At 57.7% G+C, this 55365-nt stretch carries 63 protein-coding genes (1 of these 63 only partly in view); 40 read left to right on the top strand and 23 right to left on the bottom strand.

Annotated features, from left to right (window positions below; translation table 11 throughout):
• The 10 genes from PMI36_RS04115 to PMI36_RS31015 all read left to right on the top strand — a co-directional run.
• On the top strand, positions 1–471 hold the 3' portion of the coding sequence (locus tag PMI36_RS04115) for a hypothetical protein (protein WP_008075327.1). 279 nt of this gene lie to the left of the window's left edge; the window shows 471 of its 750 coding nt (coding positions 280–750); the start codon falls outside the window, past its left edge; its stop codon occupies positions 469–471.
• Positions 472–583: 112 nt separating this feature from the next.
• Positions 584–814: an AlpA family transcriptional regulator gene (locus PMI36_RS04120; RefSeq protein ID WP_008075326.1), complete on the top strand. Its 231-nt coding sequence runs from the start codon at positions 584–586 to the stop codon at positions 812–814.
• A gap of 4 nt (positions 815–818) precedes the next feature.
• Complete coding sequence (locus PMI36_RS04125) at positions 819–1661, top strand: ParA family protein (protein WP_008075325.1); 843 nt, start codon at positions 819–821, stop codon at positions 1659–1661.
• A gap of 85 nt (positions 1662–1746) precedes the next feature.
• The gene (locus PMI36_RS32540) at positions 1747–1956 is read left to right on the top strand and encodes a hypothetical protein (RefSeq protein ID WP_008075324.1); all 210 of its coding nucleotides are present in this window, start codon (positions 1747–1749) and stop codon (positions 1954–1956) included.
• A 14-nt stretch (positions 1957–1970) separates the two neighbouring features.
• Complete coding sequence (locus PMI36_RS04135) at positions 1971–3557, top strand: ParB family protein (protein ID WP_008075323.1); 1587 nt, start codon at positions 1971–1973, stop codon at positions 3555–3557.
• On the top strand, positions 3554–4102 hold the full coding sequence (locus PMI36_RS04140; protein WP_008075322.1) for a DUF2857 domain-containing protein: 549 nt from the start codon (positions 3554–3556) through the stop codon (positions 4100–4102). The genes PMI36_RS04135 and PMI36_RS04140 overlap by 4 nt, the downstream gene beginning before the upstream one ends.
• Positions 4099–5286, top strand: a complete 1188-nt coding sequence (locus PMI36_RS04145) for an STY4528 family pathogenicity island replication protein (RefSeq protein ID WP_008075321.1) — start codon at positions 4099–4101, stop codon at positions 5284–5286. The genes PMI36_RS04140 and PMI36_RS04145 overlap by 4 nt, the downstream gene beginning before the upstream one ends.
• Before the next feature lie 242 nt (positions 5287–5528).
• Positions 5529–6284 (top strand): PFL_4669 family integrating conjugative element protein, encoded by a 756-nt coding sequence (locus tag PMI36_RS04150; RefSeq protein WP_008075320.1) that lies wholly within the window; start codon positions 5529–5531, stop codon positions 6282–6284.
• Positions 6281–6799, top strand: coding sequence for a DUF3158 family protein (locus PMI36_RS04155; RefSeq protein ID WP_008075319.1), 519 nt, complete (start codon positions 6281–6283; stop codon positions 6797–6799). Before PMI36_RS04150 ends, PMI36_RS04155 begins: the two co-directional genes overlap by 4 nt.
• Entirely contained in the window at positions 6796–7254 is a 459-nt protein-coding gene (locus PMI36_RS31015) for a single-stranded DNA-binding protein (RefSeq protein ID WP_008075318.1), read from the top strand. Before PMI36_RS04155 ends, PMI36_RS31015 begins: the two co-directional genes overlap by 4 nt.
• A gap of 350 nt (positions 7255–7604) precedes the next feature.
• Here the strand turns inward: PMI36_RS31015 and PMI36_RS04160 are convergent, their stop codons facing one another.
• From PMI36_RS04160 to PMI36_RS04180, 8 genes are all read right to left on the bottom strand, one after another.
• Positions 7605–8546, bottom strand: coding sequence for a hydroxymethylglutaryl-CoA lyase (locus tag PMI36_RS04160; protein ID WP_008075317.1), 942 nt, complete (start codon positions 8544–8546; stop codon positions 7605–7607).
• Positions 8543–9736, bottom strand: coding sequence for a CaiB/BaiF CoA transferase family protein (locus tag PMI36_RS04165; protein ID WP_008075316.1), 1194 nt, complete (start codon positions 9734–9736; stop codon positions 8543–8545). Before PMI36_RS04165 ends, PMI36_RS04160 begins: the two co-directional genes overlap by 4 nt.
• 181 nt (positions 9737–9917) lie before the next feature.
• Positions 9918–10829 carry a LysR family transcriptional regulator gene (locus PMI36_RS04170; protein ID WP_008075315.1) on the bottom strand — a complete coding sequence of 304 codons (912 nt, stop codon included), beginning with the start codon at positions 10827–10829 and terminating at the stop codon, positions 9918–9920.
• A 22-nt stretch (positions 10830–10851) separates the two neighbouring features.
• A complete protein-coding gene (locus PMI36_RS30105) occupies positions 10852–11316 on the bottom strand; it encodes a hypothetical protein (RefSeq protein WP_008075314.1) in 465 nt (154 codons plus the stop codon).
• A gap of 58 nt (positions 11317–11374) precedes the next feature.
• Entirely contained in the window at positions 11375–11668 is a 294-nt protein-coding gene (locus tag PMI36_RS31570) for an SDR family oxidoreductase (protein WP_157214979.1), read from the bottom strand.
• A 99-nt stretch (positions 11669–11767) separates the two neighbouring features.
• Positions 11768–12127, bottom strand: coding sequence for a DoxX family protein (locus tag PMI36_RS0129890; RefSeq protein ID WP_032830654.1), 360 nt, complete (start codon positions 12125–12127; stop codon positions 11768–11770).
• The gene (locus tag PMI36_RS04175; RefSeq protein ID WP_008075311.1) at positions 12120–12767 is read right to left on the bottom strand and encodes a TetR/AcrR family transcriptional regulator; all 648 of its coding nucleotides are present in this window, start codon (positions 12765–12767) and stop codon (positions 12120–12122) included. Before PMI36_RS04175 ends, PMI36_RS0129890 begins: the two co-directional genes overlap by 8 nt.
• Positions 12764–13354: an NADPH-dependent FMN reductase gene (locus PMI36_RS04180; protein ID WP_008075310.1), complete on the bottom strand. Its 591-nt coding sequence runs from the start codon at positions 13352–13354 to the stop codon at positions 12764–12766. The genes PMI36_RS04175 and PMI36_RS04180 overlap by 4 nt, the downstream gene beginning before the upstream one ends.
• Positions 13355–13814: 460 nt before the next feature.
• On the opposite strand from PMI36_RS04180, the gene PMI36_RS04185 reads away from it, so the two are divergent.
• The 13 genes from PMI36_RS04185 to PMI36_RS04245 all read left to right on the top strand — a co-directional run bounded on the left by PMI36_RS04185 (position 13815) and on the right by PMI36_RS04245 (position 26145).
• Positions 13815–15782 (top strand): DNA topoisomerase III, encoded by a 1968-nt coding sequence (locus PMI36_RS04185; protein ID WP_008075309.1) that lies wholly within the window; start codon positions 13815–13817, stop codon positions 15780–15782.
• A gap of 913 nt (positions 15783–16695) precedes the next feature.
• A complete protein-coding gene (locus PMI36_RS04190) occupies positions 16696–17277 on the top strand; it encodes an STY4534 family ICE replication protein (RefSeq protein ID WP_008075307.1) in 582 nt (193 codons plus the stop codon).
• A 71-nt stretch (positions 17278–17348) separates the two neighbouring features.
• Positions 17349–17606, top strand: coding sequence for a hypothetical protein (locus PMI36_RS04195; protein WP_008075306.1), 258 nt, complete (start codon positions 17349–17351; stop codon positions 17604–17606).
• 100 nt (positions 17607–17706) lie between these two features.
• The gene (gene radC, locus PMI36_RS04200; protein ID WP_008075305.1) at positions 17707–18201 is read left to right on the top strand and encodes a RadC family protein; all 495 of its coding nucleotides are present in this window, start codon (positions 17707–17709) and stop codon (positions 18199–18201) included.
• Positions 18202–18253: 52 nt separating this feature from the next.
• Positions 18254–19000 (top strand): DUF5983 family protein, encoded by a 747-nt coding sequence (locus PMI36_RS04205; protein WP_008075304.1) that lies wholly within the window; start codon positions 18254–18256, stop codon positions 18998–19000.
• 106 nt (positions 19001–19106) lie between these two features.
• Positions 19107–19649: a PFGI-1 class ICE element type IV pilus protein PilL2 gene (gene pilL2 / locus PMI36_RS04210; RefSeq protein WP_008075302.1), complete on the top strand. Its 543-nt coding sequence runs from the start codon at positions 19107–19109 to the stop codon at positions 19647–19649.
• Positions 19646–20317: a hypothetical protein gene (locus tag PMI36_RS04215; RefSeq protein WP_008075301.1), complete on the top strand. Its 672-nt coding sequence runs from the start codon at positions 19646–19648 to the stop codon at positions 20315–20317. The genes pilL2 and PMI36_RS04215 overlap by 4 nt, the downstream gene beginning before the upstream one ends.
• A 9-nt stretch (positions 20318–20326) precedes the next feature.
• Positions 20327–21046: a TIGR03759 family integrating conjugative element protein gene (locus PMI36_RS04220; RefSeq protein ID WP_008075299.1), complete on the top strand. Its 720-nt coding sequence runs from the start codon at positions 20327–20329 to the stop codon at positions 21044–21046.
• Positions 21028–21576, top strand: a complete 549-nt coding sequence (locus PMI36_RS04225) for a hypothetical protein (protein ID WP_008075297.1) — start codon at positions 21028–21030, stop codon at positions 21574–21576. Before PMI36_RS04220 ends, PMI36_RS04225 begins: the two co-directional genes overlap by 19 nt.
• Complete coding sequence (locus tag PMI36_RS04230; protein ID WP_008075296.1) at positions 21573–22088, top strand: integrating conjugative element protein; 516 nt, start codon at positions 21573–21575, stop codon at positions 22086–22088. The genes PMI36_RS04225 and PMI36_RS04230 overlap by 4 nt, the downstream gene beginning before the upstream one ends.
• A 9-nt stretch (positions 22089–22097) precedes the next feature.
• Positions 22098–24257, top strand: a complete 2160-nt coding sequence (gene traD, locus PMI36_RS04235) for a type IV conjugative transfer system coupling protein TraD (RefSeq protein WP_008075295.1) — start codon at positions 22098–22100, stop codon at positions 24255–24257.
• A 40-nt stretch (positions 24258–24297) separates the two neighbouring features.
• The gene (locus PMI36_RS04240; RefSeq protein WP_008075294.1) at positions 24298–25026 is read left to right on the top strand and encodes a TIGR03747 family integrating conjugative element membrane protein; all 729 of its coding nucleotides are present in this window, start codon (positions 24298–24300) and stop codon (positions 25024–25026) included.
• A gap of 138 nt (positions 25027–25164) precedes the next feature.
• Entirely contained in the window at positions 25165–26145 is a 981-nt protein-coding gene (locus PMI36_RS04245; RefSeq protein ID WP_008075293.1) for an integrase domain-containing protein, read from the top strand.
• A gap of 339 nt (positions 26146–26484) precedes the next feature.
• On the opposite strand, the gene PMI36_RS04255 is transcribed toward PMI36_RS04245, so the two are convergent.
• From PMI36_RS04255 to PMI36_RS04290, 8 genes are all read right to left on the bottom strand, one after another.
• Positions 26485–26868, bottom strand: coding sequence for a hypothetical protein (locus PMI36_RS04255; protein ID WP_008075291.1), 384 nt, complete (start codon positions 26866–26868; stop codon positions 26485–26487).
• Positions 26869–26979: 111 nt separating this feature from the next.
• Complete coding sequence (locus PMI36_RS04260; RefSeq protein ID WP_008075290.1) at positions 26980–27753, bottom strand: DUF2971 domain-containing protein; 774 nt, start codon at positions 27751–27753, stop codon at positions 26980–26982.
• A gap of 42 nt (positions 27754–27795) precedes the next feature.
• Positions 27796–28017, bottom strand: a complete 222-nt coding sequence (locus tag PMI36_RS04265) for a hypothetical protein (RefSeq protein ID WP_008075288.1) — start codon at positions 28015–28017, stop codon at positions 27796–27798.
• Between the two features lie 15 nt (positions 28018–28032).
• A complete protein-coding gene (locus PMI36_RS04270) occupies positions 28033–28509 on the bottom strand; it encodes a GNAT family N-acetyltransferase (RefSeq protein ID WP_008075287.1) in 477 nt (158 codons plus the stop codon).
• Between the two features lie 654 nt (positions 28510–29163).
• Positions 29164–29949, bottom strand: coding sequence for a hypothetical protein (locus PMI36_RS04275; protein ID WP_008075286.1), 786 nt, complete (start codon positions 29947–29949; stop codon positions 29164–29166).
• Positions 29950–30384: 435 nt separating this feature from the next.
• Positions 30385–30705, bottom strand: a complete 321-nt coding sequence (locus PMI36_RS04280) for a hypothetical protein (protein WP_008075285.1) — start codon at positions 30703–30705, stop codon at positions 30385–30387.
• 18 nt (positions 30706–30723) lie between these two features.
• The gene (locus tag PMI36_RS04285; protein WP_008075284.1) at positions 30724–31410 is read right to left on the bottom strand and encodes a hypothetical protein; all 687 of its coding nucleotides are present in this window, start codon (positions 31408–31410) and stop codon (positions 30724–30726) included.
• 193 nt (positions 31411–31603) lie between these two features.
• Positions 31604–31894: a hypothetical protein gene (locus tag PMI36_RS04290; protein WP_008075283.1), complete on the bottom strand. Its 291-nt coding sequence runs from the start codon at positions 31892–31894 to the stop codon at positions 31604–31606.
• Between the two features lie 526 nt (positions 31895–32420).
• Between PMI36_RS04290 and PMI36_RS04295 the strand changes: the two genes are divergently transcribed.
• From PMI36_RS04295 to PMI36_RS31010, 10 genes are all read left to right on the top strand, one after another.
• The gene (locus tag PMI36_RS04295; protein WP_008075282.1) at positions 32421–32756 is read left to right on the top strand and encodes an integrative conjugative element protein, RAQPRD family; all 336 of its coding nucleotides are present in this window, start codon (positions 32421–32423) and stop codon (positions 32754–32756) included.
• Positions 32753–32992: a TIGR03758 family integrating conjugative element protein gene (locus tag PMI36_RS04300; protein WP_008075281.1), complete on the top strand. Its 240-nt coding sequence runs from the start codon at positions 32753–32755 to the stop codon at positions 32990–32992. Before PMI36_RS04295 ends, PMI36_RS04300 begins: the two co-directional genes overlap by 4 nt.
• Positions 32993–33009: 17 nt before the next feature.
• On the top strand, positions 33010–33381 hold the full coding sequence (locus tag PMI36_RS04305; protein WP_008075279.1) for a TIGR03745 family integrating conjugative element membrane protein: 372 nt from the start codon (positions 33010–33012) through the stop codon (positions 33379–33381).
• Between the two features lie 7 nt (positions 33382–33388).
• Positions 33389–33802 carry a TIGR03750 family conjugal transfer protein gene (locus PMI36_RS04310; RefSeq protein ID WP_008075277.1) on the top strand — a complete coding sequence of 138 codons (414 nt, stop codon included), beginning with the start codon at positions 33389–33391 and terminating at the stop codon, positions 33800–33802.
• The gene (locus tag PMI36_RS04315; protein WP_008075275.1) at positions 33799–34440 is read left to right on the top strand and encodes a PFL_4703 family integrating conjugative element protein; all 642 of its coding nucleotides are present in this window, start codon (positions 33799–33801) and stop codon (positions 34438–34440) included. Before PMI36_RS04310 ends, PMI36_RS04315 begins: the two co-directional genes overlap by 4 nt.
• Positions 34437–35252, top strand: a complete 816-nt coding sequence (locus PMI36_RS04320; protein ID WP_008075272.1) for a TIGR03749 family integrating conjugative element protein — start codon at positions 34437–34439, stop codon at positions 35250–35252. Before PMI36_RS04315 ends, PMI36_RS04320 begins: the two co-directional genes overlap by 4 nt.
• Positions 35242–36759, top strand: a complete 1518-nt coding sequence (locus tag PMI36_RS04325) for a TIGR03752 family integrating conjugative element protein (RefSeq protein ID WP_008075270.1) — start codon at positions 35242–35244, stop codon at positions 36757–36759. The genes PMI36_RS04320 and PMI36_RS04325 overlap by 11 nt, the downstream gene beginning before the upstream one ends.
• Positions 36722–37138: a TIGR03751 family conjugal transfer lipoprotein gene (locus PMI36_RS04330; RefSeq protein ID WP_008075268.1), complete on the top strand. Its 417-nt coding sequence runs from the start codon at positions 36722–36724 to the stop codon at positions 37136–37138. The genes PMI36_RS04325 and PMI36_RS04330 overlap by 38 nt, the downstream gene beginning before the upstream one ends.
• Positions 37138–39888, top strand: a complete 2751-nt coding sequence (locus tag PMI36_RS04335; RefSeq protein WP_008075267.1) for a conjugative transfer ATPase — start codon at positions 37138–37140, stop codon at positions 39886–39888. The genes PMI36_RS04330 and PMI36_RS04335 overlap by 1 nt, the downstream gene beginning before the upstream one ends.
• Before the next feature lie 124 nt (positions 39889–40012).
• On the top strand, positions 40013–40246 hold the full coding sequence (locus PMI36_RS31010; protein WP_081499309.1) for an HU family DNA-binding protein: 234 nt from the start codon (positions 40013–40015) through the stop codon (positions 40244–40246).
• A 158-nt stretch (positions 40247–40404) separates the two neighbouring features.
• On the opposite strand, the gene PMI36_RS04340 is transcribed toward PMI36_RS31010, so the two are convergent.
• The 4 genes from PMI36_RS04340 to PMI36_RS04355 form a co-directional block, all read right to left on the bottom strand.
• On the bottom strand, positions 40405–41823 hold the full coding sequence (locus tag PMI36_RS04340; RefSeq protein ID WP_008075266.1) for an efflux transporter outer membrane subunit: 1419 nt from the start codon (positions 41821–41823) through the stop codon (positions 40405–40407).
• Positions 41823–45014 (bottom strand): efflux RND transporter permease subunit, encoded by a 3192-nt coding sequence (locus PMI36_RS04345; protein WP_008075264.1) that lies wholly within the window; start codon positions 45012–45014, stop codon positions 41823–41825. Before PMI36_RS04345 ends, PMI36_RS04340 begins: the two co-directional genes overlap by 1 nt.
• 11 nt (positions 45015–45025) lie before the next feature.
• Positions 45026–46270, bottom strand: coding sequence for a multidrug efflux RND transporter periplasmic adaptor subunit MexE (mexE, locus tag PMI36_RS04350; RefSeq protein WP_008075263.1), 1245 nt, complete (start codon positions 46268–46270; stop codon positions 45026–45028).
• A gap of 140 nt (positions 46271–46410) precedes the next feature.
• Complete coding sequence (locus tag PMI36_RS04355) at positions 46411–46689, bottom strand: LysR family transcriptional regulator (protein WP_008075261.1); 279 nt, start codon at positions 46687–46689, stop codon at positions 46411–46413.
• Positions 46690–46860: 171 nt separating this feature from the next.
• Here PMI36_RS04355 and PMI36_RS04360 point away from each other — a divergent pair, with 171 nt between their 5' ends.
• A complete protein-coding gene (locus PMI36_RS04360; RefSeq protein WP_008075259.1) occupies positions 46861–47439 on the top strand; it encodes a TetR/AcrR family transcriptional regulator in 579 nt (192 codons plus the stop codon).
• Positions 47440–47714: 275 nt separating this feature from the next.
• On the opposite strand, the gene PMI36_RS04365 is transcribed toward PMI36_RS04360, so the two are convergent.
• On the bottom strand, positions 47715–48743 hold the full coding sequence (locus PMI36_RS04365) for a GlxA family transcriptional regulator (protein WP_008075257.1): 1029 nt from the start codon (positions 48741–48743) through the stop codon (positions 47715–47717).
• A 171-nt stretch (positions 48744–48914) separates the two neighbouring features.
• Here PMI36_RS04365 and PMI36_RS04370 point away from each other — a divergent pair, with 171 nt between their 5' ends.
• Positions 48915–49523, top strand: a complete 609-nt coding sequence (locus PMI36_RS04370; RefSeq protein ID WP_008075255.1) for an SCO family protein — start codon at positions 48915–48917, stop codon at positions 49521–49523.
• 75 nt (positions 49524–49598) lie between these two features.
• Here PMI36_RS04370 and PMI36_RS04375 read toward each other — a convergent pair whose 3' ends face one another.
• The gene (locus PMI36_RS04375; protein ID WP_008075254.1) at positions 49599–50579 is read right to left on the bottom strand and encodes a GlxA family transcriptional regulator; all 981 of its coding nucleotides are present in this window, start codon (positions 50577–50579) and stop codon (positions 49599–49601) included.
• Positions 50580–50681: 102 nt separating this feature from the next.
• Here PMI36_RS04375 and PMI36_RS0129875 point away from each other — a divergent pair, with 102 nt between their 5' ends.
• Both PMI36_RS0129875 and PMI36_RS04380 read left to right on the top strand, forming a co-directional pair.
• Positions 50682–51350 (top strand): DUF1326 domain-containing protein, encoded by a 669-nt coding sequence (locus tag PMI36_RS0129875; protein ID WP_008075253.1) that lies wholly within the window; start codon positions 50682–50684, stop codon positions 51348–51350.
• On the top strand, positions 51347–52180 hold the full coding sequence (locus tag PMI36_RS04380; protein ID WP_008075252.1) for a DUF2182 domain-containing protein: 834 nt from the start codon (positions 51347–51349) through the stop codon (positions 52178–52180). The genes PMI36_RS0129875 and PMI36_RS04380 overlap by 4 nt, the downstream gene beginning before the upstream one ends.
• 81 nt (positions 52181–52261) lie before the next feature.
• Here PMI36_RS04380 and PMI36_RS04385 read toward each other — a convergent pair whose 3' ends face one another.
• Complete coding sequence (locus PMI36_RS04385; RefSeq protein ID WP_032830645.1) at positions 52262–53308, bottom strand: GlxA family transcriptional regulator; 1047 nt, start codon at positions 53306–53308, stop codon at positions 52262–52264.
• Between the two features lie 103 nt (positions 53309–53411).
• Between PMI36_RS04385 and PMI36_RS04390 the strand changes: the two genes are divergently transcribed.
• The 3 genes from PMI36_RS04390 to PMI36_RS32150 form a co-directional block, all read left to right on the top strand.
• Entirely contained in the window at positions 53412–54053 is a 642-nt protein-coding gene (locus PMI36_RS04390; protein WP_008075250.1) for an HD domain-containing protein, read from the top strand.
• Between the two features lie 109 nt (positions 54054–54162).
• Positions 54163–55044 carry an NmrA family NAD(P)-binding protein gene (locus PMI36_RS04395; RefSeq protein ID WP_008075249.1) on the top strand — a complete coding sequence of 294 codons (882 nt, stop codon included), beginning with the start codon at positions 54163–54165 and terminating at the stop codon, positions 55042–55044.
• A 208-nt stretch (positions 55045–55252) separates the two neighbouring features.
• The coding region (locus tag PMI36_RS32150) for an SDR family NAD(P)-dependent oxidoreductase (RefSeq protein ID WP_008075248.1) at positions 55253–55365 on the top strand (113 nt) is incomplete at its 3' end.

Below are 55365 nucleotides of genomic sequence, written 5' to 3'. Positions count from 1 at the left end.
CGCCATACTGACCTCAGATTTTGGATGTCGCGCTACTACCCTGATCAGAGGCCAGCTTTTCTTTTCGAACAATCACTCGATCAACAAGGAGATATCAGTATCGGTATCTACCTGGCCTTACAAGCCGACCGGGATGCCTTGCAGCTACAGATAAAGGATATAGAAACAGCTTATCAACAATTGCTGAATGAACTTGAAGCTGTCGGGCTGGAAAAGGAGAACATCCATCACCTGATCAAGACCAATAGCAAGGTCAGCGACCGGAGCGAAACCGCTTACCTCCACATTATCGGCGCAATGGTCAGTCTGTTTCTAGATCACTCCCCCTCTGGGAAACCTCATTCTGTTTTCCGGTCCCAAGCCGCCATTGTCGACGCACTGACCGCTCACCATAAAAACCTGCCTGGTATTTCCAAGCGCACCCTGGATGAGAAATTCGCCGCTGCCAAGCGCAGCCTCTCCAAGCGCTGAGTCGTATTGCGCTGCAATCGCCCCACTTGCGGTGCAATGACTCATTCCCATTTCTGCTATTCAATTCAGGTCACTTCCCAGAACGCGCCAATCGGCGCCAGGAGTGACCATCATGTCCAACCAGCTCTCACCTATTGCAGACCTACTCCAACCACCGCTCGAACGTCACATCATGCGGCGTGAGGAGGTGGAGCGTAAAACCGGCTTCAAGCGTGCGCATATCTACAACTTGATGAAGGAAGGCAAATTCCCTCAAGCCAAACGCATTGGATTGCGTGCCGTAGGCTGGGACTCAGTGGAGATCGAACGGTGGATCATCGAGCGTTTAGGCCAACAGGTCTGATGCCATGCGTGTGGTCTCGGTGGTTTCCACCAAAGGTGGAGTAGGCAAAACCACAGTAGCCGCCAATCTCGGCGGTCTGCTGGCGGATGCTGGTCTACGCGTCCTGCTGCTCGATTTAGATAGCCAACCCACCCTCTCTAGCTATTACGCCTTGAGCCAGAAAGCTGTTGCTGGTGCGTACGAGCTGATAGCACTCAATCTAACAGCACCTGCCCAGATGATTTCCAGGACAGTGATCACCGGACTCGATCTGATCATCTCCAACGACGATCAAGGCCAACTCAGTACATTGCTGCTACACGCCCCTGACGGGCGATTACGGCTGCGCAATTTACTCGACAACTTCCGCCCCAGTTATGACTTGTTTTTGATCGACACCCAGGGCGCACGTAGCGTGCTGCTGGAGATGGCCGTCCTTGCCTCCGATCTTGCCCTCTCCCCCATCACGCCGGAAATGCTCGCCGCCCGCGAACTGCGCCGCGGGACCTTGAGGCTGTTCAGTGAGCTCGAACCATTCCGTCACCTGGGCATTACACCACCACCGTTGCGACTGCTGCTCAACCAGGTAAATAGCATCCAGGTAGACACCCGAATGATCATCCGTGGCCTGCGCGAGACCTTCGCAGGGGCTACCAACATCTCGGCTCTAGAAACCGTAGTTCCAGACCGAGTGGCTTATCTCAATGCCGCCTCCCTTGGCCTACCGGTCCACCGAATCGAGACTCGCCAGTCACGTGAACGACGCTCGCCCTCACCTTTGGAAACCATGCAAGCGCTGGCCATCGAGTTGTTTCCGGAATGGCGCGAAGCGATCTCTACGGTGAGCAGATACGCGGAGGTTCGATGAGACGAATCCCCAAGCCGGTATTTCTCGCCAAGTCATTTTGTTTGATCGACCTTGAGGCCAACTGTGTTTGGCAAGGAGTCTTTTGATGTTGGATCAACTCCCCATCATCCTTCAACCATCCATTCGACCACACCACCCACCTTGCGAGGAGTACTGCACCGTGGTCTTTCGTCTGCAGGGTGGGCGCTCGGCCATGGGGTGGCTCCTCGCAGAACTGTCCCGGCATTTCGAAGGTTCGGGCACTGCCGAGCTCGTCAAGTTCGAGGTCGGTGACCATTTGTGCAACCAGCGTTAACTGAGGTTGTTCAAATGAAAAAGCTCAGTCAGGAGCAGATCACCGACAAACTGCACCAGAACCACTTCCCTCGGGGTCCAGAACTGGAGCGGCTGTCCGATCCACTCATCGATACGCCTATGCTGGTCACGCTGGAGCAGTTACGACCCTACGAACACAACCCGCGCTTCATCCGTAATCCGCTGTATGACGATATCAAGGCGTCCATCCGTGAACGCGGGTTGGATCAACCACCGCCGATTACCCGCCGCCCGGGAGAAACCTATTTCATCATCCGCAACGGTGGTAATACGCGCTTGGCGATTCTCGGCGAGCTGTGGCAGGAAACCCGTGACGAGCGCTTCTTTCGGATTCATTGCCTGTTCCGACCTTGGAGCAATGAAATCACCGCCCTACTCGGTCATCTGGCTGAAAGCGATCTGCACGGCCAACTCACTTTCATCGAACGGGCTCTGGCGGTAGCCAAACTCAAAACCATGCTCGAAGCAGATGGAGCTGTGCTCTCACAACGTGAGCTAGCTCGACGTCTTGCCGCTGGAGGCTATCCGATTTCGCAATCGCACATCAGCCGGATGCTCGACACCCTCGAACACTTGTTGCCCGCCATTCCACAAACCCTGTATGCCGGATTGGGTAAACCCCAGATCGAACGCCTGATCACTCTGCGTAGCCAGGCTGAACGAACCTGGAACCGTTATCCAACCGCCACCATTGCGTTCGCCGAATTTTGGCTCGATACCCTGGGTTACTTCGATGCCGAACCCGAGTCCTTCGATCTTGAGCAGATCCAGGATGAACTGCTCGAACGCATGAGCCGCTTGCTCGGACAGTCCTACCGTATGTTGGCCCTGGAACTGAGCGACACCCAACGGGTCATCTCGACGCCTGGCGTTGTCGTCACCACGCCCTCGGAGAACAGGAATCTGCTGAGCGTTGATGAAGCTGCGGCAGGGCCTCCCTCCTCCGAGTCCCATTCCAAATCAACTGAGCCCAGAACCCAGACCGAACCAACGAGAGAGGAGCTGCTCACACCGCACGAAACGAATGTCACCCCATCGGTCAGCCCTCCGTCACGCGTTCAACAGATTCGCGAACAAATCGATCGCAACACTGCCACTGAAGTAACACCGACCGTCGAAACCTGTACGATCGACGACATCTGGACCATCGCACCAACACTGGATAGCCCCGAACAACTGCGTTCAGCCATCGCCGGACTGGCGCGGGAAATGGCGGCCTATGCCGGACACCCCGAGAGCATCATCGATCAGGAGCTTGGCTTGGGTTTCGCCCTGAACATCGAGCGACTTGATCTCGCAGCACCTCGCGCGACCGGCGTTCACTTATTGCTCATGGCCCTGCTGCGTGCTCAAGACGACGTGAACTGGGAGGATCGCAAGCAACTGCCCTCAGCCCTGTTCGGCCAGCTATTGCTGGGGATCTATCAACTCCCGCTGACCGATCGTCCCGCCGTGGATGTGGGACTGGAACGGCTGCCCGACAGTCTTTTACTCAAACTGTATCGTCTGATCCGCCTGGCCCGTCGCCTGATCGACCTAACGCTTACCCCTGAAGCTGATTCACCGAAGGAGCTGCCATGAGCCTGTCCTTCCATGTGCTCAACCAGGCCATGCTGACTCAAGTGCTGCATGAGCTGCGCCTGGGTAATCTACAACGCTGCAAGGCACTCGGACTAGGTGAGGACGACATCTACCTGCTGCAATCCTTACCGCCCACCACCCTGTCGCGCCTGGCCCATGCCTCCGTACCCTGGGTTGAGGTCAAGATTGACTCACCGGTGCTGCATCGGTTGATCGAGCAAGCCGACCGTGACGAGCAGAACGAGCGCCTGATCAACCGAGCGCTCAAGCTGGGTGCCAGCAGCAGCATCATGTACCAGTGCTTCGGCTTGGCACATTCGGAAACCGCCCTGCGCCGGCGTCTACTCAAGATAGAAACTCGTAAGGGCCGCCCTCAGCATTTGAGCGAAGCGCAGGAGCATGCGCTCTGGCAGCGTTGGTGCCAGCTACGCGTTCAGGACGATACCGAGGATCAGCTCGACGCCATGATGATGCTGGCGGAGGAGCAACAAATCAGCTTGACCATCGTCTGGCAGCAGATCGACCAGTACAGCAATGGAACATGAACACCCCTTCCAGTCGCTGGCAGCGTGTCCTGCAGCAATGCACCCAGCAGTTGAGTGAACGCTGGCCCGCATGCCCTACCACCCAACAACCTTCCAACCAGACTCTGCAGGCTGGCTTTCTGTTCAGTGGCCAATCACTCGAAGTCGTGCCACGTCGGCTGCTCTTGGATCATCGGCTGACGCCATTGGAACGTAATGCCTGGCAAGTGTTTCGACTCTTGCTACAGGGCCAGGGCGTGGTCACGCCGCGCTATGAGGATTTGCAGCCTTACCTATCAAGCGTGCCCTATGGCACGTCAGCCTCCCGTGAAACCATCGCTCGCGTCTTGACGATGCTCAGGCTGACACGCTGGCTCAGCTTGGTGAGTCGTGGTCGCGATCAGCTCAGCGGGCGCCTACAAGGTTCTCTATACGTCCTGCACGATGAACCGTTAACCCCCGCCGAAGCCATGGAGCTGGATCAGGATTACCTGGAACTAGTCGGACATGCCCTCGGTCATGCGACGAAGGCTGTGCGCATTGTCGCTCAGCATGTTCTGGAAGAAATTCACCAGGACACCCGTATCGATTTAGGTCAGCTACCCACGCGGCTCGACAGTTGGGGCGAACACTGGATGCAGCAAGGATTGGATCAGGCAACCGATGCCACTATGCACGATTCCGAACTGGGGGAAGGTCACCTCGTTCGGAATCGTGCAGGCCCTCGTTCGGATTCCGAACAGGGCTTGAACGCCAGTGTTTCCAGCGGCGTTCGGAATCCGAACGCCGCCTGTACTGTATTAAAAGAAAGTACTTGTACTGTACCGCGCGTGGCCCCAGCAGTGGATAACCTGCTCTGGCCCGATCCGCTGCACCTGAGTCCAAGCGAGCGTCAGGCTATCGCCGTGGCGTTGAACAAACTCCATTTGGCAGATAGGCAGGCAGTGCTCAATGAAGCCGGTGCACGCTGTGCGGCCGGCGGTATCCGCAAGCCAGCGGCGTATCTGATGGGCCTGATCCAGCGCGCACTGAAAGGCGACTTTCGTCCTTGGGCAGGTCAGACAGAGCCCTCACCCGACGCAGAACCGCCCCCAACAGCACCGTCACGCCCGTCCCGACAACAGGGCGAACCCGCTTCCGCCCTCGCCCAAGCGTGCCTGAATGAGCTACGCCAACTGCGCAGCAAACGCCCTGGACATCAGTAGATTTGATGCCAGTGGCATCAAATCTACTGAGTTCTACTGTGAGATCGCGAGGGGGTGAACCTGCGCCACCCAACCGATACGGCTATCGCCATCCATGGAAATGATGCCACCGGTGTCACTCGCGAACGTCTCCGAAATTAACCCTCTCAAACCAAACCGAACAGACCGCATTCAGCTTTTTGGCTGCCCTTGACCCTCATGTGTCGCAACATTCCCGTCCAAGCTTATGCGAGGACAACACCGTGGCCGATCACTATCAACTCAACCTGGGTTCATTGCGCAGCAGCATCACCCTGACCCTGCACACTCACCACGCCGCCCGTATCTGGCAAGGTCGAGCCGCACGCGAAGGCGTCCACTCGATCATGGGCATGGCCGGCTACATCAGTGTCACCAACCTGATCAAACAAACCGCAGCCCAGGACGATCCGTATGCCGACTGGGCCATGGTGCAACTCGAAGAAAAACTGATGCAGGCCAAGGCTGGGATGCTGGAATTGACCCAACAGCTGGATCGGATCAGACAGGACCTGCCGACACAGATCGACATGGGCGACAACCTCAACATCCACCCCGTCACCTTGCCGTTGTACATCGGCAGCCAGCTGGGTTTTCTGGCGGTCTACCTGCTGACCGACTACGACACCCTGGTGCGCCGGACCCTATTGGCCCACCACGCCGCCCTGATCGGCCGCATCGACATGGAAGCCTGGATCGACGACGGCGCCCATTTGCTGCGCAGCCTGTTCGGTCAGGCACAGCGCTATCGGCATGCCGGCGTCACGCGTGATGACATGGCGGCGAACAACGCCCGTGCCCTGGCGGCCATCGATAAAATGGGTTTGCCCCCCATGGACATCCTTGAGGGTCATCGTCGCTCCCAGTTCGCGCCGCCAATCATTCGTCGTGGTGCTGTGGCAGTGGATGACGTTGACGCGTTGGCAGAGGAAGCGGGAGAGCCATCTGCGACAGTGGATTTGCCGGAGGACGAAGCATGAATCCCATGATCCCGACTCAACCAATGCCTTTCGAAGTGTTGACACCAGATGCCTATCGACAGCTCGAACACGCAGCCTCCCTAAAAGGCCTTTTAAAGCCCTTTAAGGGTAAGGGGGAGTTGGAGCAACTGGCGCAGGTGGCGAGGGAAATCGAGGCGCAATTATGTCACCTGATGGAGGCTGTGGTGCAGCAGGCCGGACATCCCCCGTACTCACTGCTGGATATTCGATTGGTGCTGCAGAACACCAGCGCTGGCAGCAGCTTTTTGCGTTGGCGTACCCGTGACTTCGCCCGTATGGGGGTTGCAGTCTGGGAACGCCAGGTCAGCAGCAAAACCCTGCCGCAGGCCGTACGCGAGGGATTGCACCGTTTCGAACGCGAGCGCATTGCACTCAACCTGCAGATGAGCGTGGTGCATTCGTTCTACCGCCAGGCATCGACCTGCGCGATCAAAATGGCCAATGCCGATCGGTTACTGCGCCAACTCACAACCGCAGTGGTGGTATCAGGATGAGTACTTTTTTTGTCGGCGAAGGCAATATCGGCAGTGCGCCAGAGTTCCAGGAATTTCCATCAGGCAATGACGAGCCACGGCGTTTGCTGCGACTGAATGTGTACTTCGACAACCCTGTGCCACGCGATGGCAGCTATGAAGATCGAGGCGGCTATTGGGCACCGGTTGAGCTCTGGCACCGTGAGGCTGAACACTGGAGCACGCTATACCAGAAAGGCATGCGTGTGCTGGTCGAAGGCCGCACCGTGCGCGATGAGTGGGAGGACAGCGAAGACAATGCGCGAGTGACCTTCAAGATCGAGGCCCGTCGAGTTGGCATCCTCCCTCACCGAGTGCAAAGCGTGGCCATGCGGGAGCGATCTAGTGAACAAGCGCCTCCCGAAAAACACAATGGGCAAAGTCCAGCACAGGCTAGTTCACCAGAATCGAAACCCATAAGGCGCAGAAGATCATAAGCCACTACAGCATGGGATTGCCCCCTAACGCGAAGCTCCTCAACAGAGGTCATACACCTACGTGAACAAGGGAGGCTAGAGTCGAGGCTCGGACAGCTGGATTCCGTACCATTACTTTTCCATCGAAATACACGTTGGAAAAGTGTGATGAACTTGGACGCCCAGCAACGTATTGCATGGGCAGTCAGGTGACTTATCTCTTCTCTGCCTTCTACACACTTTCGGCTGGCTTAAGAGCTATATTTTTCTGCTAAATAACGCCCCTGGACAAGGACATTACCAAAGTACTCGGAGCCACCCGACACCACGCCCTGTAGTTGTCAGATTGTTTTTGTTGTCTGGTTGAGGTGCTAAAGCGTTGCCAGGGTGTCCGGCGCCGAATGCAGGTCGCAGTTGCGTCCGGCCTTGGCCACCTGGCCCGGTAGTTCATGGCCCAACAGCGCGGGCAATCCTCGGGACAATCGCAGGAGCAGCGGCAGATCGATACCAGTGTGGATACCCATTTCATCGCACAGGTTGACCAGGTCCTCGGTACAGATATTCCCCGAGGCGCCCGGCGCAAACGGACAACCGCCGAGCCCGCCCAGCGCCGCATCGAAACGCCGCGCGCCGGCCTCATAGGCGGCCAGCACGTTGCACAAGCCGAGGCCGCGGGTGTTATGAAAATGCAGGGTCAGATCGGCCGAGGGCACGCGCTGCAATACCCGCCGCACCAGTCGATCAACCTGTCGCGGATTGGCCATGCCGGTGGTGTCGGCGAGGGTAATGCCTTGCATGCCGAGTTCCAGATAGGCGTCGACAATCTGTAGCACACGGTCTTCATCAATCATGCCTTCGAACGGGCAACCGAAGGTGGTGGCGATGCTCGCGTTGAGCCTCACTGATGAGCCGCTGACAAACTCGACCACATCACCGAATGCCGCCAGCGAACGCTCGCAACTCATGCGCATGTTTGCCAAATTGTGGGTCTGGCTGGCGGACATCACCAGGTTCAGTTCATCTGCTTTGGCCTCCAGCGCTCGTTGCGCGCCTTTGAGGTTGGGGATCAGCGCCACATAGATCACACCCGGCTGCCGGGCAATGCCCTGGAACACTTGCTCGCCGTCGCGCAGGGCCGGAATGGCTTTGGGCGAGACAAATGAGCCCGCTTCGATCCGGCTGAAACCGGCCAGTGATAGCTGATTGATCAACGTAATTTTGTCGGCGGTTTCGACCCAGGTCGGCTCGATCTGCAAGCCGTCGCGGGGGGAGACTTCCTGAACGATCAGAGTCTCGGAAAAGTCGCGGATCATTGCACCACCCCTTCGGCTTTCAACCGTTCGATGTCCTGGCCGGTGAGGCCAAGCTCAGCCAGAATTCCATCGGTGTGCTGACCCAAAGTCGGTCCCGACCAGTTTACGCCGCCCGGCGTCTCGGACAGTTTCGGCACGATACCGGGCATCTTCACCTTCACGCCTCCGGGCAGTTCAGCACTGAGCAGCATGTCCCGCGCCTGGTAGTGCGGGTCGGCAACGATGTCGGCCGCCGAGTAGATGCGTCCGGCGGGGACTTCGGCGTCCTGCAAGGTGGCCAGCACCTGCTCGATCGGCAAACTGCTGGTCCAGTGGGTGATCGCCGCGTCGAGTAATCCACTCTTGGCGGCGCGGCCATCGTTGTGGGCGAATTCCGGTGCTTCGGCCAGGTCGACACGGCCGATGACTTCCATCAGACGCTTGTAGATCGGGTCGCTATTGCCGGCAATCACCACGTACGCGCCATCGGCGGTCAGGTAGGTGTTGGACGGCGCAATGCCCGGCAAGGCACCGCCGCTGCGCTCGCGGACATGGCCAAGCATGTCGTATTCCGGCACCAGGCTTTCCATCAGGTTGAACACACTTTCGGCCAGGGATACGTCGACCACCTGCCCTTCGCCCTGCCCGGTCTTGACCCGCAGCAAGGACATCAAGGCGCCGATCACCGCATGCAGGGACGCCAGCGAATCACCGAGACTGACACCGACCCTCGCCGGTGGCGAACCCGGTGTACCGGTGGTGTAGCGAATGCCGCCCATGGCCTCACCGATCGCACCAAAACCAGGGCGGTCGCGATACGGGCCGGTCTGGCCATAACCGGAAATACGCACCAGCGTCAGGTTGGGATTGAGGGCATGCAGCACGTCCCAGCCCAGCCCGAGTTTTTCCAGGGCACCGGGGCGCAGGTTTTCGATCAATACGTCGGCGCTGCTGGCGAGTTGCTTGACCAGTTCGATGCCTTCGGGGGATTTCAGATTCAGGGCGAGGGATTTTTTGTTCCGCGATTGCAGGTACCACCACAGGGACGTGCCTTCGTGCAGCTTTCGCCACTTGCGAAGCGGGTCGCCCTGGCCGATAGCTTCGATCTTGATCACCTCGGCACCGAACTCGGCCAGCACGCGTGCGGCGAACGGCGCGGCAATCAGTGTGCCGATCTCGATCACCTTGATTCCGCTCAGCGGGGTAGTCATCGGGATACCTCTTATTCTTGGAATGTGTGCCAAGACTAGAGGACCGATGCCCGTGGAATCCAACCTTCAGTTGGAAACTGAGCGTTCGTGAAATGCGAAGGAGGTTCGTAAAGTTTTTGCGACCTCAGGAAGGCCTTCGCGAGCTTACCCGCGAAGGCCTTTTTACAGGTACCAACAAATCTCAACCTTGCTCCCCCCGTAAACACTCAAACAACATTCGGCTCACCGGTGACAGCGATTTTTCATCACGCACCACCAGAATCAGCGTGCGTGCCGACCAGTCATCGTTGAGTGGCACCGCGTGCAAACCCAGCGCCCGGCCGAACAGCTCATAGGCCCGCTGCGGCAGAATACCGATGCCCATATTGGCCTGGACCATGCGGCACATGGCGTCAAACCCCGGCACATGAATCCGCAGGCGCAACACCTCACCCGCTGCCCGCGCTGCCGCGTGAGTGCGCATATTGATCGAACTACCCGCATGCAGGCCGACGTAATCGCTGCCCAGCGTGTCGGCAAACGCCAATTCTTGCTCAATGGCCAACGGATGATCCGGACGCATCAGCACCACCAATTTGTCGTATTGATACGGTACGCTGTGCAGCCCTTTCCTATCGGTGTCACCGGAACAAATGCCAAGGTCCGCCACGCCATCCAGTACACCCTGAATCACTCCGTTGCTGGGGCGTTCTTCAAGGTCCGTTTTGACTTGCGGATGCTGCTTGGAGAAGTCCCGCAGATCTTCCGGCAAAAACTGAATGATCGCCGAAAGATTAGCCAGCATCCGCACATATCCGCGCATACCTTGCACGTGCTCACCCAACTCAAGGCCTATTTTCTCGACGTTGAGCAACATTTGCCGCGCATGGTGCAACAGGGTTTCGCCAGCAGGCGTCAGGGTCATGCCCTTGGCCTGGCGCACGAACAGACTGATACCCAGCACCTCCTCCAACTCCATCAATCGCTTGCTCGCCGCCGACACTGCAATCGCCTCACGGGCCGCCGCACGCGTTAGCGTACCCTCCTCCTGGATGGCAACGAAGAGTTGCAAGGTGATCATATCCAGACGACGGATCAGTTTTCTTTGCAGCATTAGCATGCTCGGCGATAACAGCTTATTCAAAGGACATGAGGTTGCTGACAATATCGACTCCTCCAGTGCGAGTAGTGGCATCCATCGCGACGAGCAACTCGACAAGTGATGCGGGGAGACCGGCAGCCGGCAGGCCCTCAGCGAGCTGTTCGTCGCTCACCGAGATGACCTGAATCGGAGAGTCAAAGACCTCATTCACAATGCCCGCGACCGCCGTCGCCGATAGTGCTTCTGGCCCCGTAACGTCAACGCGACAGCTGTGTATAGCATCGAATGAAAGAACAGCCGCGGCTGCGGCAGCCTCATCGCGAGTCACATATCCAGCACATCCCTCACCCGACGAAGTAAACCACTGCCCCGAGGATAGGGCCTGCGGCAACCAAGAGAAGATATTATCCGCGTAACAATTCACGCGCAGGACGGTGAACGGAACCCCACTCCTTTCGAGGGCCCGCTCGGTCTCATAATGATCCGGCGCAAAGGGCATAAGCGAACCTGGCTCGGGACTGGACATAGAGGTGTAGATAATATGTCCGACTCCGGCCTTAACAGCGGCATCCACTGCTGCCCTGTGCTGGCGCTGACGCTTGCCGGGCACTCCGAGCGCGTCCGTGCAGACGCTCTACGCCAGCGAATTCCAGATCAAGAGTAGCCGGATCATCGAAATCGGCTTTGCGTATCTCGGCCCCACGCGAGGCAAGGTCTGAAAGCATCTCCGGATAACGGCTGGCGGCGATGAGGTTTTCAGCTCCCGCCTCCAGCAACAATTCCACGGTACGTCGACCGATATAGCCACTGGCACGAGTGACGAGTAGGCGCGATGGAAGGGGTGCTGACATGCGAATTACCTCACAAATTCACAAGCGGAAACCATCTGATAGAGAACCCGATGGAAAACGCCAAAAGCATGCCGTTTTCCATCGTCTATAACGGGGAAATCATGCCGAAGTAGATGAGCGGAGCCGCCATGCTGTCCAACCAACAACAGCCGACAACGCCAGCACGACTACAGGAGGAATCGCATGGGCGTACTCACCGTGAACAATGACGGTGGCTGCTGCCGCAAACATGGCGACGCAGCCAAGCGCTGCCCCCCAAAGACGCGTAGCCGCAACAGCCAGCAGAACAGCCGTGGTGAGTTCCAGTGCTCCAGTCACAAAGTGGAACCAGTCCGGGTACCCCCAACGCAGATAGTCTTCAGCGATCGATTCCGAAACAAAGATGTTACCTATGGCTCCGACGAGGAAAAAAGCGGCGAGCGTCCAGGCCAGAATCGGCCTCCAAGAGAATTTACGCATTGATACCACCTTTCTGAATGAGGGCGCCGCTCAGGAACAGCGCGACCGCCCGCTCAACGATTTGAGCGTTCTCTGTTGATCGACATGGGCCAGGAATGAAACCGACGAGAACGCGCAGTTGCGGCTCAGTGACCACTAGGCTCACAAATTGCCCAGCAAGGTCTTTAGCCGGCAGATCGGCCCGCAGCTGCTTATTGGATTGCTTATGCTCGATCCAGGGGATAAGGATCCGCGCGGCATTGTCATGCCCAGCCTGCCAGATCGCTTGAGCCAGCTCGGGAAACCGCTGACCTTCAGCAATCATCAGACGATGCAGAGCTAGGGTGCGCGACTGCAAGACGATCTCAAGGAGGCGGCTCCCGAAGATGGTGAGGGTATCTTTCACGCCTTCGCTAGTGATCTCCAGCCCTTCAAGCGGGAGGGCGAGATCAGCACATAACCGGGTAACGACCTCTATAAACAGGCCTTCCTTGCCGCCGAAGTGGCTGTAGATGTTACGCCGTGAGCCTCCAACCCGAGCAATGAGAGCGTCCAGTGACACAGCCTCATAGCCCTGATCCAGGAACATATCGGCCGCCGCGTCGGTCAGCGAGCGTACTCTCGCAGCCCCGTGTTTGGTGCGATGTGCGTCCATAGTCATTGCACCAACCGTAATTTAGTTCGGGCAACTTTGAGCGCCTCGGCCCACCAGACTAGATTGTCAAAGAGATCGGTACGGCTTTGAATAAGATAGTCATAGTCGTTCAGTGTCTTGCTTTGCGTCAAAACACCCATGAACGGCTCACGGGCAATATTTACCTCGTGTTTGAGTGGCGCCATCTGCATTTCGACGGCGATACCGCGAAGCTGCTCGATGGCGCGCGCGCCCCCGACTCCACCATAGCCGACAAAGCCAATAGGCTTGCGATTCCATTCAAGGAAGGCGCTGTCAAGCGCGTTCTTCAGGACTCCGGTCGGGCCGTGGTTGTACTCAGCAACAGTGGCGATATAGCCATCATATTCACCAATACGACGCCGCCAGGCCTCAGCCTTAGGATGGGAATAGACTCCCCCAAGCATCGACGGAGGAATGGACTCCTCGAAAAAGGGTAAATCCGCCTCTCGCAGATCGAGTACATCGAGTTGGACGTCAGTGCGCGCTTTCGCGCCTTCGACAAGCCATTCCACCGGTTTATCGGCAAAGCGGTTGGGACGAGTCGATCCAACGATCAAGGCAATTCTGAGCATGAGGTTCTGATCCTCCCGGTCAAAGTTTTTTGATGGAGATCCGGCGCTTCGAATACGATTCCCAGGATCACACAATGTACGGTATCGTACCGTACCATACCTATCAAGACAAAAAATCTGGACAACGTTAAGGATTGCACTGCACTGCAAATCTACTAATCGTTTGCGCACAAACCTGGCTCAAATGGACAATAAACAGCCAAACTATCGCAATACAGAAGAGCTCGTAGAGTCTTACGCCCCCCTTTTAGCCATCAAGGGGGGGGCTAGTGCACACCTGATGCGAAACCAGCCGTATCGACTACACGAGCTTTATCCGTATTCTCGCACCATGCTCACGCTTTTCCCCTTCAACTGTTGCCCCGTTCACTTAATATGGAAGACCTGAAATTCAGGTTTCTCATATCCCACACCTACTGTTTCCAACAACGCTGCTTTGGACCCAATCCGGAGCAGTTTTATGCGCCTATTCCTCTGCGAGAAACCCTCTCAAGGTCGAGACATTGCCAAAGTACTCGGAACCACCCGGCGCGGTGATGGTTGCCTGATCGGCACCGACTCAACCGTCACCTGGTGTATCGGCCATCTGCTGGAGACGGCCCCACCTGAAGCCTATGGCATTCAGTACAAGAATTGGTCGTTGGATCAGCTACCGATCATTCCCGAGCAGTGGAAGGTCGAGGTCAAACCCAAAACTGCGGCACAGTTCAAAGTCATCAAACGCCTACTCAGTGAAGCCGCCACCGTCGTCATCGCGACCGACGCCGACCGCGAAGGTGAAATGATTGCCCGCGAGTTACTGGAGCTCTGCAAGTATCGAGGCCCCGTTCAGCGCCTCTGGTTGTCCGCACTCAACGAGACGTCGATTCGCAAAGCACTGTCCTCACTGAAGTCCGGTCAGGTGACCTTCCCGCTCTATCACTCAGCCCTCGCCCGCAGCCGCGCCGACTGGCTGATCGGCATGAACCTGAGTCGTTTGTTTACCCTCCTCGGTCGACGGGCGGGCTACGACGGTGTGCTGTCAGTGGGACGCGTCCAGACACCCACTTTACGTCTGGTGGTCGATCGGGATCGTGCGATTGCCAGCTTCGTCTCGGTGCCCTACTGGGAAGTGGAGGTGCACCTGTCCTCAATGGGGCAACAATTCATCGCATCGTGGTTACCACCCAGCTCAGGGCGAGATGAGTCCGGTCGTTGCCTACAACAGGCGCTTGCCCGTCAGGCGGTCCAAACGCTCACTGACGGTAAGACCGCCACAGTACTCTCGCTGCAGACTGAGCATTCCCGCGAACCGCCGCCCCTGCCCTTCGACCTGAGCACACTGCAAGAAGTCTGCTCGCGCAAGCTGAGGCTCGGTGTTCAGGAAACCCTAAACATCGCCCAAGCCCTGTATGAAACCCACAAAGCTACTACCTACCCGCGCAGCGATTGCCGCTATTTGCCAGCGAGTATGTTCGATGAGGTACCCGCGGTACTCGATGCCCTGCTCAAAACGGATCCCGCGCTACAGCCCGCATTTGAAAAACTCGATCGGTCATTACGTTCCCGCGCTTGGAACGATGCCAAGGTCACCGCGCACCACGGCATCATCCCCACCACCGAGCCGGCGAACCTTGTGCGAATGTCTAAGCAAGAGCGCAATGTCTATGAACTGATCCGTAGCCACTACCTTGTGCAATTTCTTCCGCATCATGAGTTTGATCGAACTCAGGTTGAACTGGAGTGCGGAGTAGAGCGATTGACCGCTGTTGGCAAACGGATCCTGGTCCAAGGTTGGAAAGGCTTGCTCTACGAAAACACCGAGGACGATGAGCCCAGTCAAAAATCCCAAGTATTACCCGTCTTACAACAGGGCACGCGGTGCGTAGTGGACGACGTCGAACTCAAGTCCATGCGCACCACCGCTCCCAAACCGCTGACCGAGGGCGATCTGATCAAGGCGATGAAAAACGTGGCCAAACTGGTCAACGACCCCCGCCTGAAACAGAAACTTCGGGACACCACCGGTATCGGTACCGAAGCCACGCGAGCCGGCATCATCAAGGGATTGATTGATCGCGGTTATTTGCTAAAGAAAAAACGCGCCTTGATGGCCTCCGCGGCGGCCCATACCCTGATCGAGGCGGTACCCGCTGCAATCGCAGATCCGGGTATGACCGCGATCTGGGAGCAGGCCCTGGACGAAATCGAAGCAGGACGTCTGACTCTGGATGAATTCGTCGCCAAGCAGGCGAGTTGGATTGCGCAATTGGTCGAACACTGCGGAGCGCTCACCTTGGCGTTACCGGTAGAAACCGGTCCGGCCTGCCCCATTTGCAACGCCTCTATGCTCAGACGTAAGGGAAAATCAGGGCCGTTCTGGTCGTGCTCCCACTACCCGGACTGCAAGGGCACTGTGCCGATCAGCAAAGATGTGCGTCGCCCATGACTCACCATTGAAGATCAACTTGAATATTGGGGCGACCTTTAAGGCAACGCACTCTGCCTTGACGTCATCCCACCCTCTCTGCTGTAGTGCCTCAGGATCATCGCCAACGGCGACCCAAGACCGATTCGCTCCGGGTAGCTCGGTCGGACTCCTAGAGTTCGGGGCCTTTTCTTCTGGGGGATTTCGTTCCCGTTTTGTGCTCGACCTGATCGCGGTGGCGGATGACCACTGTTGCCTCTGCCTGGCAATAGCGGTCATCCGCTTCGGCGATCGTATTCAGTCCCGGAGCCCGCCGGGGAAACACTGGGCACCCTTTGTGCGCGGATGCGTGCCAGCAGGTTCCGACCCAGGCCACGACAAGGGTCGGTTGGCGAATCATAATGCAGTTAAAACCAATCTTTGCGAGGCGCTTGTCGACTGCGCTAGACCGTCAAAGGTGGCTTTTCTCTTCCTCGCCTGGCACCCAGCCAGGCCCACTCTTCATGTTCTTCATTCCAGAGTTTTCCACTGAATTCCGGCCGTAAAAAACTGGGTTGCAGCGTCTTGACGCGCCCCTGTGGCAGGCTTATACAAAAGGCGTGGTTCGCTGTCGTTGACAGCCCAGCCCAGGTAGCCAGAACCTTCAAGGCTACGCCACATTCGTGGTGGTTTACCCAAGTGCGATCAGCGTTCGGAGGCTCGCACGGTTACCGCTTCAGCGGTGATGAATGCCCACTACCCCAAGGTTTGCGGACCACTACCGCAGACGTTCCTCTGCTACACCGCTATTCCTCCAGACGCAAAGTTCTGCTCGTCATCGGCTTGCCGGTGCCAAGTCGTTCAACGCTCGCCTTCACCTTACCCACCCTGACGGGGCTCACTTCCCTGTCAGGGGTTGTGCGTCGCCGTTTCCCCTTGAAGCAGGAGAACCACCATGGCCCACGCCAACCAACCCCAAGAAGCGACCACTTACTTCAACCTGCACACCGTCGGTATCGGTTACCTCAACCGTGTTCGTGAAGTCCAAGTCCGCCGCGGCCAGCCATTCATGGCCTGCGATATCGCCGCCCTGCACGGTGCCTCCGATGCGGTCGAGTACACCCGCTTCGACTGCAAAGTCGCGGGGGGTGAAGCTGAACGCTTGATTCGTCTCTATATGGACGCCGTCAAGGCCGAGAAAAAGGTCTTGCTGTCGTTCCGTATTGGCGACCTGTGGATCGATCCGTTTCTCTACGAGAAAGGCGATAAACAAGGTCAACCAGGCGCCAGTCTGAAAGGTCGTTTGCTGTTCATCGACTGGATCAAGGTCGACGGCACATTCGAGTACAAAGCGCCCGCCAGGCAGGAAGCAACAGCACCTGCTGAGCAAGCGCCCACCAGTGAGTCATCCCCATCATCGGCTGATGCCGAAGTTGAGGAGAGTGAAAACCCAATAGAAACTCGGGTCGAACCTGAATCTCCAGCTGCTCCCCGCACGGCCCGCCGTGATGCCACCCGTACCGTTCAGTCCGCCTGAATAGTCCACGATGTTCCACATCAAGGCGCTCCCTCGAGCGCCTTTTCTTCAATCCGCACAGGAGAATCCACATGGAATCCTTCTGGCTTTGCGACGACTGTTTGTTCGCTGCGGCTTACGAGGACTACAGCACGTTATCGCTCTACTACACGACGGATGAAATCGAGAAACGCATCGCCGGTATCCATCGTGGACTGGTTCGCTTAATGCCCATCAGTGCCGACTTCGATCCCGAAACCGGCCGGGGAACAAAAGCCTTTTCCCCATTGCCCTGCGACGGTTGTGGCTCACCCCTACACGGTCAACGTCACCGATTCACCCGGCTGTAAACAGCGCGTCATCGGCTAATGCCCGCGACTCTATTTCCACCTAGGGGACACCACTCCCCTCGGGCGTGTACCCCTGATTGTTCCCTTCGGAGGTACCACCATGAACACCCAATTCACACTAATTGAAACCTCGGATTTCGAGGCTGATCGAATCAGCCAAGAAAACCAGGTGATCGACGAGGCACTGCATATTCTAGATCGTCGGCTGTTCGCCCGCGGCCCTAACCTGACGTCACCTGGCGCCGTGGCCTCATACCTAAAACTGCACCTTGTGCAACAAGAGCATGAAGTCTTCGGTGTGATTTTTCTCGATGCCCAGCACCGCGTGCTGGCGTTCGAAGTCCTCTTTCACGGCAGCATTGATGGCGCCAGCGTTTACCCCCGTCAAGTCGTTAAGCGCTCCCTCGCGCATAACGCCGCAGCCGCCATTTTTGTGCACAACCACCCCTCCGGTTGCACCGAACCCAGCCAGGCCGATCGCCTCTTGACCGCACGACTGAAGGAGGCCTTGGCCTTGATCGAAGTGCGCGTACTGGATCATTTCATCGTGGGTGAAGGCCGCCCGCTCTCCCTTGCCGAATGCGGCTGGCTTTAACCCTCACAGGCGCCTTCGGGCGCCTTGTTCATTTTCATTCTGGAGAACCCTCATGAACCCCACACACCTAGCCCCAGCCCTGCTGGCGTGCTCAAACCCATTTGCTCGCGGCTACGACAATCTGCATATCGAACGGCTGCTACTGATCACCTACGAAGACGACTGCCCTCCCTGCTTTCGCCCCGTGCACGACTCACAGGCCCATCTGCCCGACCATGAGCTGCAACTGTTCCCCTGCCTGTTCAATGACGATTTCGCCTTGATCAGCGAAGGCCAATCCATTCCGGAGGGGTTGGATGAACGCTGCCAGTCCACCGGGCTGGTGCGCCAAGTGATATACGCCGTGATTGGCGAAGTGCTCAACCAGCAGCATCACGTCGGCGATCTGTACTCCCTTGAAGAAGCCCAAGCCATGGTCCATCGCTTGAGCTTCGAAACGGGACACTACAGTCGAGCCTGGGAAATCAGCACCGCACACCTCACTGAAGAAGCATTGCGCTACTTGGAAAGTCGGGCTGGCAATTTCGACTCCAGACCAACCGGTCTGCTGTTCGACCCTTTTGCCCTGACAGACTGCAATGGCGTCGGATGTAAGCTGATCGGCACGCCCTGGACCGACGATAACCTGGTGAAGATCGAGGGCCGTCCTTACTCATCGCTGAGGCAAGAGCAACTCGATGCCCGTACGCCAGTAGCGTTGATTAAGGTGCTGTACCTCGCGGCATTGGCGGATGTGCGATTGTTGATCTTCGACCCCGACGCTGCCGTCTTGGATGGGCTCGTCATTTTTGATGAATAGCAACGCGCTCGGCTTTAACACGACCCGTCTTGAATCAACTTTCTCGCTGAATCGCTCCTTCACCTTATGTCAGGTTCTGCACTGAATCTGACATGAGGTTTTTTCCATGGAGCGTTTATTCACGCCTGTCTGCCTGCTGGGTTTATTGAGCGCCTGCACCACGCAAATCCCCAACCCATTGCCGGCCCATCCAGAGATCGACAGTGGCTCCAATCGAGCCCAGCTTTCGAGGGGTACAGCCGAAGGAAGCCATCCGGCAGAACTCCGCTATGGCCGCTATACGCTGGTCAGCACCGAGCCCACCACAGAACAACGCGATCTTCTGGCGCAAATCATTGAAGTGAGCATCCCGTCCAGCCTGAGCCCTTCGGTGCAGGAGGCGTTGCAGCACGTCTTGCGGCGCTCGGGCTATTCGCTCTGTCCAGTTTCCACTTCGGTGAAGGTGCTGTTTACCCGGCCTCTACCCGCAGCCCATTACCGGCTCGGCCCGATCTCTTTGCGCAGCGCGCTGCAAGTGCTGGCTGGCCCCGCCTGGCAACTCACAACCGATGAAGTCAGCCGTTCGGTCTGCTTCGAACGGCAGAAAGCTGATGTCGGCATCGTGCGGGTCACACCAGGCTCGTCGCATCAGTTGGAGGTGCGTCCATGAAAGCCTCAACGTTTCAAACTCTCATTGTCGGCTTACTTTGCCTAGCGATTGCCGGGCTGAGCGGTAGTTTGTATAACCAGTATCAGCGCGTGGCCGAACTGCAGAACATGAACACGCAATACCGACAAACCCTGGACACCCTGCAACTTGATTCAAACGCGCTCAAGGATGCACAGGAAAAACTGCAGTACACGCTGAAAGACCTTAAGCAGATGGTCGATTCCGGTGAGCAACAGGCCAATACCCTCGATCCGATGCTGGACCAGTGGGCGCAAGAAATACAGGAACTGCGCGACGGTCTGGCAGCCCGCGCCACAGCAACGGACGTGACAGCGCTACGTGCACGCCTTGAGCATGTCGAGCAACAGCTCGTGGACCTCAAGACCCAGCCCTCAACTCCATCATCGACGTCTTCCGAAGCCAAGCCGAAACAGGCCGCTCGCCCTAAGCCTGCCCCACTCTCGCCACCGTTCTCGGTGTTGGGTGTCGAGTCTCGCGGGGGTGAGCGTTTTCTGGCGGTCGCTCCTCCTGACAGTCGCTCGCTCACGGATGTCCGGCTGCTGCACAGCGGCGAGCAGCTCGGAGCCTGGCACCTGAAAGTACTGGAGCCGAACTCCGCCATCTTCGCGGTGGCCGCTCAGCCAGACCAGACCGTGCAACTCCCTTGAGAAGCGATCATGAACCGAGCGCTAGTGCCCACCGTCGTCTGTCTCGTTTCGCTCCTAACCGCGGGCGCTGCGATGGGCAACCCCGTCGCGACACAATCACGGATCCAGGACACGCAGTCCGCTCCCCTGGAGCGCGCTCACGCTGAACAGGCGGCAAGCTGGGGGTTGACCGAGCAGGAGTGGACGCGTTTCGAACAGATCCAAGCCGGCCCACGCGGTTTCTGGAGCCCGAACCTCGATCCGTTGACCGCACTTGGGGTCGAGGCCCAGACCGATCAAGAGCGCCAGCGCTATGCCGAATTACAAGTAGCGCTGGAAGCCAAACGCGCCGAGCGCGAGTTGGCCTATCAAAACGCTTACACCGCGGCCTGGGCCAAGCTGTTTCCCGGACTGCTGCCGATCCAGGGCATGGCATCCCCAGCCCCTGCCAACTCGGCGGTCGCGCTGCGCCAAGCTCTGTTTGTGGAGGACCATTGCCCAGCGTGCACCGCCGAAGCGCAGCGTCTGCAAAGCAGTGACACGGCATTCGATATCTACCTGGTGGGCAGCCAAGGCGAGGATGAACGCGTCCGTCGCTGGGCTCGGCAAGCGGACATCGATCCGGTCATGGTTCAACGCCGGAAGATCACACTGAACCATGACCGTGGCCGCTGGTTCAGTCTGGGGGCCCCGGCACCATTGCCCGCCACGTTCCAGCAGGTGAATGGACAATGGCAGCGCCTCGATTGAGCGGTATTGCGCTCCTGCTGACGGTGCTCGCCGTCCAGGCTGACGAACTTCCGCCTCCGGCCTACCAACTGGCGGCGCATGACGCCGACATCCCTTCTACGGTGCTGTTCGCGATTGCCCTGCAGGAGAGTGGTATCCGCGTCCGTGGTCGACTGCTGCCCTGGCCGTGGACCCTGAACATCGCCGGAACATCCTACCGCTTCGCCACTCGCCAGGCCGCCTGTCACGCCTTGCTTCAGGCACTCGCCCGACATGACGCCAAGCGGGTCGATGCTGGACTCGGCCAAACCAACCTGGGTTATCACGGACAACGTTTTTCCAGCCCCTGCGAAGCCCTCGACCCCTACCGAAACCTCGCCGTGACCGCCACGCTGTTGCAGGAGCATCACGCCGCCACCGGTGATTGGGTGTCAGCGGCCGGACGCTATCACCGCCCGGCAGGAGGCGCGCCGGCCGCACGCTACCGCGCCGGCTTTTCCTGGCAACTCGCACGGCTGCTGACTTCCGTCGAACAAGGCACACCACCATGAAACGAATACCCCTTACCTGTTATTGCATCCTGCTCGTGGCACCGTTCGCCCAGCCGCAATTGACCGTAGCCGGGGGTCAGCCTAGCGACTTCACCCGCCCCCACTTTCAGGTTTCCAGGCCGCCCATAAACAACAAGACCCTGCCTGATCGGGCCATGCATGCGGACCTGTCCACGTTTGCCGATGAAGCCTGGATACTGCCCGTCCGCAGTTCTCGGCTGAGCCCCGGCCAGATCACGTCTCGCGCCCTGAACATGCCGGGTTTGCGGCCATTCTTCCTGGTCGGTGAGGATCCCCAATCACTGGTTTGGTTGCGTCAACGCGCGGCTGAACTGGAGGAAATGGGTGCGGCCGGCCTCGCCGTCGAAGTGGCCGATGCTGAAACCCTGGCCCGGATTCGAGCAGCCGCTCCGGGCATCACCATTCTGCCGGTCAACGGCAACGACATCGCCACCCGCCTGCAGATTGAGCACTACCCCGTCTTGATCACCGCCACCTCACTGGAACAGTGAGTCCAGACCATGGCCGAGCATGCAATGGAGTCCAAGCTCCGGCCAGCGGTGGAGCTGTATACCGTAGCGATCTGCATCGCCGCTACAGTGCTGTGCGTGTACTCGCCCTGGGCCGTGGCCCTGTCACCCGAGATCGGTCTGGTTGCGGCGTTGGCCTATACCCTGTTCGGTCTGATCCGACTGCGCCAAGCCTGGGAAGTGCTGCGTTATCGGCGCAATATCCGCCGGCTGCCCCGCTACGAGCTGACCAGTCGGCAGATTCCGGTCAGCCGCAAACGTCTGTTCATGGGCCGCGGTTTTCGCTGGACCCGCCTGCACACCCAGCGCTTGGTCGAGGCTCAGGATCCGGCGGTCGCTCATTATGTCGACCAACCGACCCGTTACCGCCTGGCCCGAGCACTCGAACGGCGCCTGGAACATGCTCCGTTTCCGTTCTCGACACTGGCCCGTGTCACCGCCTGGGACAGCGCCTTCAATCCGCTGCGCCCTTTGCCCCCGGTAGGCGGCTCACCATTGCTGCATGGGGTCGAGCCCGACGAAACGGAAGTCAGTCTGCCGCTGGGCGAACGGGTCGGACACACCCTGGTGTTGGGCACGACCCGTGTCGGCAAGACGCGACTCGCCGAGGTGTACATCACCCAGGACATTCATCGCATCGAACATGAGGTGGTCATCGTCTTCGATCCGAAGGGCGATGCCGACTTGCTCAAACGGATGTACGTTGAAGCCAAGCGCGCTGGTCGGGATAAGGAGTTCTATGTTTTCCATCTGGGCTGGCCGGAGATCTCCGCTCGTTACAACGCCGTGGGACGCTTCGGGCGTATCTCGGAAGTGGCGTCACGCATCGCCGGGCAGCTCAGCGGCGAAGGTAACTCCGCGGCCTTTCGTGAGTTTGCCTGGCGTTTCGTCAACATCATCGCCCGTGCCCTGATCGAGTTAGGCCGGCGTCCGGACTACCTGCAGATCCAACGGCATGTGGTCAACATCGACGCACTGTTCATCGAGTACGCCCAGCAGTTTTTCGCCAAGACCGACCCGAAGGCGTGGGAGGTGATCGTTCAGCTTGAAGGCAAGCTCACCGAGAAGAACATCCCCCGGCATATGATCGGGCGCGAAAAGCGTGTGGTGGCCATCGAGCAGTACCTAGCGGTGAAGCGGGTATTTGATCCGGTAATGGACGGACTGCGTTCGGCGGTACGATATGACCGTACTTACTTCGACAAAATCGTGGCCTCGCTACTGCCGCTGCTGGAGAAACTCACCACCGGCAAGACCGCCCAACTGCTGGCCCCCAACTACACCGACCTGAATGACCCGCGGCCGATCTTCGACTGGATGCAGATCATCCGAAAACGCGGCATCGTCTACATCGGCCTGGATGCACTGACCGATGCCGAGGTCGCCGCTGCCGTGGGCAACTCCATGTTCGCCGATCTGGTCTCGGTCGCCGGACACATCTACAAGCATGGCATCGACCATGGCTTGCCTATCGCAGGCAGCAGCCCCGACAAGCTACCGATCAACCTGCACGCCGATGAGTTCAACGAGTTGATGGGCGATGAATTCATTCCGCTGATCAACAAGGGCGGCGGTGCCGGTATCCAAGTCACCGCCTACACCCAAACCCTCAGCGATATCGAAGCGCGTATCGGCAACCGAGCCAAAGCCGGCCAGGTCATCGGCAACTTCAACACCCTGCAGATGCTCCGGGTGCGCGAAACCGCCACCGCTGAGCTGCTCACCCAACAGTTGCCCAAGATCAACGTGCTGACCAAAACCCTGGTCTCGGGGGCCACCGACACCTCCGATCCGGAGGCCAACACGGACTTCACCTCGTCCTCGCAGGACCGGGTCAGTAGCACCAGCGTGCCGTTGATCGAGCCCGCGCATATCGTCAGTTTGCCCAAGGGGCAAATGTTCTCCTTCCAGGCCGGTGGCCAACTCTGGAAAGTCCGTATGCCACTGCCCAGACCCTCTCCCGACGATGCGATGCCCAAGGATCTGCAGGAGCTCACCCAGCAGATGCGCGCCAGCTACAACGAACAGGCGGGTCACTGGTGGAGTGCAAGTGGCGGCGGCCCGACGCTCGACTTCGATCCAGATCGGGTTACGCCTCCACGCACTTCTTCAGCGGTGGATGCAAGTGTTCCTGCTCAGGAGGCCCCATGACGCCGTCGGCCCTGCAGTGCATCTCGCGGAGTCAAGAAGGATGACTTCAGCTCAGAACCCTCCACCGCAACCCATCCAGCGCCCAGGGCTAATCGTCTCGGCGATTAACCTGGTCCTGCACGTCATCGGTTTGCTGATCGCCTCGTTGCTGTTCTCGATTCTGATCGAGTGGGCCGGTCTGCTGCTGTTCTGGGGTGATCAAGGCTGGCGACACAGTCAGGCGATGCTGAGCAGCGAACTGGGCTGGCTCAGTGAGCACTTCACATCCTCACTGATTATCCAACAGCCTGGACAGACGATTGTCCAGTGGCTGGATTTCCTCCAGCAGTGGTTACTGGTCAAGACCGGTTTTACGGATTTCGCCCAGCACGCGCGGGCGTCGAGCCAGGACAAAGGTATCTGGAGCGGGCTCAATCAGCTGTATGTGAGCATCGAGGATTTTGTACTGGCGGCGGTGTATGTCACTTTCACTTTCGTGGTGCGTCTGACCATTCTGGTCTTGGCGACCCCCCTGCTTCTGCTGGCCATGTTCACCGGCTTCATCGATGGTTTGATGCGCCGCGACCTGCGTAAATTCGGCGCTGGGCGCGAAAGCAGCTTTGTCTATCATCGGGCCAAGCGAGCGGTCATCCCACTGCTGATCGTGCCCTGGATCCTTTACCTGTCCCTACCCTTTTCGCTCAACCCAATGGCGGTACTTCTGCCTTGCGCCGTGATGCTCGGGGTCGCCATGGCCATCACGACGGCGACATTCAAAAAATATCTCTGAGTGCGACACGAATGCTTATCTGCGGAAGTGTTCAGGAGGCCAGCTCATGAGAGGCCCAAGTTCCCGGTCGTAAGGAGCCGCCAGTCCCGCGTTAGTGGACAAGCCTCACAGGTGTTTGGCTTCGAGAGGAGTTTGATCATGGCATTGGTTGGTAGACGAGATGGGCGCAATTTTGGCTATGGTCGACAACTGAGTTATGCCGGACCGCAAGCCTTGCGCGATCTTTTTGGCGGCGGGCATTACGCCACGGTCAAGGCGCACAGTGATCGCTGGCAGGCGTTTGTCCGCTGGTGTCGTTCGGAGGATGGGCCGGGGCTTAACGATGCGCGGCAGGTAGATCGGCAGACCTTGCTGGACTACGCAGGGCATCTGCGCCAACAAGTTGAACAAGGCGCTATCGGCATCGCCACCGCGCAAAACCGGTTGTCCAGCGTGAACCGGACTATGGCGGCGCTTCGCGGCGATCAGTCTGTGGCGGTGCCGAGCCCGAGTAAGGCCTTGGGAATGCGGCGTACCAGTGTTCGTCGCTCGACGCCGCAAGGCCAAGACCATGAGCAGGTGAAGCGGATCGTCGACGTGCTCTGCGAACACCAAATGCCGCGCGCGGCGGCCATCGTTCAGTTGGCGCGAGCCACCGGCATGCGCTTGCGCGAGGCCATTTTGGCCGACCTACCGCGCCTAAAACATGAGACCGAACACTACGGCAAAATCAACATCCGAGATGGCATCCAAGGTGGCCGCTCACGTGCGTCGGCGCTTCGTTGGATTACGGTAAATGATCCTATTCGTGACGCGCTGAAATTTGCCGAACAGGTTTCACCCAACGGTAGCCGCAATCTGCTTGCACCGAACGAAAGCTATGTCGATTTACAACGGCAAATCGTCCGCCCCGCACGAGAGATCCTCCATTCGCACAACCTCAAAGGCTTCCACGAGCTTCGGGCCGCCTATGCGTGCGAACGCTATGAGCAGAGCACTCATCATCTTGCGCCCATCAATGGTGGCCGTTGCTACCAACTCGACCGACGCCTAGATCAGGATGCCCGAGTGCAAATCAGCTACGAGTTGGGACTCGGCCGTATCGACCTGTTATCGACTTACATTGGTGGTCGAACATGAGTAAGCCATTCGATATGAAGCCGTTGCTACTGCTCGCGAACGTAGTCCGACATGATCGGATCGGCCGTGACGTGTGAATTGTGCTGGTGGATCTTTGGGAATGACATGGTCGTTTCCTATGCGGATGGCTTCGGGACGCGAGACATCAGCAACCCGCACACTTCGCATAAATAGCTGCCATCTGGCCCGTTTCTGAGGCCCTTGATCAAAATACTCTCCCAGCACTTCGAATATGGCTGATCGTTCTCGGTGGTTTTCTCTTCGCCCTGGTGGCCGTTGGGGCAAGCAAAGTATTCATACGTGCGCATGGTCATAGCCGTGGTTTCCTCTAGCTGGTGATCAGCCTGCGAACCTTTCCCATTTTTTGATCGCTGCGCTGGTTTTATCCACGTCTATACCACTGACGAGTGAATCGGCAAATGCAAGGTGAGCCTCCATGTAACTGTCAAAGTCCTTCACCTGGACACCATTCGAAAGAGCGCGACTCCACCAAGAAAATGCGACTACCAGCTTACCGAGTTCAGGGTCATGCTGATCTTTCATTCGCTCAAGACCGCCATCGTTATGAGCTACCGCCCAGCCAAAGGCTTTGGAAAAGTCCCGAACCTTCTGCGGCTGTGAACCGCTTGCTAGCTTTTTATGAATAGCAGCGTGAGTTTTTTGATCCTCTACCAAAGATGACACATAAAGAAGCCCGCAGATGCGGCAGGTAGCAGTGCTCATAATGCTGATCCTCTTGTAAACGTGGACGCGAAAGTAGTCCTCTCCTACGGGCTTAGCCCGCGCATTGGCGGGCTGGCGGTGGAGCGGCTTTTCCCTTAACTCGTTAGCGTCTTAATGGTCGCCGGATCGCCAGTTCTTAACTGTGCGAGCATCTGGCACAATCTTAAAGGACTGAAATGCCAGCCTGGCCTTAAAAACAACGGCGTTGGGAAAATGCGATTTAACCTTCTGCCTGACCGATTCGACAGGCTCCTCGCATAATGGTCCAAGGATTACCTCCGCCAGTTGAACATCGCCGCTGATTGGCCAGAAATGACGCGCCCCATCAGTTGATGCATCATTCAAATTTACGAATCGACGGTATTCCTCCTCATACCGCCATCCTCCGGATTTGGTGCATAGCAACTGTTGTTGCAGTTCCTCGCTCAGTTCATCTGGAGTTTGCGTTTTGCCTAATGCGGCGAGGATTCGATCGTCCTTGTAGCTGACCTGCTGAACCGTGCTGCGGCTGACATCGAACCCCAAACAAACTCCTGTGTGCTTCTCGCCGTAGTGGCTCCACATCACTGGCTCTGACCAGTCTCCGGCGAAGCACAGTAAGCCCATAAGAGAATGGCTTTTATCCTTCCAGTTTCTTATGACCTTACGCGTCTTATGTTCTTTGAAGTTCGCGGCAAGAAGCTCAAAGGGATCATTCAGGTCAGCAAAACGAGACACCTTGACACGGCGATTTTCTATGTTGCTGACAGCGTGCTCAAACTTGGTGAGGTAGTACAGGCGAATCATCGAGTGATCGTCTGGTGGACGGCAGGCTATCGCGCTCCCCATATCTGATTTGTAGCCTGCGGCGATCCATTCGCCTCTGAGCAATTCGTGGGTAGGCATGTTCTTTCCCTTTTCCTTTCACTCAATCGTCAGTAGCCGGGGTCAGTATTCTTCCCAAGGGTAGTCATCCCCTTTGGCGTCTAGCAGCAGATCACGTACTTGATCAAAAGTAGCGGACTCGTCTGCACCAATCGAAAAATTACCTTCATCGCATCTGACCCAGGTGTCGCCAACTACCCATAGAATAAATAGAGGAAACGCTCCCACCATCTGCATGACAGGTGCCAGTAACAATGGATGTTCATCCAAAATCGATGGGCTCATGCGATTTTTCCTTGATCAGCACTCTACAAGTCGCGTGTAAGCGAGTACCGGCTCGCCTGATTCAGAATCGGTTCCTTCAATTGGAGTTTCCGAGATTATCTTTGAAGCAACTCGCAGGGAGGCGAAGTTGTCTTTGCCAACAACGGCCTCGACATAGAAGGACTTTGCTCCGTGACGACCAAGGCCATGGCGCAACTCCTGAATACCCTGCTCGACGATCTCACACGCCCAACCACGGTTGCGGTAGGCTTCTGGTACGGCATAACCCAAGTTGAAACACGGCACGCCACCAATGGGCTCATGTAGGACGAAAATCGCTATCGCCTTTACGCGCCCGTGCTCGACCCGCGCATAGGTGTAACGTATTACTCCATTGGGCTGATCGAGGACGACCTTAATCCAATGATTTAGGTCGCCGGATTGTGTTGGCATACCCCGGCGCACTTCTCGTTGAAGGCTGACCAAAGCGTCCATTGGGTCCGCAATTCTCATTTCACTTTTCCTAACCGGTTACTTATTTGACCCAGCTTGTGCCATGTACCCCTGCTTCCCAGAAACCTAGGCGGCCGCCGATTTCGGGAAGCGGCGACAAGTAAACACGTCCGCAGTATGTGCACCGCTTAGCTCCACCGTGCCCAGTGATTCGTGCACGTACCTCCTCTGGAAACTGAATCAACAATCGGTCATTAACGATCATTTGGCGGTCTGATCGGCCGCCAGAACATTTATCCGGGCAGTACCCTAGCGGATTAGAATGTGGCATGTGGAATTCCATCTTTCTTGAGTGTGATGAACACGGGCCAGGTCGATTTGTTAGTGATTTTCCAGATCCAGGTGTAATTTTCGACGCGGCCCATAATCTCCGAATCAACTACAACCTGTCGGCCGGCATCAGCGTCAACAGCCAAAACATCAACCTCATAGCGCGGGAGCCTGGTCTTTAGGTCATATGGTCCAGCAGGGCGCCGGAATGTTCCACCTGGTGCGATTTCAATCTTGTGACTATCTGGCATGCCGTTACCTGCTCGATTCTCGGGAACAAAAAGCGCCCCTTTTCTACGGGCTTAGCCCGCGACAATGGCGGACTGGAGGTGCAGCGGCTTTTCCGTGGATTCAGTTGTGTTTGCCAAGGTCGTTCTTGTGCTGCTACGTGGCGGTGTTGGTTCGGCCAAACACCATCAGGGCCTCAAATTGTTCATGTGCAAGGTCGCAGAGCGCTTCGTAGGCCCTGACGACAACTGCATGTTGACCCACTGCGACATTAATGACCGTTTCAAGCGGTATTGCTTCCTTGGAACCGAAACCCCAGCTTCGGCCGCCAGCATCCTCCGTCACGGATACGGAAGCCGTAAGTCCCATTCCAATGTTGCGGGGATGGCCATGTTCCCGTTGATTACGGTAGTCATCCGTGTCTTCGGAGATTGAGCCTCTACCCAACTCGCCCAGGATGGGGGCCAATTGCCGCCAATTCGCCCATGGCTGGCCAATCCGCGACGCAACACTCATTGTCAGATGGCCAGAGCCATTCCATTGCAGATCAGGCCGAGTGCCTGACAAGTGATAGTTTGCATGACCACATCCGGTTGCAGCCGCAAATATCATACGGCCCCGCAGAGCTTGTGGGGCGCCCAGTACCAGAGCGGCGATGGGCGCAATGTGTTCGCCTAGAATAATCAGCTTTTCAACTTGATTGCAGGCATCGTATATCGGCTCCCAGGCCGCGAGCATGTTGATCCAACGCTGGAAGTCATTCGTGCTTCTCCAGATCTCCCGGAGAATGCCTGAGACCGCATGGTGGTACATCATCATCGGGAATGCGGGCAACGTCTGATCGCCAGCTAAGACCAGGCTCGTAACAGAGGTGGTTACCCGTTTTGTCTGGTAACTCCTTCGGAATTCAGCGTACAACTCGACTGCCCGAACATCTTCCATATCTGTTGTCCTTTTTCCGTTAATAGATCAGTAGAGGTTCGTCAGGAAAACTTCAGCAATTGGCAGGTCAATCTTCCGAGTCAAGGTAGATCCGCCACATCCCATATTGTTGGTCTTGTTTCCAGCTCCCTTCCAGGATCCTGCCCCCCATTATGGTGGAGGGTCGCCTCTGCTTCGAAACCACGCCCCTTGATTAGGTAGTGCCCTTCACCCTCCGCCACTCCGATGTACTCGACGAGCTTCCCCTTATGCACGTACTTGACTATGAGTTGTTCGGCAGAAATTTCAACAACACACTCATCCTGGAGATCCACTGGACAGTTGGGATAAAAACTTTGCATATTAGATTACGCATAGCGTTTCTTTGTTTTTCCTACTTGATGTCGCTAGACATAGCCCCGGCTGGGGGCTGTTGGTGTCGCGACTTTCCTCAACTTAACCAGGATATCTGGCGGCAGAGCTTTTATATCTCTGGAGCAAAGCTTCAAGGAATGTCGTAACGGATGGGTCGTCCTGAAGAAACGCTATCACACGCTCTTTTTCGGCCTCGTCTAGATCCTCCAGATCTACGTCTAGGCTGCCGGCCCAATCCGAAAGCACGTCCTGCCATTGCAGGTCTTCCTCTTCCGATATCCCAAAGTGCTCCTTCAGCCACGCATATGCCTCACTCTCACCGCCGAACCCCTCCGGGCCCCAGACGCGATCCATTTCAGCAAGCACTGATTCGATTAAATCCGATCTGGTCATAGCTTTCATTTGGCTGCTTTTCCGTGATTACTCGGCTTTGGTGTTCGGGTAAGGCGGGATGCAGGTTTCCAAGAAGCTCGTCACCTCTCCGAAGTCAGGTACAGTATCAAGGTAGCGTCCGAATGAGCTGCCACCAACATTTCTGTAAAGCATGCAAAGGTAGGGATGGTACTTCTGGAAGAACTCGGTGAGCTTAACCAGCTCAATCCTTTCATAAGTTACATGGCCGGCAATCTTGTTCCGCATGGATCGAAAGGCGGGACCGAAATCCTGATCGACAGGTAGCATGCGTTCAAATTGGGAGCGCGGGTACACCTTGGCAGAGACGGTGCCTCTGTCGATGCAGGATAGCCACTGATTGGCCTGGAGGTAGACCTGCTCATTCAGTGCGGCATCAGTGTACGTATGAGTACCGACTTTGCTCTTTTCCTCCCCAGTCCTTTTGGCCTGTTCGTCTTTCACCCAAGCTTTTATTCCAGGGCTACTTTTGATGTCCACGACTTGATGGTCCCGTGCAAACAGGGCCATGTAAAGTTCATACAGATGGTGGATGAAGCTGGAATAGGCATTGTAGGCCCGGTACGCTCGCTGATGACTATGCCCCTGCAGGACGATGGACTCACCTTGCGCGACGAAGAGTTCAAAGGCGTCCTTACACCGCAGATACTCATGCCGGATAGCCATGCAATGCAATCTATCCGTTTCACTGTCCATTTCATTCCCTCGATCACGGAACGCGAAAATTGGCGCTCTTTACTGACTCAGCCCCGCGTTTTACGGCGAGGCTTGGGGAGAACCTAGGCGGCTTTTCCCTTAATTCGGCACTTGGTCGCCGGAGGCCGCATTGGCTGCGTCCAGGACAACTAAATGCTCGATCAACTCCGGCTTGGATATTGGGCTCATGGCTTCACCAAGTCAGGGTGGGCCTGGCGCGGGCACGCTCAGCTTCATGCTTGGTCAAGGCTATCTTGGCAGCATCGCCGCAACCCATGGCAATCATATGTAGCAGCGCCTGGGTATGCTCGACACCAATGCCGCCCGTCATTTCACCAGCGGCCGCAGTCATGAACCCCAACCAAAGCTGGGCTTTATCGGCAGCTGTGGTTATCGAGTTATCGGCGGCGGTCTGATGGAAAGTATCGGAAAGCGCCCACCACATATCAGCGCCAAGTTGCATGTTCGGGGCTTCCGTTTTCATGGTTTCACCTTCTCGGCAGCGGCTTCGATTGTTTTGTCGTGCATAGGCTTCCTTTCAGTCCGGCTTTACACATGGTGTAAAGGTGGATAATTCCTTGTCTGTTTTCGTGGACGCGAAAATGGGCGTCCTTCTACGTCCTCGGCCCCGCATGGCGAGGCTTGGGGTGTGGCACCTTCCCTCAACAATCCGTTTTTCTGCTCATGCCTGCCTTTTTTGCTTCTTCCAGGGCCGCTTTGTATCCGTCATACGGATAAGCAGGCCACTGGGAAGGTGAGCAAAATCCATCACGTCTATTCTGTGATGGGAATTTGGGTTGTGACGATATTGTCATCAATGAAGCTCATCGAGAGTGGAATTTCCCTAGAGCCTCAACCACTCTCTCCATCAAAGATCGAAGGACCACATAGCTGTAAGTAAACATCTCCAGTACCTCCCCAGAAAAAGCGATTCATCAGACCTCAGGTTTCTTACGGAAAAATTCGACCTCTAACTTGATTCTGCTCCCAGATCCATATGGGCCAGCATCATGCCAACTACCATCTTTCGCTGCTTTTTACTCCTTTCACTGGCCATCGCTCATGGCAGCGGCTATGCCGCATCGGCTCATGAGCAGGAACAGCTCATCCTGATCCAGCAGCAGCTCGACATTATCGAACGCCTTGCGACACGAGCTGAGGCAGCCAGCGCGTCTCAACTAGACGATCGCTATCGCTTCGACTACCCCCGCCTCTCCCAAGACATTCAGCACATCCGCCAAGGTGTGCAGGGCTATCTGTTTCCTTCCCGTGCGCAACCCCGCGATCCCATTGAACTGGTCGGTGATTATCGCCTTGACACTCCGCCTGCGGAGCCCTCGCCATGAGCATGACTGACGCTCAGACTTCAGCGTTCCAAAACGCATCCGGCTTTTCGGCACAGAGCAGTTCGACACTGTGGCTGTCCCTGGTTCTCGTCCTGGCTTTGCTTTGGTGTACCTGGGTGATGTGGACCGCTTACCGGGGATGGGCGACAGGCAGTGTGCGCTTCGGCGCCTTCGGTGGCAGCACTGCACGCGTGTTGCTCGCGTTGTTGGTTCTGATGTTCTTCACCCTTTCCTAAACCAGGAGATCGCCGTCATGCTCAAGTGCCTTGTCCCCCTGAAAAACAACCTGCGTGATCGTACGAGCCAACGCTTGATCGGTCTGCTGCTGGTGCTCGGCCCAAGCCTGGCTTTAGCCGAACTACCGACTATGGAAGCTCCTTCACGCGGTGAAGGTTCCGGGTTGATCGAGACGATCAAAAACTACGCCTACGACGGCGGCATCCTGCTCGGCCTGCTGATCGCCCTGCTCGCTTTTCTCGGCGTAGCTTGGCACTCGCTGACCGTCTATGCCGACGTGCAGAACCAACGCAAGACTTGGAAGGACCTCGGCGCGGTGGTCGGCATCGGTGCTCTGTTGGTGGTGATCATCATCTGGTTCCTGACCAAGGCTGCCGCAATTCTGTGAGGTCGCCATGAACGACACTATCGAACGCCTTGCCGACGGCACCTTGGTTTTTCTGCCCGAGCGACTTAATCGCGATCCTACCGTATTGCGTGGTTTGACCAATGATGAGATGTGGGTCGCGCTCGGTGCCGGCGCACTCGTCGGCCTGGTGCTGGGTGTTCCTCTGGCGATCGCCACCGCCTCAATTGCCGTGGCGCCAACCAGCACGATCACAGGCATGGCCGTGGTGCTATTGGCCGGTGGCACGCTACTGCGTCGGGCCAAACGGGCCCGTCCCGAGACCTGGTTGTACCGCAAGCTCGAATGGATACTCGCCAGCCGTTGGCGCCTGGGTCGCGGCAGTTTGATCCTTCACTCCGGTGCCTGGACGGTTCGCCGTTCACGTCGTCTGCGCCTTTCCCATTCACGGTGTCAGCCATGAGCCGATTTCGAAACAAGGTGGATGCCCAACAGGCGCATATCTTCAGCCTGCGTCTGGCAGTAATGGTCCTCGCCCTGCTCTGTGCCGGACTCTGGTACGGCTGGCGCTCGGCACCGACCGAGCTGACCGTGCATGTCCCCCCGGATCTGCGCTCGGGCAGCACCCGCAAGTGGTGGGATATCCCCTCGGAGAATGTGTATGCCTTTGCCCTGTACATCTTTGGCCAACTCAACCGCTGGCCCTCGGATGGCGAGCAGGATTATCGCCGTGCCATCTATGGCTTGCAGTCCTACCTGACGCCCGCCTGCAAGGCCTTCCTCGACGGCGACTACGAGTACCGCAAGGCCGCCGGCGAGCTGCGCCAGCGAGTGCGTGGGGTCTACGAAATTCTGGGCCGAGGTTACAGCGAAGATCCGGAGCTTAGGGTCAAGCAACTAGATCGCGATAGCTGGCTCGTCAAACTCGACCTCAACGCCGATGAGTATTACGCCGCGGAACCGGTGAAGCGGGTGGTGGTGCGTTATCCATTACGCGTAGTGCGTTTCGACCTGGACCCAGAACGCAACAAGTGGGGGCTGGCGCTGGACTGCTACCAGGGCACTCCGCAAAAAATCTCCCTGCCTGGAGGTGAGCCATGAAGCGGATGTCGACCCTGGGACTCACCGTCGCACTGATGCTAGGGGGAGCTGCAGCGCAGGCCGTCGAGCTGATGCACTGGGAACGCCTACCGCTCGCGGTCCCGCTGGTGATCAATCAGGAGCGGGTGGTTTTTGTCGATGAGGCTGTTCGAGTCGGTGTGCCTTCAACCCTGGCAGGCAAGCTGCGCGTGCAATCCACCGGCGGCACGCTGTACCTGCGCGCGTCGGAAGCCGTTGCCCCGACCCGATTACAACTGCAATCGGTCGCGACGGGCGAGATCATCCTGCTGGATGTCGCGGCCAACCCTGGCGATCAACCACTGGAGCCCGTGCGTATTCTCAAGAATGCTCCGGTGCAAGCTACCGAGGATGAATCGAGCACCTCCGCTGTTCCAGAACGCACGCCGATCCCGGTCGCGTTGACGCGCTACGCCGCACAGAGCCTGTACGCGCCGTTGCGCACCGTGGAGTCCCTGCCCGGTGTACGCCGCGTCCCGCTCACGCTGCGCACCCAACTGCCGTCCCTCATGCCGACCGAAAACGTGTCCAGCACGCCCATCGCCGCCTGGCGACTCGGTGATTACTGGGTAACGGCGGTGAAGTTACGTAACCGTGGTTCAGCGATGGTGCAACTCGATCCGCGTCGGCTTCAGGCCAAGTTGTTCGCCGCGGCCTTCCAGCATGCTTTCCTCGGACCTGTCGGCAGTGCTGAAGACACCACGATTGCCTACCTCGTCACCCGCGGTGCCGGCCTCGAACATGCGGTGCTGTTACCCCCGCCCATTGCGCGAGGTGCTGACAATGAAAGCTAACGCCTTGCTCAAATGGCTGGTACCGGCTGCGCTATTGGCCGTGGTGTTGATCATCCTGAAAACCTGGGTCGCGGGGGGCAGTAGTTCCTCTCCAGAGAAGCCGGTCGATCAAGGCAACCTTCAGTTATCCGCCGAGCAAGCCAAGTCGCTCGGCATTGCAGGCGATACCCCACGCGACACAGTCGCCACCCTGGTCGGCCAGGTGAAGGCCATGCGCAGCGACATGCTCGGTCTGAAGAAACACAACGATTCGCTGCAAACGGAGAACAACCGCCTGCGCGAGCGGGAAAACAGTGTTGATTCGCGCATCCAGACCGCGCTTGGCAGTGTGACCCAGCAAGTTGATGAAGGCCGCCGACAAGCCAATGAGGCCCGACTCAAAGCGGAACAAGACAGTCGCCAGGCTCGCGGTCTGCTGACGCAATTGCAGGAGCAGTTGTCGGGGCTGACCGGCAAAGGCAAGGATATGCCAATCGGATTAGGGCTTGAGCCGGGCGACGGTGCTCAGTTCGAAGGGCAGCATGCTGCCAATGATGCGCTGCAGTGGATTGAACCCTCGGATGCTCCGTCCACCAACGCCCGAGGCAAAACCAAGACCGCCTCCGCACTGAGTCTGCCTACTGCCTTCAACTCACTGGAAGGCTTGAACGATAACGCCATTGATCGCAGCCAGAAACAGTTGCGCGCAGTCACCCAGGGTGAGCATGACCTCACGCGATCCGTTGATCGTACCGAAGGCGCGAAGCCGGTCTACACCATCCCCGAAAACGCTACGCTGATGGGCTCGGTCGCCATGACCGCGCTGATCGGCCGAGTGCCGGTGGACGGCACCGTGAATGATCCCTATCCCTTCAAGGTGCTGGTCGGCCCTGAGAACCTGACCGCCAATGGCATCGACCTGCCGGACGTCGCGGGGGCCGTAATGAGCGGCACGGCGTCCGGTGACTGGACCCTGTCTTGCGTACGCGGACAGGTCGAGTCAATCACCTTTGTGTTTACCGATGGCACCATCCGTACAGTGCCTCAGCCGAAGGCAGTAGCCACCCGCAATGCCACCACCGCCCAGAGCTCGAGCACCGACAAGATCCGTGGTGGACTCGGTTACCTGTCCGATCCGTATGGCATTCCTTGCATCGCCGGCGAGCGCCGCTCGAACGCTCAGCAATACCTCGGTAGCCAGAGCCTCATCACGGCGGCCGGCGCCGGTGTCGCCGCCTTGCTCGGGGATGAGCAGAAAAACAGTCGTGTGATCAGTTCTGGCAGCGGTACGCTCGGGGTCACCAGCAGCAGTGGCAATAGCGCACTGAATGCAATTCTCAGTGGTGGGGTCAGCGACATCCGCGAGTGGGTCAACAAGCTGTATGGCGAGGCCTTTGCTGCCGTGTACGTGCCACCGGCCGCACAGGTCGCGCTGCACCTCGACCATGAGATCACCATCGACTACGAGCCCAAGGGCCGGAGCGTTCGCCATGAAAAAGACCATGCCTCTCTGCCTGACCTGGATTAGCGTGTTCTGCTGGGTTCTGGCGGGGTGTTCCACCGACAAAGACACGCTGCTGCCCCATGGCGAGCAAACCATGCTGGACATCTGGAACGGCGCCGGTTCGCAAGGCACTCAGCAGCAACTGCTGGAGGCTCGGCAGCAGTTACGCCGCCCGCTGGCTCAGGCAGATGCCTCCGCGGCTCTCCAGGAACCGTACACGCGCACAGCGGCGAACGAGATCCGCAACCTGTTCCCGCGCCTGCCCAATCCCGATCTGGTGTTGTACGTGTATCCGCATTTGAGTGGTACCGAGCAGGCACCGATCCCCGGTTACTCGACCGTCTTTCCGTTCTACCAACGGGTGCAGTACGCATTGCCCGGTGAACGTCAGGAAGACTTGTAGTGCGTACCAGCGATGCGGGCAACCGCACTGCCACGTGGAAAGCCTGGCGCCACCCATTGCGCCCTCGCGCCACCTTGGCCGATCACGCCGCACTCTATGCGCACCACCCCAGCTTCACCGATCACCTGCCTTGGGTCGAATACCTCGACACCGAGCAGTGTTTTCTGTTGGATGACAATCGCTCGGTGGGTGCGGTGTTCGAGTTACTGCCCATCGGCACCGAAGGGCGCGAACCCGATTGGTTGATGGCCGCCCGCGATGCCCTCGAGGATGCCCTGCAGGACAGCTTTGACGAGCTGGATCAAGCGCCGTGGGTGGCGCAGTTTTTCTGCCAGGACGACAACGACTTCATACCCTACCTGACCCGGCTCACCGATTACATTCAGGACAGCGCACGAGGCACGGTCTTCACCGAGGCGTATTTGGAGCTCAGCCGCCGTCATCTAAAGGCCATCGCCAAGCCCGGTGGTCTGTTTGAGGATAAGGTGGTGACACGCCTACCCTGGCGTGGCAATAACCGCCGGGTGCGCCTGGTGGTCTATCGCTGGCTCGAGTCTGGCGCTGAAGAGACGGGACTCACCCCGGTGCAATCCCTGCAACAGGCTTGCGCACGTATCGGTGCTTCGTTGCAGGCGTGCGGAGTGCAATCGACGCGAGTCGATGGCCGAGGTCTGTATGCCTGGTTAGTGCCCTGGTTCAATCCAGCACCCAGGCTCACTGATGAAGCACCCGAGGAGTTCTACCGCCGTGTGGCCTATCCGGAGTCGGGCGACGGCGAGTCGCTGGAACTGCCCTTCGATCACGATTTCGCCGAGCGGCTGTTTTTCAATGAGCCGCATTCAGATGTGCAGCGCGGACTCTGGTACTTCGATGGTCAACCCCATCGGGTCATGGTGGTGGACAAACTGCGGCGCCCCCCCTTGATTGGCCAACTCACTGGTGAAACCCGCAAAGGCGACGCGGTGAATGCCCTGTTCGACCAGTTACCCGAAGGTACGGTGATGAGTCTGACTTTAGTGGTCAAACCACAGGATGTACTCGAGGATCAGTTGAACCGCCTGTCCCGAAAAGCCATCGGTGAAAACCTGGCCTCGACCCAGACTCGTCAGGATGTTGAAGAGGCTCGTGCGATCATCGGTCGCCAGCACAAGCTGTACCGCGGCACCCTGGCGTTCTACCTGCGCGGTAACGATGAACAGCAATTGCACCAGCGCTCCGTCAGCCTGGCCAACGCGCTGCTGGGTGCGGGCCTACAACCGGTACGCGAAGGCGATGAAGTCGCCGCCTGCAACAGTTACCTGCGTTGGTTACCAATGGCTTACAACCCGGCCCGCGACACGCGCAACTGGTACACCCGCCTGATGTTCGCCCAGCACCTGGCGAACCTGGTTCCGGTGTGGGGCCGCAGCACCGGCACCGGCCACCCGGGCATCACCCTGTTCAACCGCGGCGGTTCGCCACTGAGCTTCGACCCTCTGTCACGCCTGGACCGGGCCATGAACGGTCATCTGCTGTTGTTCGGTCCCACCGGTGCCGGCAAGTCGGCCACCCTGGTCACCCTGCTGATGCAGGTTATGGCCATGTACCGCCCACGCCTGGTTATCGTCGAGGCCGGCAACTCATTCGGCTTGCAGGGCGACTACTTCGCGACGCGAGGTCTCTCGGTCAACAAGGTCCAGTTGAAACCTGGCGCCTCGGTCAGCCTAGCGCCCTTTGTGGATGCCTGGCGCTTGGTCGAGCAACCGGATCAGGTGGCGAGTCTGTCGATCGATGAGCTGGACGATGAGGCGGTAGCCAGTCGCGAAGACCAACGCGATGTTCTCGGCGAACTGGAAATCACCGCCCGTCTGATGATCACCGGCGGCGAGGCCAAGGAAGAGGCGCGCCTGAGTCGAGCCGATCGCAGCTTGATCCGTGAGTGCATTCTGGATGCGGCACAGGCCTGTGTCGCAGCGGACCGCCAGGTACTGACCCGCAACGTGCGCGACGCCTTACTGCGCGTCGCCGCTGACCCGCACTTACCGGAAAAACGTCGTGAGCGTGCCCAGGAAATGGGCGAGTCCATCGACCTGTTTTGCCAGGGTTTCGAGGGCGAACTGTTCGATCGCGAGGGCACGCCTTGGCCCGAGAGCGATGTGACCATTGTCGATCTCGCCACTTACGCTCGCGAAGGCTACGAGGCACAGATGGCCATCAGCTACATCAGCCTAATGAACACCGTGAACAACCTTGCCGAGCGCGATCAGTATTTGGGGCGACCGATCATCATGGTCACAGACGAGGGCCATATCATCACCAAAAACCCGCTGCTGGCGCCGTTCGTGGTCAAGGGCACGAAGATGTGGCGCAAACTCGGTGCCTGGTTCTGGTTGGCGACGCAGAACCTTGCCGACTTTCCCACTGCCGCACAAACCATGCTCAACATGATCGAGTGGTGGATTTGTTTGAACATGCCACCGGCGGAAATCGAAGAGATTGCTCGCTTCAAGAAGCTCACACCGGCGCAAAAAGCCCTGTTGCTGTCCGCCAGCAAAGAACCCGGTAAATACACCGAAGGGGTCGTGCTGTCGAAGAAGCTCGAGACGCTGTTTCGAGCCGTGCCACCCAGTCTCTATCTCGCCCTGGCCATGACGGAACCCGAAGAAAAGGCCGAGCGCTGGACACTGATGCAGGAAAACGGCTGCTCGGAGTTGGAAGCGGCTTTTCAGGTAGCTGAGCGCATTGACCGGGCCCGTGGAATCGGGACGTAAGTATCGATTTGAAGCCCAAATAGCGTTACATCCGCAAAGGGCCGGAAAGCGGTTTGGTGCTGGATATGCCCGAACTATCTGAGTAGATTACTCGTCACCATTCAGCCAGCAGAAGGAGCCATACATAAATAAAAACGACCTCGTCGAGGCCATAGCGAGCTCCACCGACCGCCCGAAGTCCACTGCCGGACGCGCGTTGGAAGCCCTCACAACCATCATATCCACTGCGTTGCAAAGTGGTGAGAACGTCACCTTGGTTGGTTTTGGTACCTTTGCCGTGAAAGCGCGTGCAGCGCGCGACGGCCGTAACCCTAAAACTGGCATGACTTTTCACTTCGATCGGAATTCTTTTCATTAAGAATAGAATCAGACAGTCATAGCCAGCCGTCCAGCGGGACTAAAGTCGCCTCAAGTGAACGGGGTCAACAAGATGTGTTGCCCGTTCGGATTGTTCTAACTACGCTGCATTGCGCAAGATTTATACTCAGAATTTCCTAAGGTTTTTTTAGGATCTGTTCAGTTAATCGCCGCGACGTTTCCACCGCCGCTATTCCACCCTCCTCCCAACGCTTTATAGATCGCGACGATGCCGCGGTACTGATCGGTTTCACCCAGAGCTTGGGCATCTTCGGCGTTGAGCCGCTCGCGTTCTGCGTCCAACAGCACCAGATAATCCACGGTCCCTTCCTTGTACTGGATGGCCGCGAGGTCAGCGGCGGCGCGGCTCGACTCACTCTGTTTGATCAACGACAACAAGCGTTGTTGGCGCTTGTTGTAGTCGCTGAAGGCGTTTTCCGACTCTTCCAGCGCCAGCAGCACTTGCTGCTCATAGGTGGCCAGGGCGCCTTCGGCATTGGCGTCAGCACCACGGATGCGCGCCCGCACGCTGCCCAGGTCAAATGCCGCCCAGGTAATGCTCGGACCCAAGCTCCAAGCCCGGGCGGCGCTGGAGCCAATCTGTGAACCACGGCCGGCGGTGAAGCCGAGGAAGCCGCTCAGGCTCACCCGCGGGAACAAGTCGGCAGTGGCCACGCCGATTTCAGCCGTGGCGGACGCTAGCCGGCGCTCGGCGGCGAGCACATCGGGGCGCCGGCGCAGCAGTTCGGCGGGATCACCGATCGGCAGCGCTTTGGCAATGGCCGGCAACTCGGCGGGACTCAACGACACGCTCAAGGTATTCGGACGCTCTCCCAACAGCGTGGCGATGCGGTTTTTCTGCCGCACCTGCTCCGCTTGCAGTTGCGGCACCGTGGCCTCGACCGCCGCCAAGCGCGCGTCGGCACGCACCACGTCGAGTTCATTGCCCACGCCAGCATCGCGCAGGCTGACCGTCACCGCGCGCGAATCCTGCTGATTCTTCAGGTTCGCCAGGGCGATTTTTTCCCGCAGTTGCGCGCCTCGCAATTGGCCATAGGCATCGACCAACTCGGCGATCATGGTCACGCGAAGTTGATACAAGTCGGCCGCCGCCGCATCTTCCTGGGCGTCGCTGGATTCCAGTTGACGCTGGATGCGGCCAAACAGGTCGACTTCCCAGGCCATGTCCAGCCCCAGGTCGTAGCGCTCCTGATGGACTCGGCTTTCGGTCTGGCCGGGCACTTGCCCTTTGCCCTGCTGACTGCTGACGCGGCTGGTGACCACCGGCAAATTGTCGTTGCTGACGTCATCACGAATCGCGCGGGCCGCTCTCCAGCGGGCAAACGCGACGCGCAGATCGCGGTTGCCTTCCAGGGATTTGCTCACCAACTGGTTGAGCGTGGGGTCATCGAACTGCTGCCACCACACCGTTTCAAACCGCGATTGATCGTAGTGACCGCTTTGCACCGATACGACAGTGGCCGGCGCGGTGTCGGGGGTTTTGTAGTCGGGGCCAACGGTACACGCGGCGAGCGCAACGACCAAAAGGCTGGGTAAAAAAAGCTTCAGGGTGTTCATCAGTGTGCCTCCGGATTCAATGCGTTTGCCGCGTGAAGCTGGGTGAGGTTGCGTGCGTTTTTGCGCTCGATGGAGCGACGGATCAGAACGAAGAACACCGGTGTCAGCAGCAACCCGAAGAAGGTCACGCCGAGCATGCCGGAGAACACCGCGACCCCCATCGCCCGGCGCATTTCCGAACCGGCACCGGTGGACGTCACCAGCGGGATCACACCCATGATGAAGGCGAACGAGGTCATCAGAATCGGCCGCAACCGCATGCGGCAAGCGTCCAGCACCGCGTCCAGCGGCGACATGCCCTGCTCCTGTTTATCCTTGGCGAACTCGACGATTAGGATCGCGTTCTTGCACGCCAGGCCCACCAGCACGATCAGGCCGATCTGGGTAAAGATGTTGTTGTCGCCCTTGGAAATGATCACCCCGGCAATCGCCGACAGCAGGGTCATCGGCACAATCAGGATCACCGCCAATGGCAGGCTCCAGCTCTCGTACAGCGCCGCCAGGACCAGGAACGCCAACAGCACGCAAAGCGGGAACACCAACAGCGCGGTGTTGCCGGACAGAATCTGTTGGTAGGTCAGGTCGGTCCATTCGTAGGTCATGCCGTTGGGCAGTTCTTCTTTCAGCAACTTTTCTATCGCTGCCTGGGCCTGGCCGGAGCTGTAGCCCGGCGCGGCGCTGCCGTTGATTTCCGCGGTGACGAAGCCGTTGTAGTGGGAGACGCGGTCAGGTCCGGAGGTCGGGCTGACCTTGACGAACGTGGCTAGCGGAATCATCTCGCCTTTGTTGTTGCGTACTTTCAACTGACCGATCTGTTCCGGCTCCTGACGGAACTGCTGTTCGGCCTGCACGTTGACCTGATAGGTCCGGCCGAAGCGGTTGAAGTCGTTGGCATACAGCGAGCCCAGGTACACCTGCAACGTGTCGAAGATGTCGTTGATCGCCACGCCATGGATCTTGGCTTTTTCCCGATCAATCGCAGCGTCCACCTGCGGCACGTTGACGGTGTAGCTGGTGAACAAATTGGCCAGCTCCGGAACACTGCGGCTCTTGCCGATGATGTTCATGGTCTCTTTGTACAGCTCTTCGTAACCCAGGTTGCCCCGGTCCTCGATCTGCAGGCGGAACCCACCGATGGTGCCTAAGCCTTGAACCGGCGGCGGCGGGAACACCGCGATGTAGGCGTCCTGGATGCCACCGAACTTGGCGTTGAGCGAGGCGGAAATCGCCCCGGCGGACAGGCTCGGGTCTTTGCGCTCGTCGAAGGGCCGCAAGCCGATGAACGCGATGCCGGCGTTCGGGCTGTTGGTGAAGCCGTTGATCGACAGGCCCGGGAACGCTACGGCGCTGTCGAAACCCGGCTCGTTCATGGCGATGGTGCTCATGCGGCGGATCACCGACTCGGTGCGATCAAGGCTCGCCGCGTCCGGCAATTGCGCAAAGGTCACCAGGTACTTTTTGTCCTGGGTCGGCACGAAGCCGGTTGGCGTGGTGCTGAAGCCCACGTACGTCATTGCGATCAGGCCGGCATAGACCAGCAAGGCCACGCTGCTGCCCCGAATGACCTTGGCCACGGCAATCACGTAGCCATGGCTGGCCTTGTCGAAGAAGCGGTTGAAGGGTTTGAACAGCCAGCCACCGAGCAGACGATCCAGCACTTTGGAGAAGCGGTCTTTCGGCGCTCCGTGTGCCTTGAGTAACACTGCGGCCAATGCCGGCGACAAGGTCAGGGAATTAAACGCCGAGATCACGGTGGAGATGGCAATGGTCAGGGCGAACTGCTTGTAAAACTGCCCGGTCAGACCCGAAATAAAGGCTGCGGGGACGAACACCGCACACAACACCAGCGCCGTAGCGATGATCGGCCCGGTGACCTCGCCCATGGCTTTTTTGGTCGCCTCGACCGGTTCAAGACCTGACTCGATGTTTCGTTCGACGTTCTCCACCACCACGATCGCATCGTCGACCACGATCCCGATTGCCAGGACCAGACCGAACAGCGACAGCGCATTTAACGAGAACCCGAACAGGTGCATCACCGCAAACGTGCCGATCAACGACACCGGCACCGCAACCAGCGGAATGATCGAGGCGCGCCAGGTTTGCAGGAACAGGATTACCACCAGTACCACGAGGATTAGCGCTTCGAACAAGGTATGAACCACCGCCTCGATCGAACTGCGCACGAAGATCGTCGGATCATAGACGATCTCGTAGTCCATGCCTTCCGGGAAGCTCTTCTTCAGCTCCGCCATCTTCGCCCGCACCTGGTTGGAGATGTCGATCGCATTCGAGCCCGGACGCTGGAAGATCGGCATCGCCACCGCTTCCTCGTTATTGAGCAAGGCGCGCAAGGCATACTGGTTGGAACCCAGCTCGACCCGGGCGATGTCTTTCAGGCGCGTGATCTCGCCGTCCGGACCGCTGCGGATAATGACGTTCTCGAACTCTTCTTCGCTGACCAACCGCCCTTGGGAGTTGATCGACATCTGGAAGCTCGTGGCATTCGGTGCCGGGGGCGAGCCCAGTTGCCCGGCAGCGACCTGACGGTTCTGCTCACGCACCGCGTTGACCACATCGGTGGCGGTCAGGTTGCGCGAAGCGGTCTTGTTCGGGTCGAGCCAGATACGCAGCGAGTAATCGCCGATACCGAACATCTTCACGTCACCAATACCGTCCAGCCGCGCCAGCTCATCCTTGACGTTAAGGATCGCGTAGTTCGACAGGTAGAGCATGTCGTAGCGCTTGTCCGGCGACACCAAATGCACCAGCAACGTCAGCTCGGGAGACGCCTTGTCGACGGTGATGCCGATACGCGTCACTTCCTCGGGCAGCTTGGGTTCGGTGCGGGTCACACGGTTCTGCACCTGAACTTGGGCGTTGTCCAGATCAGTGCCCAGGGCGAAGGTCACGGTCAGTGTGAGTCGGCCGTCCGCCGTGGATTGCGAGGACATGTACAGCATGTTCTCGACCCCGGTGATGGCTTGCTCCAAGGGAGCTGCCACGGTTTCGCCGATGACTTTCGGGTTGGCGCCGGGGTAGTTGGCGTGAACCACCACGGTGGGTGGCACCACTTCCGGGTATTCGCTGATCGGCAACTGGAACAGCGAGATGGCGCCGGCAATCAGGATCAGCAGCGACAGCACTGCGGCGAAGATCGGTCGCGTAATAAAGAACTGGGAAAACTTCATGGCGAGGCTCCTTATCCGCGAGGCGCAGCGGCAGATTCCGCTTTCACCAGTGCAGGTGATTGCGTGGAAACCGGCTGATGGGAGGCTTCAATCGCCTGACGTTTTTGCTCAAGGATCGACACGACTTCAGGACTCGCCATTGGCGCATCCTCAGGACTGATCACCGCGCCGGGCCGCACACGCTGCAGGCCGTTGATGACGATACGATCGTCTTTTTGCAGACCGCTGCGCACGATGCGTAAGCCTTCAAGTTTCGGTCCCAAATCGACGTTGCGATAAACGGCCTTGTTGTCCTGATCGACCACCAGCACGAATTTTTTGCCGAGGTCGGTGCCCACCGCTTCATCTTTGATCAGCAGGCCGGGATAGGCGGCGCTGCCCACCAGTTTCAAGCGCGCATACAGACCGGGGGTGTACTGCCCGTCAGCGTTATCGAACACCGCGCGACCACGAATGGTGCCGGTTTTCGGATTGACCTGGTTGTCGACAAAGTTCATCTGCCCGAGGTGACTGTTGCCCTCCTCGTTCGACAAACCCATGTACACCGGCGTGGCTTGACCGCGCTGGCCCTGGCGGGAAAGCAGGCTGTATTTGAGGAACATGCGTTCGTCCGCATCGAAATAGGCGTAGACCTTGTCGGTGGAGACCACGCTGGTCAGCGGTGTGGTGTCGGCGGTCACGATATTGCCGGCGGTGATTTCCGCCCGGCTGACCCGGCCAGTGATCGGTGCGGTGACGCGGGTGAAACTGAGGTTCAAGCGCGCCAGGTCCAACTGCGCCTGAATGGCATCGACCCCGGCCCGGGCTTCCTGGGCGGTGGTGGTGCGGGTGTCGGCCAGCTCGGCGGAGATCGCGTTGCTACTCAACAAGCGCTGGCCCCTTTGCGCTTCGTTGCCGGTGCGGACCAGGGTGGCGCGGGCCTGTTGCAGCTGCGCCTCGATACGATGCACTTCGTGCTCGAACGGGCGTGGATCGATCTGGAACAGCAGATCGCCCTTCTTCACCAGCACGCCGTCGGTGAAGGCCACACGTTCGATCTGGCCGGAAACCCGTGGACGAACCTCGACGGTTTCCGGTGCTTCCAGGCGGGCGGTGACTTCATCCCATTCGGTAATGGGCTGCTCCAGCACCTTGGCCACGGTGACGTGCGGCGCACCCGACGCCTGGGCGGCATTGGGTGTGCGTTCACACGCGGTAAGCACTACCAGCGCCAGTGCAGCAAGGGGATAACGCAAAGGTTTGAGTGACTGTTCCATAGGTAGTGTCCGCCAGACGGTTTGGGAATTTCCGGATTCTCGGCGTCGCGCGAGGTCGCGACGAATTGAACGGAGTGAAGTTGGCTATCACCAATGATGATGACCACCATGTTTAAGGGTAAAAAAAGGATCGATCTCGCTTAAACCTTGGTATTGGTGAGCACGGTACAAACGGAATCCAGCGCCGGCCCCAACGCCTGCGCAGCATTCAACGCTCGCTCGGTGGGCACCATCCGGCGACCGATGCGCTCGAACAAAGGGTCGTTGAACAGCTTGCGCAAACGCACCAGCGCCGCGCTAACCGCAGGCTGGCCCAAGGATAATTGCTTGGCGGCGCGGGTGAGATTACGTTCCTGGATGAGCGCCTCGAACACCACCAACAGGTTCAGATCGATACTGCGCAGATCATTACGATTCATGAGTCCGGTCCACGTAGAGATTTTCAACTTGAGCCACAGGCTCGGGATCCGCCAGACTTGCGTCGTTTCGGCAAAGCCATTGCAGCGACCTTATATGACGATCATAATAAATACCAGCCTCTCAGCGACGCTTTTACCAAGTGCAACCGACTGGGCCACAGGAGCAGTCTCATGAAAGTCACAAAAGACCAGGCCGCCGCGAACAAAGAAGCGATCCTCACGGCTGCGTCCCGGCTGTATCGGGAAAAGGGCATCGATGGCATCGGTATTGGTGAACTGTCGCGCTCCGTGGGCCTGACCCATGGCGGCTTCTACGGACAGTTTCCGGGCGGCAAGGAACAACTAGCCTCAGAGGCCGTCAGTCGGACGTTCGAGTCCAATATCCGGGACTGGCAAAACGCCAAATCCATTCCCGAACTGATCAAGGGTTACTTGACGCAAGCGCATCTTGATAACTGGACCGAGGGCTGCCCTATCCCCGCGCTGGGCGCCGACGTGGCCCGCACGGGTGGGACCGTCAGTGTTTCCTTCACCAAAGGCGTCGAACGCTTGATCGAAACGTTGATGGCGTTGGTCGATGGGGAAAGCCATGACGAGAAGTATCTGGAATCGCTGCGCATCCTGTCATCGATCGCAGGGGCTATGCTGATTGCCAGGGCGTTGAACAAGCCTGAGTTATCCGAGCAGTTTCTGCAGTCGGTGATCAGTGCTTGGCCTACTGCTCCCGCACCAAAAGAGCGGGCTGCGTAGCGCCATTCAATTTTTTTCATATGGGGACAAGCTAAAACCATCCTCAGCCCTGATCGAAGACTCTCGCGAAACACCTCTGAAACGTGGGCGTCTGATCGACTAGCGGCAGATCAAGTTAGATGGTACGGCAACTACTTGGGTGGGCTGGATTGCAGTATCACCTGCTGGACTGCACTGCCGAGCAATCCAATGACGACGCTGAAACCATTGACATAAACGGCGATGGGAAACTGGTAGAGATACAAGCCCCCTAGAGCTCTGACTATTTACAACGCTTAGGTCAACTCGCCATTTCGGGAGAAACGTTGTGCGTATTCCGTTGGGCTAACCCCAAGACGTCGCACAAATGCATTCCTTAAGACATCCACACTGTGGTAACCACAGCGACGCGCGACTTCTGATATCGACTGCCCTCCAAGCTCAAGTTCTCTGCAGGCTGCTTCCACCCTAACGTCCTCGACGTACTTTGCCGGCGAAGTCTGCAGCTCTTGCTGGAACATGCGTAATAACGTCCTGATGCTTGTGGAAAGCCTGCCGGCCAGTGCTTCGACTGACAGTTCCGAATTTAGATTTTCCCTGATCCACTGGCATAGCTCACCCAGATTCGTACCGGGTACATCCTGCGACCGACTGGTGACACTGAACTGTGCCTGTCCACCAGGACGCCGCAAGAACAGGAGCAGGTTTTTCGCAATGTCCAAAGCGACGTCATCGCCTAAATCCTCGCCAACCAATGCCAGTGCAAGATCGATCCCGGCGGATGTGCCAGCCGACGTGTACACATTACCGTCTTTGACCCAGATCAGATCTGGATCAACCTGTACATTTGGATAGCGCTCAGCCAGCGCGCGCGTCATCTGCCAATGCGTCGTGGCCTTGCGCCCCTCCAGGACTCCTGCCTCGGCAAGTGCGAACGCACCTACACTTATCGAACACAGGCGCCTCACCGTCTCGGACTGCGAGCCAATCCATGTGATAGCCGCCTCATCAAGCTGACCCATTACTTCCCAGCCCGCAGCCACGATCAACGTGTCGATTGCTTTGTTTTCGAGGCGCTCTTGCGCAAGCGTCCTGTGCGCTGTGAGTTTGAAGCCGGTGCTGTTCTCCAGATGTTCATTAGCATCCGAACAAACCAACTCAAGTACGTAGGGGGCAGCCTCCCTGTCGTACAGACTATTCGCAAAGGCGAACACATCTGCGGGTCCAACCACGTCGAGCGCATCTATGGGCGGCATGGCCAAAATCACCACTCGCTTTTGCGTCCGACCTACAGTTGGATGAGTTGCACTGGTCTTTTTCTTCACGGCCCGCTCCCACCTTTGTCATGGGCGCATATTGGCACAAATCATTGTAAATAGTTAATATTGCCAAACTGAAAGACACGTTAAACATCTGGCGACTTCATTTTCAAGGAGCAAAATTCGAGTGAGCGGCATTTTTCGACACCGTGCCAGTGACCGAACGAGGCTAGACGAATGAGTGTTTTGGTAAGTCGCCGCAAGGTTATTGCAGGCTTAGGAGTATTGAGTCTCAGCCTACTGGCCGGCTGCGATTCTGGAGGTAGGCCGCTGTACAAGTACGGCAAGGATCTGAGTGATCAGATACTTGGGCGCACATTCAAGTTAACGGATACCGACGGCTATGAGACGTCGCTCTCAAGCTTTCGCGGCATGATGCCAATGGTGATATTTGGCTTTACCAAATCCCCTTCGATCGTCCCCACTGCCTTGGCTCGCGCGGTAGAAATCAAAAAAATGATGGGCAAAGACGGCGAGCGTTTTCAGGTCATATTTGTCACCTTAGACCCCGAACGGGATACCCCAGCGATATTGGATGCCTACGTCAAATCCTTTGATCCGTCATTTGTTGCCCTTTACGGCTCGCCGAAGGAAACGGCCGCCACCGCGAAAGAGTTCAATGTGGCCTACGAGAAAATTACCAGCGGATCGACGTACACACTGTCTCACTCAACCACGAGCTATGTTTATGACTACAGGGGAACGCTGCGCCTCGGCCTGTCTCAATCGCTTTCTGCGCAAGAGTGCGCGGAAGATTTGCTGAACCTTATGGAGATCTGCGAATGATCTCCAGTGCGCTCCCTTCGAAATTGATGAATGACATACCGACCAAGCACTTAGGTCTAAGGCATTGAGCTCAAGTTAGATTCGATTGACGCTAAACCGCTGCCTGTATTCGCCCGGGGTCAACCCAGTAACCCTGATGAAAATTTTGCGGAACGCGCCGGGGTCGCTGTAACCAACTTCCCACGCAATAGCCTCGATCGGCAACGTACTGAATTGCAGCATCTCACGGGCACGGCCAACTCGCAGCCTCTGACAATAATCGATGGCGGTGAAGCCTGTGGCCTTGCGAAAACGCCGCAAAAACGTTCTTTCTTCCAGGCCGGAGCGCAGAACCAGCGACGCAAGGGCCGTATCTTTCGCACCCGTCGCCTGTAGCCAATGCTGGACTTTCAGAACCGGGGCGTCGCCATGAGTCAGGTTTGGAGAAAAAGCACTGTAGTAGCGCTGCTCTCGGCCGGGCGGATCTACCAGCAAATAATGTGCGGTTTCCGCCATGATGACCGGCCCTAGAAAACGGTCGACCAACTTCAAACCGAGATCAATCCACGCCATCAGCCCCCCCGCGCTGATGATATCGCCGTCATCAATGACAAGCCGATCGATATCAAGATGCGCATCGGGAAACCTTTGCCGAAACAAGTCGGCATGGTCCCAGTGCGTGGTGACCGATCGCCCCGCCAGCAGACCGGTTTCAGCCAACAGGAAAGCCCCTCCGCAGACAGAACACAACGTTGTGCCCGCGCGATGATGGCCGAGGAGCCAGTCAACAAACGGTGCAGCTTCCTGCGACGAGACTTGCGTACCCAAGCGAGGTGGCATCAATAGCACTGTAGGAGAGCCGCCGGCCTCCCCCGCCTTCTCCCCGACTCTGACAGGTGTGCCACTGGGTCCCTCAACCTGCCATTGGCTGACCTGCAGGAAAACGCCCGCCTCTTTGTAGTGCTGCGCCGCAAAGCGATCCGCAACCCCGAATAGATCAATCAAACCGTGCACGGCCGCAAGCTGTACGCCAGGAAAAAGGACGATGCCGATTTCAATTGTGAGAGGTCTGGTCATGTGTCGGTATTCACCCTGTTTATGTCGATATCGCCACGAGACACTATCACGCCTGCGAATCATCATGTCAAAAGTTTCACCACCAAACGAAAGGGGTAGGAGATGACAAACGAAGTAGCAACAGTCGCAACTCCAGAGTGGCGAATTGCAGGTGAATGGCTGGACGTCTGTTCGTGCAACTCACCGTGCCCATGCACGTTCGCTCAACCTCCCACAGGCAATCATTGCGAAGTGCTGTGGGCGTACCGAATCAATGAGGGTCACTACGGTCCGACACCCATGGCAGGCCTGAAAGTGGTCCTGCTCGCAAACTTCACCGGCAACCTTTGGGACGGCGCTTGGCTGGATGCAGGCGTATTCCTCGACTCTGCCGCCGACGATGCACAGCGAGCGGCCTTGGCGGCAATTTTCACCGGCCAGGCCGGCGGCTGGATGACACAGTTCGTACCAACGCACGTGCGTGAGCTCAGGGGTGTCGAGTTTGCGAAGATTTCAGTCGACATCGAGAGCACGCTCGAACACTGGCGGGTGACCGTCGATGACAAGGTCGAAGCGAGTGGCCAGGCCATGAAGGGGCCGACCTCCGATCCGACCAAACTGCTGCAGAGCTTCAATCCACCCGGCAGCGAAGTCGGTCCCACCGACGCGCCCGTGACTTGGGGCAAAAGCGTTGCGGGCCGTTGGAAGGCATTTGGGTTCGATCAAAACATCCCGGCCGGCCAAGCGAGTAAGCATATCCCCTTCGACTGGCACGGACCGGACGCACCATGATGAAATCGGTCCTCTCCGCTTCACGATCCGCAGCTTCTGCGCTCGGGCGGGGTCAAGCGGGCTTAGGCTGGACGATAGTTGTCGTTGCGCTCAGCCTCGCCGCCTGGTTCGAAATGCTGGTGGTCATGGGTGACATGGATGAAGGGCCAGGAACCCCGCTACACGGCTTACCCGCCTACCTTATTGGTTGGGTTGTCATGTTGACAGCAATGATGCTGCCGTCAGAACTCAACTACATTGCGGCGTTTGCCGCCATGCTGAAGTCCCGCGGAGGAAAATCACTTGCACGAACGCGGCGCATGGCTTGCTTTATAGCGGGCTATGGCGTCGCCTGGATTGGCTACGGTTTGGCGGCCTATCTGCTGGACTATGCGATTCGTGCCCTCAACCTCGAGTTTCTTGCGTGGTACAGCGCTGGTCCCTATTGGGCTGGCGCTGTTTTGATTATCGCGGGAATCTTCCAGGTCTCGGCCTTGAAAAATGTTTGCCTTACGGGATGCCGTTCGCCGCTGTCTTTTTTCGCTCAATATTGGCGAGGGGGCGATTTCGGGGCTGTTCTGATGGGCGCGCGACACGGCATGGTCTGTGTGGGCTGCTGCTGGGCGATGATGGCGGTGATGTTCGCTGTCGGCGTCATGAGTCCTATCTGGATGGCATTGCTGACCCTGTTGATGTTCGCTGAAAAGGTACTGCCCAGTGGGCATAAGCTCGCGATTCCAATCGCCGTGTTCCTCGGAGCCATGGGGATTTGGATGGCGCTGTCACCCGACACAGTACCGTTTCTGAAAAACCCTATGACAGGCACCATTTGCAAGCCGCATGTGCACTGACTTACGGAGTGAATTCGTTTTCCGTAATGGGGACGGCGGCATTTTATGCCGCCGCCCTAGTCTTTTGCCCATCGCAGCGAACTACGCCATCTCGCCATTGGGCGAGAAGCGTTGTGCATACTCCTTCGGGCTCACGCCAATCCGCCGCACGAAGGCTTTTCTCAGGACATCCACGCTGTGGTAGCCACTCCGCCGCGCGACCTCTTCCATAGACCGTCCACCCAGTTCAATCGAGCGACAGGCAGCTTCTATTCGTACGTCCTCGACATACTTCGCCGGCGTGGTCTGCAACTCTCGTTGGAACAAGCGGATTAACGTCCTGACGCTGGTGGAGAACTTGTCCGCGAGTATTTCTACTGTCAGGTCCGAGTGCAGGTGTTCCGCAATCCACAGGCACAACTCATCCAGATTGGAACCAGGAACATGCTGTGATTGAAGAGCAACGCTGAACTGCGCCTGCCCGCCAGGACGCCGCAGAAAGAGGACAAGATTTTTCGCGATCTCCATAGCCACTTCATCGCCCAAATCTTCGCTGACCAACGCAAGCGCAAGATCGATGCCGGCGGAAATACCGGCTGACGTGTAGACGTTGCCGTCCTTGACCCAGATCGGATTAGGATCGACCTGCACCTGGGGGTAGCTATCGGCCAGGCTTCGCGCCATACGCCAATGAGTCGTTGCCCTGCGACCATCCAAAAGTCCTGTCTCAGCCAGAGCGAACGCCCCGACACAGATCGAACACACCCGCCGAACACTCTCGGACTTTGTTCTTATCCAATCGATAGCGGACTCGTCCACCTGCTCCCGAGCTTTCCAGCCCGACGTCACGATCAACGTGTCAATTGCTTCGTTGTCACTACGTTCTTGGTCAAGCGTCTTGTGTGCCATCAGCGCGATGCCCGTGCTGCTCTCCAGGTGCTCGTTGGCGCCTGCAGCGACCAGCTCGAGTAGATAGGGTGCGGTGTCACCGCGATGCAACCGATTAGCAAAGGCAAACACCTCAGCTGGGCCGGTCACATCGAGCGAGTCCACTGGAGGCAACCCCAAAATCACCACTCGCTTTTGCTTGGCACTGATAAGCGGATGGCTTGCTTTCGTTGACTTGCTCACGGCTATCTCCCCACACATACGAGATAAGCATATTGGCACAAAAAGACCGAAAATAGTCAATTACGCCAAGCAAAAATACCTAGACTGAACTTCAACCCGATTCAACGCTGAGGAAGCAATCATGAGTACACCAATCATCATCGGTGGCTTCAGTGCTCCAGACTCTGAACTCGCCCGTAAAGCGTCTGCCCTCGTCGAGCGCGTCCACTCAAAGGCGCTTTTGCACCACGTGCACCGGACATGGTGGTTTGCCGAATTCCTGGGCCAACAACGTGGTCTGAAATACGACCGCGAGACGGTTTACCTCGCCGCGCTTTTACACGATCTGGGACTGACAAACGAATTCTCTGCCGACCAACGCTTTGAAGTCGACGGCGCAGATGCCGCTAGCCGCTTCCTGCTTGAGAACGGTTATTCGAAGTCGAAAACTGAACTCGTGTGGGATGCAATCGCGCTTCACTCGAGTGCTGGCATCGCCGACCGCAAACAGCCGGAGATTGCCCTCATTTACCTCGGCGCCCATGTCGACGTTATGGGGCTGAACATTGAGCAGATCACGCCTTCGCTGATCGAAGATACCCTCGCACTCTACCCTCGTATCGGGATGAAGGCCGCCTTTACCGAGGCAGTTGCCGAAGTCGCCCGGAAAAAACCTTTTACTGCCATCGGCACCGGGCTCGCTGACGTCGGACGTCGCCACATCCATGGTTTCGATTGCCCGAACGTGTGCGACCTGATTGATAACGCCCCCTTCGACAGCTGACAAACGACGTTGCGCAGCAGAACGCTCTACGACACTTCAGTCTTGATAAGACCTGACGCAGTGTCCTCCGCCGAGCAACGTGCGTATCACCAACACCGGAGAATTTATCATGCAGCAACGTAAGTATCTCGTCACCGGGGCCACCGGGAAAACAGGCGTGTATACCATTCGTTATCTCCTCAACGGAGGGCACGCGGTACGAGCTTTCGTTCACAAAGAAGACGAACGTAGCGAAGCACTAAAGAATGAGGGCGCCGAAATATTTGTTGGCGATCTCTTGGAGCATGACGACATCATCCGGGCGATGGATGGGATCACAGGTGCTTATTTGTGTTACCCCGTTCGGCCAGGCTACATCCAGGCGACTGCCTACTTTGCAGATGCTGCTAAACGAGCGGGCGTCGAGGTCGTCGTGGAAATGTCGCAGATTTCTGCTCGTGAAGGCTCGTTGAGCCACGCGGCCCGCGACCATTGGATTGCCGAGCGCATTTTCGACTGGTCTGGTGTGCCGACCGTCCATATCCGCCCGACGTTCTTTGCTGAATGGCTGATCTTCCCGTGGGTCCTTGATCAGATCGTTAAAGAAGACAAGATCACGCTGCCATATGGTGGTGGAAGACACGCGCCGATTGCCGCTGAAGATCAAGCTCGATTTATCGCCACCGTTCTCACGCAGCCTTCTGGTCATATCGGAAAGACCTACCCACTTTATGGCCCGGTCGAACTGGACCACGAAGAAATTGCCGATGAGATCAGCAGCGTTGTAGGCCGAACTATCACCTACAGCCCATCGACCATCGAAGAATATAGCAAGCACTTGGAGACCTACAATCTGCCGGACTTTTTGATCCAGCATTTCCTTGCCGTTGCTATCGACTACCAGAACGGAATTTTTGCTGGTGAAGATGGAGTGATTGGCGAGGTAACGGGTCAGCCTCCACAAACAGTTAGCGACTTCGTTCGTGCTAATAAAAAAGCATTTGAGTCGTGATTTTTTTTGGCGCATGCGTTGGGTGTTTGTTGTCTTCGCATGCGCCATTTTTAACTCTTGGATTGACTGGGTGCAGGCGTCATCTGACTGGCTGCCGGCTGTATTTCACTTCCTGCGGCCAAACTAAATCAGGTAAGCGTAAACATTTTCACTAAGGTTTTTTCGACGAAAAAATCCCTAACCACAACTCTCCACAGAGGTACCTGCAATGAAAATCAGTGGCAATACTATATTTATTACAGGAGCAACTTCTGGCATTGGACGCGGGCTTGCCGAGGCCTTTCACAGTAAAGGAAATAAGGTAATTATCGGCGGCCGCCG

Source organism: Pseudomonas sp. GM79, assembly GCF_000282495.1.
In the GTDB taxonomy this organism is placed as follows: domain Bacteria; phylum Pseudomonadota; class Gammaproteobacteria; order Pseudomonadales; family Pseudomonadaceae; genus Aquipseudomonas.
Note: the sequence above shows the minus strand (reverse complement) of the source record. Positions and strands in the feature narration are given on the sequence as shown.

Excerpts from the sequence above, each read along its gene's own strand:
- PMI36_RS04120 (WP_008075326.1), top strand. The coding sequence starts at position 584 with ATGTCCAACCAGCTCTCACCTATTGCAGACCTACTCCAACCACCGCTC.
- PMI36_RS04125 (WP_008075325.1), top strand. The coding sequence starts at position 819 with ATGCGTGTGGTCTCGGTGGTTTCCACCAAAGGTGGAGTAGGCAAAACC.
- PMI36_RS32540 (WP_008075324.1), top strand. The coding sequence starts at position 1,747 with ATGTTGGATCAACTCCCCATCATCCTTCAACCATCCATTCGACCACAC.
- PMI36_RS04135 (WP_008075323.1), top strand. The coding sequence starts at position 1,971 with ATGAAAAAGCTCAGTCAGGAGCAGATCACCGACAAACTGCACCAGAAC.
- PMI36_RS04140 (WP_008075322.1), top strand. The coding sequence starts at position 3,554 with ATGAGCCTGTCCTTCCATGTGCTCAACCAGGCCATGCTGACTCAAGTG.
- PMI36_RS04145 (WP_008075321.1), top strand. The coding sequence starts at position 4,099 with ATGAACACCCCTTCCAGTCGCTGGCAGCGTGTCCTGCAGCAATGCACC.
- PMI36_RS04155 (WP_008075319.1), top strand. The coding sequence starts at position 6,281 with ATGAATCCCATGATCCCGACTCAACCAATGCCTTTCGAAGTGTTGACA.
- PMI36_RS31015 (WP_008075318.1), top strand. The coding sequence starts at position 6,796 with ATGAGTACTTTTTTTGTCGGCGAAGGCAATATCGGCAGTGCGCCAGAG.
- PMI36_RS04160 (WP_008075317.1), bottom strand. The coding sequence starts at position 8,546 with ATGATCCGCGACTTTTCCGAGACTCTGATCGTTCAGGAAGTCTCCCCC.
- PMI36_RS04165 (WP_008075316.1), bottom strand. The coding sequence starts at position 9,736 with ATGACTACCCCGCTGAGCGGAATCAAGGTGATCGAGATCGGCACACTG.
- PMI36_RS04170 (WP_008075315.1), bottom strand. The coding sequence starts at position 10,829 with ATGCTGCAAAGAAAACTGATCCGTCGTCTGGATATGATCACCTTGCAA.
- PMI36_RS30105 (WP_008075314.1), bottom strand. The coding sequence starts at position 11,316 with ATGCCCTTTGCGCCGGATCATTATGAGACCGAGCGGGCCCTCGAAAGG.
- PMI36_RS31570 (WP_157214979.1), bottom strand. The coding sequence starts at position 11,668 with ATGTCAGCACCCCTTCCATCGCGCCTACTCGTCACTCGTGCCAGTGGC.
- PMI36_RS0129890 (WP_032830654.1), bottom strand. The coding sequence starts at position 12,127 with ATGCGTAAATTCTCTTGGAGGCCGATTCTGGCCTGGACGCTCGCCGCT.
- PMI36_RS04175 (WP_008075311.1), bottom strand. The coding sequence starts at position 12,767 with ATGACTATGGACGCACATCGCACCAAACACGGGGCTGCGAGAGTACGC.
- PMI36_RS04180 (WP_008075310.1), bottom strand. The coding sequence starts at position 13,354 with ATGCTCAGAATTGCCTTGATCGTTGGATCGACTCGTCCCAACCGCTTT.
- PMI36_RS04185 (WP_008075309.1), top strand. The coding sequence starts at position 13,815 with ATGCGCCTATTCCTCTGCGAGAAACCCTCTCAAGGTCGAGACATTGCC.
- PMI36_RS04190 (WP_008075307.1), top strand. The coding sequence starts at position 16,696 with ATGGCCCACGCCAACCAACCCCAAGAAGCGACCACTTACTTCAACCTG.
- PMI36_RS04195 (WP_008075306.1), top strand. The coding sequence starts at position 17,349 with ATGGAATCCTTCTGGCTTTGCGACGACTGTTTGTTCGCTGCGGCTTAC.
- radC (WP_008075305.1), top strand. The coding sequence starts at position 17,707 with ATGAACACCCAATTCACACTAATTGAAACCTCGGATTTCGAGGCTGAT.
- PMI36_RS04205 (WP_008075304.1), top strand. The coding sequence starts at position 18,254 with ATGAACCCCACACACCTAGCCCCAGCCCTGCTGGCGTGCTCAAACCCA.
- pilL2 (WP_008075302.1), top strand. The coding sequence starts at position 19,107 with ATGGAGCGTTTATTCACGCCTGTCTGCCTGCTGGGTTTATTGAGCGCC.
- PMI36_RS04215 (WP_008075301.1), top strand. The coding sequence starts at position 19,646 with ATGAAAGCCTCAACGTTTCAAACTCTCATTGTCGGCTTACTTTGCCTA.
- PMI36_RS04220 (WP_008075299.1), top strand. The coding sequence starts at position 20,327 with ATGAACCGAGCGCTAGTGCCCACCGTCGTCTGTCTCGTTTCGCTCCTA.
- PMI36_RS04225 (WP_008075297.1), top strand. The coding sequence starts at position 21,028 with ATGGCAGCGCCTCGATTGAGCGGTATTGCGCTCCTGCTGACGGTGCTC.
- PMI36_RS04230 (WP_008075296.1), top strand. The coding sequence starts at position 21,573 with ATGAAACGAATACCCCTTACCTGTTATTGCATCCTGCTCGTGGCACCG.
- traD (WP_008075295.1), top strand. The coding sequence starts at position 22,098 with ATGGCCGAGCATGCAATGGAGTCCAAGCTCCGGCCAGCGGTGGAGCTG.
- PMI36_RS04240 (WP_008075294.1), top strand. The coding sequence starts at position 24,298 with ATGACTTCAGCTCAGAACCCTCCACCGCAACCCATCCAGCGCCCAGGG.
- PMI36_RS04245 (WP_008075293.1), top strand. The coding sequence starts at position 25,165 with ATGGCATTGGTTGGTAGACGAGATGGGCGCAATTTTGGCTATGGTCGA.
- PMI36_RS04255 (WP_008075291.1), bottom strand. The coding sequence starts at position 26,868 with ATGAGCACTGCTACCTGCCGCATCTGCGGGCTTCTTTATGTGTCATCT.
- PMI36_RS04260 (WP_008075290.1), bottom strand. The coding sequence starts at position 27,753 with ATGCCTACCCACGAATTGCTCAGAGGCGAATGGATCGCCGCAGGCTAC.
- PMI36_RS04265 (WP_008075288.1), bottom strand. The coding sequence starts at position 28,017 with ATGAGCCCATCGATTTTGGATGAACATCCATTGTTACTGGCACCTGTC.
- PMI36_RS04270 (WP_008075287.1), bottom strand. The coding sequence starts at position 28,509 with ATGAGAATTGCGGACCCAATGGACGCTTTGGTCAGCCTTCAACGAGAA.
- PMI36_RS04275 (WP_008075286.1), bottom strand. The coding sequence starts at position 29,949 with ATGGAAGATGTTCGGGCAGTCGAGTTGTACGCTGAATTCCGAAGGAGT.
- PMI36_RS04280 (WP_008075285.1), bottom strand. The coding sequence starts at position 30,705 with ATGAAAGCTATGACCAGATCGGATTTAATCGAATCAGTGCTTGCTGAA.
- PMI36_RS04285 (WP_008075284.1), bottom strand. The coding sequence starts at position 31,410 with ATGGACAGTGAAACGGATAGATTGCATTGCATGGCTATCCGGCATGAG.
- PMI36_RS04290 (WP_008075283.1), bottom strand. The coding sequence starts at position 31,894 with ATGAAAACGGAAGCCCCGAACATGCAACTTGGCGCTGATATGTGGTGG.
- PMI36_RS04295 (WP_008075282.1), top strand. The coding sequence starts at position 32,421 with ATGCCAACTACCATCTTTCGCTGCTTTTTACTCCTTTCACTGGCCATC.
- PMI36_RS04300 (WP_008075281.1), top strand. The coding sequence starts at position 32,753 with ATGAGCATGACTGACGCTCAGACTTCAGCGTTCCAAAACGCATCCGGC.
- PMI36_RS04305 (WP_008075279.1), top strand. The coding sequence starts at position 33,010 with ATGCTCAAGTGCCTTGTCCCCCTGAAAAACAACCTGCGTGATCGTACG.
- PMI36_RS04310 (WP_008075277.1), top strand. The coding sequence starts at position 33,389 with ATGAACGACACTATCGAACGCCTTGCCGACGGCACCTTGGTTTTTCTG.
- PMI36_RS04315 (WP_008075275.1), top strand. The coding sequence starts at position 33,799 with ATGAGCCGATTTCGAAACAAGGTGGATGCCCAACAGGCGCATATCTTC.
- PMI36_RS04320 (WP_008075272.1), top strand. The coding sequence starts at position 34,437 with ATGAAGCGGATGTCGACCCTGGGACTCACCGTCGCACTGATGCTAGGG.
- PMI36_RS04325 (WP_008075270.1), top strand. The coding sequence starts at position 35,242 with ATGAAAGCTAACGCCTTGCTCAAATGGCTGGTACCGGCTGCGCTATTG.
- PMI36_RS04330 (WP_008075268.1), top strand. The coding sequence starts at position 36,722 with ATGAAAAAGACCATGCCTCTCTGCCTGACCTGGATTAGCGTGTTCTGC.
- PMI36_RS04340 (WP_008075266.1), bottom strand. The coding sequence starts at position 41,823 with ATGAACACCCTGAAGCTTTTTTTACCCAGCCTTTTGGTCGTTGCGCTC.
- PMI36_RS04345 (WP_008075264.1), bottom strand. The coding sequence starts at position 45,014 with ATGAAGTTTTCCCAGTTCTTTATTACGCGACCGATCTTCGCCGCAGTG.
- mexE (WP_008075263.1), bottom strand. The coding sequence starts at position 46,270 with ATGGAACAGTCACTCAAACCTTTGCGTTATCCCCTTGCTGCACTGGCG.
- PMI36_RS04355 (WP_008075261.1), bottom strand. The coding sequence starts at position 46,689 with ATGAATCGTAATGATCTGCGCAGTATCGATCTGAACCTGTTGGTGGTG.
- PMI36_RS04360 (WP_008075259.1), top strand. The coding sequence starts at position 46,861 with ATGAAAGTCACAAAAGACCAGGCCGCCGCGAACAAAGAAGCGATCCTC.
- PMI36_RS04370 (WP_008075255.1), top strand. The coding sequence starts at position 48,915 with ATGAGTGTTTTGGTAAGTCGCCGCAAGGTTATTGCAGGCTTAGGAGTA.
- PMI36_RS04375 (WP_008075254.1), bottom strand. The coding sequence starts at position 50,579 with ATGACCAGACCTCTCACAATTGAAATCGGCATCGTCCTTTTTCCTGGC.
- PMI36_RS0129875 (WP_008075253.1), top strand. The coding sequence starts at position 50,682 with ATGACAAACGAAGTAGCAACAGTCGCAACTCCAGAGTGGCGAATTGCA.
- PMI36_RS04380 (WP_008075252.1), top strand. The coding sequence starts at position 51,347 with ATGATGAAATCGGTCCTCTCCGCTTCACGATCCGCAGCTTCTGCGCTC.
- PMI36_RS04385 (WP_032830645.1), bottom strand. The coding sequence starts at position 53,308 with ATGTGTGGGGAGATAGCCGTGAGCAAGTCAACGAAAGCAAGCCATCCG.
- PMI36_RS04390 (WP_008075250.1), top strand. The coding sequence starts at position 53,412 with ATGAGTACACCAATCATCATCGGTGGCTTCAGTGCTCCAGACTCTGAA.
- PMI36_RS04395 (WP_008075249.1), top strand. The coding sequence starts at position 54,163 with ATGCAGCAACGTAAGTATCTCGTCACCGGGGCCACCGGGAAAACAGGC.